The sequence below is a fragment of the Bradyrhizobium sp. ERR14 genome, assembly GCF_014198235.1.
In the GTDB taxonomy this organism is placed as follows: Bacteria; Pseudomonadota; Alphaproteobacteria; order Rhizobiales; family Xanthobacteraceae; genus Bradyrhizobium.
In genome coordinates, this window is the sequence record NZ_JACIHD010000005.1 from 225965 (window position 1) to 281683 (window position 55719).

The following is a 55719-nucleotide window of genomic DNA, read 5'->3' on the forward strand; positions in this document are numbered from 1 at the left end:
TGTCGATGCTTATTCCCTGGCGCCGGTCACTCTAGCCTCGTCGCGGCATCGCGCGCGTCCGCCGAACGGAGGACGCTTGGCCGCGCCGGCTGAGGTATGCGAGCATCTCACATACCCGTCCCCTCAACGTCCCCCGGGGTGATGTCCCCCTTCACCCCGACACCTCTCCCCGCATTCCCATCGGTCCCGACATATTGTGGACGAGGAGCGGGGAGAGGATTTCTTCCTCTTCATCAAACGGAGACGACCAAATGAAACATGTCGGAAATTGCTTCTGTGGCGCGGTCACGATCGAGGTCACGGGCGCACCGGAGGCGATGGGCTATTGCCATTGCCGCTCCTGCCGCTCCTGGTCGGGCGGTCCGGTCAACGCCTTCAGCCTGTGGAAGCCCGAGGCCGTGCGCGTCACCGAAGGCGCCCAGAATGTCGAGACGTTTGCCAAGACGCCGCTCAGCCAGCGCCAATATTGCAAGAAGTGCGGCGGCCATCTCATGACCAATCATCCGCCGCTCGGACTGGTCGACGTCTTCACCGCAACCATCCCGACGCTCGCCTTCGCGCCCGGCGTTCACGTCAACTATGCCGAGACCGTGCTGCCGATGCGCGACGGCCTGCCCAAGCTGAAGGATTTTCCGGCCGAGTTCGGCGGCAGCGGCGAGATGATGCAGGAGTAGCGGCGCCGGGTGTTGAGAGGGCGGCAGCACGCCGCTCCTCTCTTCTTCGCGAGAGCGTTGGCAGATCAGCCGCCGCGCGATTCGACGACCTTGCGGCAGCTGTCCGAGAGTTTCGACTTGTTCTCGCGCAGGCAGGCATTCATCTGAGGGGGCTTGCCGATATGCTCAGCGCAGAATTTGCTGGCATCGCCACGGCAGGCCATTTGCTCCTGGACCGATGGACCGGATTGTGCAGCAGCGGGCACGGCGGAAGCGGCGAGCAGCAGCGCGGCAACAGCTGAAATCTTCATAAAGCACCTCTTTGGAATCGACGTTGGTCCCGACCGGGATCAATCGGGCCGGACCATCTCGCGAAGGCCGTGCACGGGTCCATGCCATGTTCATGGCGTCGGCCCGGTGTCCGGCCGCAGCAACCCCCATCTTCATGGCATGTATCCGCGCGCCGTCTTTTGTCATTCAGGCTGCACCTCGGCTGCGAAACCCGGTGATTGCATCGGGACGCCGAACGGGAAGCAGGAGAGCAAAGGATGTCGAAGAGAGCTGGAGCGCTGAGTGCGGGGCTGACGGTCATGGCGCTGGCGGGCGCGGCGATGGTGTCGCTGGGCACGAGCCCGGCACAGGCGGTGGTCTATTGCAAGACGGTCGGCGTGCCCAAGGGCTGCGTGGTGCGGCCGACGGCGGCGGTGGTGGTCGCGCCGGGAGCGCCGGTCGCAAGGGCCGCGGTCGCAACGCCCGGCGTCGGCGCGCCCGGGGTCGGCGTGCGCGCGGGAACGCCGATGAATCGCGGCGGCCCGGTCAATCGCGTCGGCGTGCGCTGATATTTCCATTCGATTGAATTGATTGCATCGCCTCGGGCCCAGGGCGCCCTGCGGACGAACCCCCGTCCTCCGCCGGCAAATCACCCGGCCCGTTCCCTCTCTCCGCGCGTCCCACACGTTCGGAGAGGGGGCTTTTCAGCCCGCAGCCGCGTCGCTGTCGGGAAAACGCTGCGGCAATTGCAGCCGCACCCGCGTGCCGGAAGCATCGGAACTCAGGTCTAGCACGGCGCCGCAGCGCGCGGCGCGGCTTCTCATGTTGCGCAAGCCGCGCGCGGTCTGGCCGGTGCGCCCGGCTTCGCCATTGCCGGCCAGTGCAAAGCCATGGCCGTCGTCGGTCACACTGATCAGGCCGTACGGCCCCTCGCTCGCATCGAGCGTCTCGATGGTGACCGCGATGCGGTGTGCCTGTGCGTGCTTGACCGCATTGGTCACGGCCTCGTCGAGGATGCGCACGATCTGGATGACGTGCCATGGCCTGAGTTCAGGGTGCAGCGGCAGGCCCTGCGGGGTCGCCACGCGCCAGTCGAGCGTAATGTCGTGCGGCCGCAATTGCGCGCTCGCGCGCTCGCGCCAGGAGCCGAGCGCGAGCATCAGGTCGCCGCCGATGTCGTCCATGGAATCGATGACGAGACGCAGATCCTTCAGCGCGGCACGGGCAGCGTCGGTGATGGTCGCGCCCTCATGGCCGCGCTCGGAGAGCGCGACGATGCTGACGAGCTGGCCGCCGAGGCCGTCGTGCAGGTCACGCATCAGCCGCGTGCGCTCATTGGCGAGCGCGGCGGCGCGCGCGCGCTCCTCTTCGCGGACGAAGCTCGCCTTCAGCCGCTCCTCGGCCTCGCGCACGCGCGTCACCAGCTGGCCGGCGAAGCTGTCGACCTGGTTCAAGGCGCGAGCGAAGCGCCAGGTCAACCCGGCCCCGATCGCGACCAGCATCGCCGAATAGGACAAGCGCGAGACGAAGATGCGTTCGTTGGCGACGATCTCGAACACCGTGAGCATGTCCTGGACCCAGCAGACCAGCACGATGGTGACGGCGCAGCCGATCGTGAAGCTTGCCGCGTCCTGCCGCCGGACGACCGCGGTCGCGGTCACGCAGGCCATCAGAAACAGGCAAATCCCGACGGTGGGGATGCCGAGCACCAGAAAGAGGATGCGCGGCAGCGGCGGGCCCCCGATCAGCCCGACCACGAACACGACGAGGCCCGGCACGAACAGCAGCATGCCGTAGCGCGGCCAGCGCCAGCCGAAGAACAGCACGCCGAACATGACGACCAACGCGCTCTCGATCGGCGCGGACGCCAGCAGCACCGCGGCAAGCCGCGACGTGGCGGCCGGAGGAACCGGCGGCGGTACGTACGCCTGCACCACGCCGAGCACCATCGCAGCCGCCAGCACGCCGTAGACCGGCTCGCGGCGCCGCATCAGCCACATGATCGCGAGGATGACGGCGAGGATCGACTGCCAGGCCGAAAACACCACGGGGAGGGTGACGAACAGCAGCGTGCGCGTCTCATAGGCTGGCCGCAAGGCGGCATCCGGCCCGACATAGACAGTGTCGAGAAAACCCTTCAACGGCCCCCACACGAACAGGCGCACCGTGATCTCGTTGGCGCCCTCGCGCAGCAGTGAGGCGGGTATCGCTGCGATCTGCGGCGTGTTGCGGTCGGGCCGGTTGGCATTGGCGTCGCGCCGGGAATCGAGCACGACGACGCCGTCGACGGCGACCTCCACCGCGTTGCTGAAGCGCGGCAGATAGACCGACCATCCCGATGCCGCTTCGCCGCGCCGGAACGTGAAGCTGCCGGTGTAGAGCGGTGGGTCGTCCAGGGAATAGCGCGACGCCGTGAAATGCGGGAGGTTCACGGGCAGCGTCGCGCCGTCCTGCCGCAGCGAAAACCCGTTCAGCGCAAAATCGTCGGGGTCGCTCGGCTGCAGCAGCCGCAGCCCGAGAATGGTGGCGATCACGATCAGGGCCTGCAGCAGCAGATAGGGCACGAGGCGCGAGGCGATCAGCCGGCGCCGCGGCCGCGTAGGCGCCTTCGTAGCTGCCTTGATAGATGCTTTGGCCGCGATCTCGCTCACAGCTTGATCAGGCCCTGCTGCACCGCCTCGAAGACCGCTTCGCTGCGCGTGTGCACCTCGAGCTTGCGATAGATGTTCTTGATATGGCCGGGCACGGTCTGCTTGGACAGGCCGAGATGGCTGGCGATCTCGGCATAGCTGAAGCCTTTTGCGATGCCCCAGAGAATGTCGATCTCGCGCGGTGTCAGCCTCGCCGTGTTGAGCGCCGGGCCGGGCGGCGGCTCCGCCGAATTTGGCGCGGCACCTTGGGTTCTGCGCACGATGAAGCGCGCGATGGAGGCCGAGATCGGCGAATGGCCGGCGACCAGATCGCGCACCGTGGTGGCGATGTCGGTGGGAAAGGCGTCCTTGAGCAGATAGCCGGTGGCTCCGACCGTGATCGCCGAGATCACGCTTTCCTCGTCCCCGAGGGCCGAGATCACCATGATCTCGGTGTCGGGGAAGCGCTGCCTCATCTCGCGGATCAGCTCGATGCCGTGGCCGTCGGGCAGGCGCAGATCGGTCAGCAGCACGCGGGGCGCGCCGCCGGCAAGCGCGGAACGGGCTTCGCCGAGCGTGCCGGCGCTGCGCACCTCGTAGCCGGCCTTGACCAGCGCATCCTGCAGCCGCCAGCAGGTCGGCGCGTCGTCCTCGACGAGGAGGATGGTGATGGCTTCACCCGTCTCGCCCTGTTCGGTCATGATCATGGTCCCGCGACCCGCGTGTCCCCCGCGGCGCAAGGGCAAGTTTAACCACCGGACGCAGGCAGCGACACCCATAATCATGGGGGCGGGAATGCCCCGTGTCCAAGTCGCGGCGCGGAGCGCTCCGAGGCGGGGGCCCGCTGGGTCTCAGTTGCTCGCCAGCGGTAATGACGGCTTGTCCGGCGGCATCGGTGGGGCCGGCAGGCGCTGGACCTTGATCTTCGCAGTGCCGCTATTGTTTCGGTAGAACAGATCGTGCGGTCCCTGGATCGCATCGAGCCAGGACGGGACCCACGACTCCGGAAGCAGCCGCGGGAATATCTGGACGGCGTCATTGACGTAGAAGAACAGCTCGCCGGACTCGGGCGCCACGAATTCGGCGACGACGCGGCCGGTCAACAGCTGCTTGGTCCAGACCTGGCCTGCCTCGGCGAGCGTGGCCGGCGGAATCGGTTCGAATTTGCCGAGTCCGTCGAGCCTGCCCTTGAATTCGGCCGTGTCGTCGAGCCGCACGGGGTACCTGTTGCGGCTCCTGCTGATGTCGTCCTCCGCGGGCAGGGTGGGCTTCATGCGGCGGGGAAATTCGTCGGCCGGCATCACATTGACTGCCTTGAGCGGCAGGTCGTTGATGCCTTTGCTGCCGACGCGCACCACGGGCTGGAACCAGTCCGCGGCGAACAGACGACGCTCCGGCAGCGCCACGTAGTGGTGCGGCTCGTAGGTCGCAAATCCGTTCACGCCGCTCATGATGGTACGGTCGAACCATGGCTCTTTGATCTCGAGAAAGACACGGTATTTGCGGCCCTTCTCGACGGCGAGCCCGCTCCACCAGCAAAAGTCCCTGATGTCGAACAACGCGCGCGCGTCGAGCGGCTCGTCCGTCACCGGCGCGCCGGTCTGGAACGCGGCAGAGCCCTTGGCCGCAGGCGGCGAGCAGACCGATCCGAAGGCGAGACGTGCGGTGAACAGGCTGCTCGACACGATTAGCGCGGCCGAGCCGAAGATCGCGATCAGGAAGACCGCAGGCACCAGTCCCCTGGTGATGACGTGCTGCGCCGGGCTGGCGTTCAGGCGCATCCAGTGTCCGAGCCGCATCAACGGCCCCGGCTTGTCGATGTGCTCCATGCTCGCCCTGCGGCGCGACGTGTTCCAGGCAAGACGTGCCCGCTCCTCGATGTCGTCACGCAACGTTCCGTTCTTGTGCCAGATCCACCAGGTGACGATCACCACGATCGAGGTCAGGAAGGGATAGTAGGTCGCGATGTTGAGCCAGGGGGCCGCATAGGACGGCAGCACGTCTCGCAGCAGATTGGTCAGCGGCGCCACCATCGCGCCCATCACCCAGTCGATATTGGTGATGAAAGACAGTGTGCCGGTGCCCTCCAGGGCGCGGTCTTCGGACCACTGCACCAGCGCGTGCGCGATCCACGGCCAGGCGGCGATCACGCCGGCCATGAACAAAAGCGAGAAATAGGCGACGCGCCGCCACCACACGGTGTCGCGCGTGAGGCTCGACATGGTGGCGTCGGGCGTGCTCATCGTGGTGAAGGCCCTGGCCTCCTCGGTACGACGCGGTCCCGTCGCCTTTTGCAGATAGGCGGCCTTCATGACCTCGCGCGCATGCTGCTCGTCGAGATTCTTGGTCTCTCCCTCAGAACGCAGCGGCAACCTCGTTCCGTCCGGCAGCAGCACCAGGCAGTTCGCCGGAAGCATGATAGGCGCGTAATCATCGCAGCCGAGCAGCATGCGCTCGATGACGGCGAAGTGCACGACCGGCAGCCCGCCATTCACGTCGCCGCCGAGGATCGGACGCGGCCCGTAGCGGTACAGCACCGCTGCGCCGCTGCGTGAATCATGCCGCGGCCCGAGCGCCGATTGATATTCCCTGAAATGCTCGATCTCGCCGTCCTGGAAGCGCAACCGGTCGCCGAGCTGCTCGACCATCCAGACTAGCGGCACGAAGGACAGCGTGGATTCAGGATAGCCGCCGCCGATATCGGAATGGACGCCCGTGAACCACACTTCCTTGACGATCTGCCCTTCCGCCAGATGGCTCTGGTCGATCCGCAGCGGATGGAAGGTGGTGCGTTCGTCGTCGAGCGCGAGCGCGTGACAGGCGTGCCTGACCTTGTGCGACAGCCGGTGATTGCGGAACGAGATCGGCCAGATCGCCCAGTCGATGGCGAGACGGAGCTCCTCGACCGGCACGCCGAAGGCCTCGACGGTGTCGAACAGGCCGAGGAATGCGATCTCGACCTCGCTGCGCCCGTTCATTTTGCTCCGCACCTCGGCATAGCTACGGTGCCCGCAAAGCCAGTGATAGACGAACAGCAGGAAGTCGCGGATCCAGCGCGTGACCCAGATCGTCGGCAAGCTCTTGGTCCAGGGCACGGTCTCGCGCCGATACTCGCGCCAGGCGGCTTTGACGTTGCGCCCCATCTCCGCGTGCGACACCGGCGTGTCGTCGATCTCCGCCGGCACCAGGCCCTGGCTCGCGATCAGCGCCGCCAGCGTGCGCGCGGTGAAGGCGCCGCGGCTGAAGCCGAAGATGTAGATCTCGTCGCCGGGTCGCCAATTCCAGCACAGGAAGCGATAGAGCTTGCGGACGTTGCCGGGGACGCCGATGCCGGTGGCGCCGTCGAGCGCGGCAAGCGGTGCCCAGCCGGCGGTGCCGACACCCTTGATGTAATGCGAGATCTGGTCCGGCTGGGTATGGTCCAAGGCCTCATACAGACGCCAGACGCTGGATTCCTGCTTGGTGAACGCATTGCCGGTGCCGTCGGCGAACAGCACCAGCTTGCGTCTTGGCAGGGCCGCGCCCGCGCCCCCGCCGGCATTCCCATCCCTGTCGCTGGGCGCGCGTTCCGGCCTCGGAGAATCGGCGTTCCCCCCGACATCATGATGCGTCATGGGCCCCTCCGGCAAATTCGACAAGGAAAGCGTCAGGCCAAACCGGGCATCATTTCCCGGAATCAATCAGTGGTTGAAATCTCTGACTCATGAAAATACAGGTGCATTCTGCGCACAGTCGCGTTCAGGTAGCAAGCGGGATCGTGCGGCGTCGCCGTGTCGGGTCGTCGCTGGCTGGCAGCGGCGATCCGGCAGGGCTGTTTCCAGCGGTCGTTGTCTCCGTGGCGACAGACTTGTGCTGGGATGGGCTGACGCCGTTACGAAAGATCCACCCGCGGCGGCGGATACCGGCGCGCCAGCATCGACAGCGACAGATCGCGCTCGTCCGCCGGCAGCTCCAGATAGGCCAGCACCAGCGGCCGCTTCCAGTCGCCGACGCCGAAATCCATCGCCATCCATTTCTGCGGCTCGGGGCCTTCGAGGCCCCGGACCCAGACGAAATAGCGGGGGAGGTCGTCGGCGTCCGTCCTGCGTGTCCTGGCCATCAAACTGTCCGCTGCATCACATCGGTTGCCACAGGATATAGGGATTGGCGCGGCGAAGTCGAAGGGCCTCAAGACGCGTAATCTCTCCTCCTCGTCATTGCGAGGAGCTCTTGCGACGAAGCAATCCAGACTGTTTCCGCTGATGCATTCCGGGATTGCTTCGCTGCGCTCGCAATGACGATGCGGATTCACATGGGAGAAACGAAGCTATTGAGCTGCAGGAGATGATTCTCGGCCGGAACAAGGTCTGTCTGGACACTCGCCGCTTGGTCATACAAGATTCTGGTTGACCGAAATTCGGAAATATCGTATGTGTCGCTCATCCCGGCCCAAGGATAAGGGGCGTTTCGCGATCGTCACGATGCGCGGGCCGGGTCGCGGTGGACGTGGAGTGCATCGGCGCGCCAGCAATCGCAGGGCGGGTTTGGCCTGTGAGCGGTTGAGCAGCGCGCACACGACCGGTGCGGTCCGCGTACGGCAAAAGCGTGTCGTCCTGACGCCCGGGGTCTGTGCGTCAAGCGGCCCGACCGGGCACGCGCGCCAGTCATCCGCAAGGCGACGGGGGCAATAGTGCATCGCTCCCCGGGGAGAGCGCGCCATAAGCCGTAAAACCATTGCGCAGGGAAAGGCCGGGATGTCCTGGGCTGCCCTGTATGCCGCTGTGCATTTGTCTTCGCAATTTGCGCGCAGCGGACCGCGGGTGCCAGCCGGCGCCCGGCCTTCCCTGCGCCCTTTCCAAGGAAGGGGCGTCAAGAGAAGCTCAAGACTCGGGCGTCATGCGTCGCGAGGCCGAAGAGGCGTGTCCTGTTACCTAGAAATTGAAGTGGGCACGCTGGTCCTGACGATCACCGCCACAACTCGCAGGTCGCCACGCGGTTGATGTCGGCGAGCCGGCGAGCGGCATTTCCGTGCAGATCGAGGCTTTCGACCAGCGTCAGCAGGCGCCGATAGGCGTCCTCGGCAATGTCGACCGGCAGCGGGGCCTCGTCAAAGGCCTCGACATAGCTGCCGACGACATCGCTGAGCAGGCGGCACAGGCCGCGCTGGGCGGGATCGTCCCGGCCGAGCGTCTCGAGCTTCTGCTGAAATGTCCGGAAGGTGCGCAGGCCGTGGTGCTGCTCTGAAAGCCACGCGTGCAGGTCGTTCATATGAGCTCCTTCGAGTTACGGAAGAAGCTACCGGTTTATACAGTGGAGATGAGGGGATGGCTAGGGAGGGGGGAGAGCGAGTGTGTTGAGCCAGTCCGCCTTCGCCAAGGCTTCGGCGCGACAGCCTTCGCCGCTTCGCATGGATATGGCTGCGCCCGGCTTGCCGAGCCGTAGCTGCGAAGCAGCGAAGGCTGGTGCCCCTGGCCGGAATCGAACCAGCACTCCTTGCGGAACTCGATTTTGAGTCGAGCGCGTCTACCAGTTCCGCCACAGGGGCCCTCGGTCGGCCCTTGCAGGGAGCGTCGCGAAGCCGGCGGACTATAGCCATGGACAAAGCGGGGTCAACCCGCGCCAAAGTGATGTCAGCCGTTCTCGACAGCCGCATGGAGCGGGTCTAGAGGCTTAGGAGCGACCTACCGGAAAGAGGCTGCCGTGACGACCCAGAGTGCCGCCATACCTGCGTTCAAGCCGGCTGCGAGCGGCGCTGCGCTGACGGCCTCGCTGCTCGTCACGCTGATTGCCGCGGCGACCATCGCGGGCGCCTGGTTCTTCCAGCTCGTGCTGGAGATCCTGCCCTGTCCGCTCTGCCTGGAGCAGCGCTACGCCTATTATCTCGCGATTCCGCTCGGTGCGCTCACGGCGCTGGCGGCGCGGAGCGGCGCGCCGCGGCCGCTGCTGCTGGCGGGGCTGGCGATCCTCGCGCTGGCAACGCTCGCCAATACCGGTCTCGGCACCTACCATTCCGGTGTCGAATGGGGTTTCTGGAAAGGGCCGACCGATTGCTCCGGTCCCGTCGTCAATCTCGGCAATGCCGGCGATCTGTTCTCAAAGCTCGACACCGTGAAGGTGGTGCGTTGCGACGAGGTGCAGTGGCGCTTCCTCGGCCTCTCGCTCGCCGGCTACAACGTGCTGATCTCGCTGCTCATGGCCGCGATTGCCGCGTGGGGATTTGCGAAGACGGCGAGAGGCTAGGTCAGCTGCCGTAGGGTGGGCAAAGGCGCGCCCTTCGCGCGCCGTGCCCACCATCTCGTAGTGATAAGGTCGAAAGAGAACGTGGGCACGGCGCTATGCGCCTTTGCTCGCCCTACGAGAGCGGAGTTCGCGAGGCGCACCGCGCGCCGTCAATCATCCACATCGTCCTGCGTGCGTCCGAACAGATGCACGATGCCCGGTGTTGCGATCGTCACGAACACGAAACGCGACAAATGGTGGGCCCCGACGAAGATCGGGTCGATGTGCAGCGTCAGCGCTAAGGCCAGCATGGCATCCATCGCGCCCGGTGCGAAGGCGACCACGGCGTCGGAGAATCTGACCTGAGTGGTCAGCGCCACGATGCCGACGAAGATGGCGGAGACGGCGATTGCGACCGTGAACGAGCCCAGCGCCGCGTTGAGGTGGCCGGCCAGTGTCTTGATCCGCATCCGCGCGAAACGGCTGCCGATCAGCGCGCCGATGCCGACCAGTGCCACGCCGCGCACCCAGTCCGGCAAGCCGCCCTCGACCCAGCCGGCGCCATGCAGCACGCTGGAGGCGATCATGGCGCCGAACATCCAGCTCGCCGGAAACCTGATCAGGCGCAGGACCAGCGCCATGGCCAGCGAGGCCGCGACCAGCTCGACGAGATCGAGCGGCGAAGCGATCGTCGTCGCCAGCGACGGCGCGGCCGAGGGGGCGACGCCTGCAAACGCGAGCACCATCGGCAGGGCCGCGGTGAGGATGATGACGCGCATGGTCTGCACCACCGCGATGCCCGGCAGGTCGGCGCCGCGCTCGACCGCCAGGATCGTGATCTGCGACAACGCGCCGGGGCTGCCGGCCAGGAAGGCCGAGGTGCGGTCCCAGCCATGGATGCGCTGGAGGTAATAGCTCGAGCCGAAGGTCGAGCAGAAGGTCGCGAGAGCAAGCAGCCCGATGGTGAGGGGATATGCGCCGACCTGCTGAAGCAGATGGCGCGAGACCACCGAGCCCAGCGAAATGCCGAGCAGCACCAGCACGGTCTGGGTCAGGAGCGGCGGCAGCGCGAGCTGGCGCCCGGCGATCGCGGCGATCCCGACCGCGATCATCGAGCCGGAGATCAGCCCGCCGGGAAGGCCGGCGAGGAGAAACACAAGGCCGCCGGCGGTGCCGATGACGAGCGTCTCCGCCGTGCTCAAGATCTTGGCACGGCTCGGCCATTCAAACGACAGGGAGGCGGCGATTTGCTTCACGCCACCTTATCGCAAATCAGCGAGAGGCGCACAATTGCAGGCTCGTCATGCCGCAATGCGCGCGCCTCTCGCGAGAAGCTCGCCGAAGATCGTGTCGGAGGCTACTTCTTGTCCGCAGCCGGCGCGGCGGTGCCCGCCTTGGCGGTCTTGATGCATTCGGAGCGGAATTTCTTGCGCTCCTTGCCGTGCAGGCCCTTGGCGTCGGCCTGCTTGGAGCATTCGAGCGACTCCGCCGAGCGCTCCTTCGGGGCTTTCTTGTCGGCCGTGGCGGCAGGTTCGGTCTTGGCAGTCGGCGCGGCGGTCTGCGCGAAGGCAGTGCCGCCGGCGAGCAGGGAGGCGAGGGCGACGGCGGCGAGGCGAGAGGCGAGGGTCATGGTGTTGCACTCATCTTGCGAGAATTGCGAAGGGCTGCGAACGTCGGCTCGCATTGCTGAACGCGACATGAATAATCTGAACGGCGCCGTTACTATATTTTGGCGGCCGGGAGCCATCGCTTCCTTGTCGCAAATGGCCGGCACGCTAGGATAGCAATTCTTGTTTCACTTCCCCTCGGGGGAAGACCAAGGAGGAGACCTAAGGATGACCATTCAATCAAAAATGCTGTGCGCGATTGCGTTGTCGGGATTTGCTGCGCTCTCGGTATCGGCGCCGGCGCAGGCGCTGACGTCGCAGGAGTGCAGCGCCAAATACCAGGCGGCCAAGAAGGACGGCTCGCTCGGCACCATGAAGTGGAATGACTTCCGCAAGGCCCAGTGCGGTGCGGATGCAACGCCGGCCGCCGCCGCGCCGGCTGCTCCTGCACCGACCGCGGCTGCGCCCGCCGAGCCGAAGCAGGCCAAGAAGGAGGCGGCCCCCGCCGCCGCGCCGACCCTGCCGGCGGGACCTGCGATCTATCCGAACGCGATCGATCCGAAATATGCCAAGGAGACCCCGGGCAAGGGGCGCCTGCACACCTGCGTCGACCAGTACAACGCCAACAAGACCACCAACGGCAACGGCGGCATGAAGTGGATCCAGAAGGGCGGCGGCTACTACAGCGAATGCAACAAGAAGCTGAAGGGCGCTGCCTGAGCTTCGAATCGATACGAAGGCCGGAGCACCGCTCCGGCCTTTTCACTTGATTTTGAGTTGGAGCATTATCTTTCGGAAAACCGCTGCACACTTTGCGCTCACGCGGCCCTTCGGGTCCGGATCATGCTCTAGGCGAGCAGCTTCTCGGCCGATTTCGCCACCAGTTGCGATCGCTTGCGCGGGCCGCGCTCGACGAACAACAGGCTCTGGCCGAAGATGAAGCAGTAGAACAGGAAGGCCTGCGCCTCGGCCTCCTCGGGTGCAAGCCCGGTCGCGCGATAGAGCTCGGCCACGTGCTTGAGCCGCGCTGCGTCCACGCTCGCCACGGCGGCCGCGGCGCGCTCGTCGGAGCGGGCCCATTGCCGGATCGCGAGCTCGATCGCCATGGCTTCCGGATTGAGCCGCTCGGAGTAGAGCTGGATCACCGCCTTCAGCCGTTCGCGGGGCTGTTGGCCATCGAGGCGCGTCTGCTGCGCGATCGACGCGGCCCGGCCCTCGCGCCAGCGCTGCAGCATGGCGTCGAGCAGCGCGGCGCGGTCGGCGAAGCGGCGGTAGAAGCCGCCCTTGGTGACGCCGAGATTCTTGGCAAGCACCTCGACCCTGACACCCTCGACCCCCGAGCGGGCGAGCTCGGCAAACCCCGCCTCGACCCAGACATCGCCCTTGCCGTCGCTCATGAATGAAGCCTCTCGAACTCTTGATACGGTGCCGTATTGCTAACGCGTCTCGTGGCTGATACGCTACCGTATCAATCAATAAACAACGAGGGCGGAAAATGGCGATGGAGCAGGAGGCGACCTATCGCGGCACGGTCTATCCGTGGCAATGCGACCATGTCGGCCACATGAACATCATGTGGTATGTCGGCAAATTCGACGAAGCCAACTGGAATCTATTCGCCCGCCTCGGCCTCACGCCGAGCTATTTGCGCTCCTCCGGCCGCGGCATGGCCGCCGTGCAGCAGAACATCGCCTACAGGCGCGAGCTGCTCGCCGGCGACATCGTCGAGATCCGTAGCCATCTGCTCGAGGTGCGTGACAAGTCGATCCGCTTCCGGCACGACATGACGAATGCCGAGACCGGCGAGATCGCGGCGATTTGCGAGATCACCGGCGTGCACATGGATCGGAGCCAGCGCAAATCGGCGCCGTTCACGGATGCCGTCCGCGAGATCGCTCTTCGGCATCTCGCCGAGCCGGCCGAGGCCTGAGCCATGGCTGCGTTCGAGCCGAAGAACCCGGGCTATCGCGCGGCTGCGATCGCCATGTTCGACGGCCAGCCGGCGACGCACACGCTCGGCATCGTGATCGTCCGCCTTGCACCGGGCGAGGCCGAGCTGGCGATGCTGCATTCCGCGGCCTTCACTCAGCAGAACGGGTTTGTCCATGCCGGCATCATCACCGCCGGGCTGGACAACGCCTGCGGCGTTGCCGCCTTCACCCTGATGCCGCGCGAGGCTGATATCCTTACCGTCGAGTTCAAGACCACGCTGCTGGCTCCGGCTAAAGGCGAGCGCTTCGTCTTCAAGGCCGAGGTCGTCAAGCCCGGCCGCACGCTGACGTTCTGCGAGGCCAGGGCGTTTGCCGAGCACGAGGGCAAGACCACGCTGATCGCAACGATGACCGGCACGTTGATGGCGATGCTGCCGCGCATTGCAGCGCCGCCCGCGGCGAGTGCGTCCGGCGCATAGCCTGGCGGTCACGCTGCTGGTGCGATGACATCGCCGTCGCGACACTCTATCTATATGACGAGTAACAATTCCCGGTCCCGACCGTATTCAGGGAAATGGGACCGAAACGGGACGAGATATGGCTGGATTTGGGACTAAGGGCCTTGCGCCGACGCGGCGCGCGGCGTTGACGTTGATCGGGGCGGGCGCCCTCGCACTGACGGGCGCCTCGGCGCGCGCGGCGACCGACGACAACGAGGTGCTGACCGAAGCCAAGGTGCTGCGCGATCCCGACACGCCCGTCGCCGGCAATCCCAACGGTAACGTCACCATCGTCGAATGGTCCGACTACAATTGCCCCTATTGCCGCAAGCTCGAGCCCGAGCTGCGCCAGGTCGTCCAGGACGACGGCAAGGTGCGGCTGGTGATGAAGGATTGGCCGATCCTCGGGCCGGTCTCCGTCACCGCGGCGCGGACCGCTCTTGCGGCAAAATTTCAGGACAAATACCATCAGGCCCATGATGCCTTGATGGGCGTCAGCTCGCGCCTGACCGAGCCGCGCATCAACGAGCTGCTTGCCGCCGCTGGCCTCGACATGGATCGCCTGAAGCGCGATCTCGCCGGCCATGGCAGCGATATCGACGCCCTGCTCAAGCGCAACAACGAGCAGGCCGAAGCCTTCGGTTTCAGCGGCACCCCGTCTTTCATCGTCGGCAAGTACCGCGTCCCCGGCGTGCTCAGCATGACCGAGTTCGAGCAGGTCATCGCCGATGCGCGCAAGGCCAAGATGAACTGAGGCGCATCGGTCGGTAGCCAACGCAAAGGCGCCGCCGCGGAGCTCGCGACGGCGCCTCGTTCATGATGGGCGTTGTTACTTCGACGAGATCCGGACCCAGTCCTTGTGCGCGCGGTCGCGCAGCGCATCCCAATCCGCCTTCGCGACATCCCAGTTCACGATGGTGCGATTGGTGGTCGCGACCTCGCCATTGGCGACGGACGAGGTCTGCATGGAGTCATAGACATACACGCCGCCGGCAAGCAGCAGCGCGCCAAGGATCATTCCGAAAAAAGTCTGCATTTGCGAACCTCCGGTGGGCCAGCAATAACGTCGGCCCGGAGCGATGGTTCCGCGGCAGTGCGGCGCGGATAAGGACGGGTTGTTCACCTCGCGTTCAGCCACTGCACCAGCTCCGCGTTGATCTCGCGCGGATAGGTGTGGCTGAGGTCGTCGATCTCGCGATAGGTGACATCAGCGCCGGCCGCTGCGAGCGCGGCCTGGGTCTGGCGCGCGGTCTGCACCGGAAACATCCAGTCGAGCTTGCCGTGGGTGATGAAGATGGGCAGCCCCTGCAGGCGCGCGGCGTCGGCCATCTCCGCCATCAGCGGATGGAAGGTTGCCGAGACCGGCGCCAGATGGGTGAAAGGCGAGGCGCCGTCGAGGCCGCTGACGTAACTGAAGGTGCCGCCGTCGCTCATGCCGGTCAGCAGCATGCGCGAGGCGTCAATGCTCCAGCGGCTGCGCACGGTTTCGAGGATACGCATGAGGTTAGGCGTATCGGCATCATCGCCCATCAGCGCCCAGGTCGGACCGGTCGCGGTTGGCGCCACCAGAATCGTGCCAAGGCTGCGGGCGTCGCGCAACCAGCTCCACAGGAAACCGCGTCCGTTGCCGCTGCCGCCATGCAGCGCCATCACCAGCGGCATGGCGCGCTCGGGCGTATAGTCCTCGGGCACATAGACCGAGAAGCCGCCGCGGCTGCCGGGTTCGTTGTGATCGTGGAAGATGCCGGTATTTTCGCTCGCGCCGACGTCGAGCCGCGACAACAGATCCGCATTTTCGCGATTGGCGGTGTTGAGGAAGAAGCTGCTTACGGGAGGAAATTGCATCGCCAGGGGATAAAGCGCCTCCTGCGCGCGCGGCACGTGGCGCAGCGCGCGGAAGACAGCGACGAGATCGCCATTGCCGCGCTCGACCTCGCGGATCCCGGCAAAGGCGGCGAGCGTCTCGCCGCAGGCGCGATCGAACCGCTCGCGGAGGCCCGCGAACTGCTCCGGCCACTCTCCAATAGCCGCGTGTGCCGTTTGCAGCGCCTCATCCGGTGCGCCGATCGCGTTCATCACGGTAGCGAACGCCGGCGGATGCAGATGGCGTTGGAAGAAGCCGAGCGCTTCCAGCGCATTGAGCAGCGGCGGCAGCACGGCCACGATGTCGTCGATCACGGCCTCGCTCATCGCGGCTTCCTTCAGCGTGGGATCAATGCAGCTTCGGTGCCTTCAAGAGCTTGAAGCGATCGGTGGAGGTCACCGTGACGTCGAAGGTGACGCCTTGGTGGTACACGGTCAGCGGCACGTCGACGCCGGCGGTGCCGAGCGCCCACATCTTCTTGTAGAAGGCGGTCTGGCTCGTGACCTTGTCCCCGTTCACGGCGAGGATGATGTCGTCGGTCTTGAGCTCGGCGCGCGCGGCAGGGCCGTTGGGGGAGATCCCGATTACGACCAAGCGGTTGTCGATCTCGGTCGAGTAGAGCCCGAGCCAGGGGCGCGCCGGCTTGTTGACGCGACCGAACTTGCGCAGATCGTCCAGGATCGGCTTCAAGAGGTCGATCGGCACGACCATGTTGACATGCTCGGCCTTGCCGTCGCGCTCGCGCTCCAGCTGAAGCGAGCCGATGCCGATCAGCTCGCCGCGCTCGTTGAGCAGCGCCGTGCCGCCCCAGTTCGGATGCGCGGGATAGGTGAAGACGGCTTCGTCCAGCAGATATTCCCAATAGCCGGCGAACTCCTGCTTGGCCACGATCTGGCTGGCGACCGAGCGCGTGCGGCCGCCGGCGCCGCCGACCACGACGCGGTCGCCGATCCCGGCTTCCGCCGAACTGCCGAGCGGCAACGGTTCGACGTCGAGCTCACCGAGGGCTTGCACCAGGCCGAAGCCGGTTTCGGAATCGAAACCGAGCGCATGGCCTTCGACCACCCGCCCATCGCCGAGGTGCAGCCACACCGATTCCGCCTCGGTGATGAGATAGCCGATGGTGAGCACCAGTCCGTGATCGATCACGACGCCGTTGCCGGCGCGTTCGGTGCCCAGCGTCTCGGCGCTGAAGGCGTCCGGCGGGACGATGGCGTGCAGGCCAACGACGGATGCGAGCGCGCGGTCGAGATCGAAACCGTAGTCGCCCGCACGCGGCTGATTGGCCGGCGGCACTCTCCATTCGGTCAAAGCGGGCATGGAGTTCTCCTGGTCTTTCCTTGGCGCTTTGACATACCTCTCGCGCACGAGAAGCGCCGCGCTAAATCAAAGACAATCTATGCCGCAAACGCCCCTCTTTAAAGACCGCCATGCCTGGGTCGGTCGGGAAATGCAGAAATTCTGGACCGATCGTGCCTTGTGGGTCCCGGTGTCCGCGCGAAAAGACGTTGTCGACCCAGAGTGGCAAGCGTATCGTTCGCGGTCTGTGGAACAAGCCATGAGCGATGACAAGAATTTCGATCGGCTAACTTTGGAAAATGCACTGGCCGAGCTGGGCCGCAGGGCCTTCGCTGCAGGCCGCACCGTCGAAATCGTCGTCTACGGCGGATCGGCCCTCCTGCTGACCTTGAATCGGCAGATCAACACCGGTGACGTCGATGCGGTGTTTGAAGGAAACAAGGATTTCATCAAGCGGCTTGCGGCCGAGATGGCGGAGGAGTTCGGCTGGGACGAAAACTGGTTGAACGACGGTGTGAAGGGGTGGTTGAGCAAGAGAGACGCGGATCCTGACGTAAAGGCTCTATTCAAGACCTACCCCACCGAGGATCAGCCGGGCCTCCGCGTCTATACCGCCAGACCGGAATACTTGTTTGCCATGAAGTGCCGGGCGATGCGTGTCGGCGGTGTCGAAACGAATTCGGACATTGACGACATCAAGCTCCTCGCCCGCGCGATAGGCATCAAGAACAGCCAGGATGCACTCACGTTGGTCGAAAAATTCTATCCGCAGAATGCGCTTCAACCCAAGACCCGATTGGGTCTCGAGGAGATTTTCTCAAATCTCGAGACTGGGCCCGAAGATGACCACACGCCTCCGTCGAGCCAACCATGAGCCTGTTCGGCAAGAAGCCCGCAACGCTGGGTGACGTCGTTCGCCGCGTACAAGCTGGCGAGCAGAAGTTCGACCCGTCGCTCCGCGAATTTCTCGATTGGTTCTACATGAACCCGAACGCACGCCAGCAGGCCATCGAAGAACGACCCGCTTCCATCGACGCTGTGCACGACGCCTATACGGCGGCCGTGGCAGAGCACCTTGCGCGCGTTTACGGATTACAAATACCGGAATGGACCGAGGTTCACGGTAATGGGCTTCGCGAGCCCTTCTTCGCAGGCGGTCTACAATCTCTGAAGGGGGTGCTGGTTGCCGAGAGTCCGACGGCCTTCCGGCGACGCCTCCTGTTCGTAAGCAAAGACGCGCTCTCGAGGCCGAGAATGTAGCGCCGTAGGGGCGGTCGCCTTGGGCCGCGCTGTGAGACCCTGTCGGGCCGCATGGCTGGTGTCCCTGCCGCTGCTAGGCGGCCCCTCCCTAAGCTGCTAACCATTGCCGCTTCGTTTGACCAAGGGATCACGGACCGAAGCAATGGACAACCGCAGCGACATCTGGCGTGGCGTCGACACGATCAAGGGGCGTTTCATCGACCTCAGCGACAAGGTCTGGGGCATGCCCGAGGTGTGCTACACCGAGGCGCGGTCCGCCGCCGAGCATCTCGCCGAGCTGCGTCATCAGGGTTTCCGCATCACCGAGAACGTCGCCGGCATTCCGACGGCGGTGATGGGCGAGTGGGGCGAGGGCGGTCCGGTCATCGCATTCATGGGCGAATATGACGCCCTTCCCGGTCTCAGCCAGGAAGCGGGTGTCGCCGAGCATCGTCCGATCGAAGCCGGTGGGCACGGCCATGGCTGTGGTCACAATCTACTGGGTTCCGCCGCGCTGCTCGCCGCGACCGCGGTGAAGGACTGGCTTGCCGAAAACAAGGTGCCTGGTCGCGTGCGCTATTATGGCTGCCCCGCTGAAGAAGGCGGCGCAGCAAAGGCGTTCATGGTGCGATCCGGCGCGTTCGAGGACGCCGACATCGCCATCACCTGGCATCCGCACAGCTTCTGGGAGGTCGCGGTGACGCCGTCGCTCGCCAACACGCGCGCGGATTTCATCTTCACCGGTCGCACCTCGCATGCCGCGGCCTCGCCGCATCTCGGCCGCTCCGCGCTCGATGCGGTGGAGTTGATGAATGTCGGCGTGAACTACATGCGCGAGCACATGCCGAGCGATGCGCGGGTGCATTACGCGCTGCTCGACACCGGCGGCATTGCGCCGAACGTGGTGCAGGCCCATGCGCGGGTGCGCTATTCGATCCGCGCCCGTGACCTTCCCGGCATGAACGAGCTGGTCGGACGTGTGAGCAAGATCGCCGAGGGCGCGGCGCTGATGACCGAGACCAAGGTCGAGATGAAGATCATCTCCGCGGTCTCCAACATCCTGCCGAACACGCCGCTGGAGCAGGCGCTGCACCGGGTCATGGAAGAGCTCGGACCGCCGCATTTCGACGATGCCGACAAGGGCTTTGCCAGCCAGATCCGCGCGACCTTGAGCGACAAGGATATCGCGTCGGTCTATTACGCGATCGGCATGGAGCAGACCGATCGGCCGCTGGCCGACTTCCTGGTGCCGCTCGATGCCAAGCGCAACCCGCTGGTCGGCTCGACCGACGTCGGCGACGTCAGCTGGGTGGTGCCGACCGTGCAGGTTCACGCCCCCACGGTTGCAATCGGCACGCCGTTCCACACCTGGCAGGTGGTGGCGCAGGGCAAGAGCCCGCATGCCCACAAGGCCATGGTGCAGGCCGCCAAGGCGATGGCCGGTCTCGGCATCAAGGCGCTGACAGATCCGGAACTGATCAAGGCGGCCAAGGCCGACTTGAAGAAGCGAACGGCCAAGACGCCGTATGTCTGTCCGCTGCCGGATCACGTCGAGCCGCCGCTCGACATGTCCGTCGCGTAGAATTTCGCCTCCACACTTCGTCTGATCCTGCGAACAAATTTTCCGCAGTGCAGCGTGCAATCCAGCATGTTTTGATGCTGGATTGCCGAACGGATGGGCTGCAGAACACAGTTTTGCCCAACAGACAGCCAGAAGACCGTTTGCATACACACGGTCCCAGTTGACGCGCCCCCCATTCGGTGTGCCATCTACTGCCAGCTAATTGGGCGGCCGCCTCTGACGGCCGTCTTCATCACGATGGGAACCAGACGGGGGACAACCATGCTGGATAAAGAACTGCGTTCGATGATCGGCCAGGTGAAGGACGGACGGATGGATCGCCGCGCCTTCATCACGCGCATGGCCGCGGTCGGTCTCACTGCCCCGCTGGCCAACCAGATCCTCGCGCTCGGCGGCGTCGCCATGGCCGAGGGCGCCTCGACCTACAAGCCGACCAAGCGTGGCGGCGGTGGTGCGCTGAAGCTGCTGTGGTGGCAGGGCCCGACCTTGCTCAATCCGCATTTCGCCACCGGCACCAAGGACCAGGACGGTGCGCGCTTGTTCTACGAGCCGCTGGCCTGTTGGGATCCCGACGGCAACATGAAGCTGGTTCTCGCCGCCGAAATTCCCTCGATCCAGAACGGCGGCCTGGCCGCCGACGGCAAGTCGGTGACCTGGAAGCTCAAGCCCGGCGTTAAATGGCATGACGGCGCGCCGTTCACGGCCGACGACGTCGTGTTCAACTGGGAATACGCCAAGGATCCCGCGACCTCCGCGCTGACGATCGCGACGCTCCGCGACATCACGGTGGAGAAAGTGGATGACCTCACGGTCCGCATCCTCTTCAACAAGCCGACGCCGTTCTGGGCCGACGCCTTCGTCGGGGCGCCCAACACCATTATCCCGAAACATCTGTTCAAGGACTATATGGGGTCCAAATCGCGGGAGGCGCCGACCAACCTCTCGCCGGTCGGTACCGGCCCCTACAAGTTCGTCGAGTTCAAGCCGGGCGACCTCGTCCGCGGCGTGCTCAACCCCGATTATCACATGCCGAACCGCCCCTATTTCGACTCGGTCGAGATGAAGGGCGGCGGCGACGCCGTCTCGGCCGCGCGCGCGGTGATCCAGACCGGCGAATACGATTTCGGCTGGAACATCCAGGTCGAGGACGACGTGCTGTTGCGCCTGGAGAAGGGCGGCAAGGGCAAGACCGTCTATGCGGTCGGTGGCGACACCGAGTTCATCGCGCTGAACTTCACCGATCCCAACACCGAGGTCGATGGCGAACGCTCCTCGATCAAGACCAAGCACCCGCTGTTCTCGGATCCGGCGGTGCGCAAGGCGCTCTCGCTGCTGATCGATCGCGAGTCGGTCAAGAAGGCGATCTATGGTCGCGCCGGCCGCACCACGGCCAACTTCCTCAACGGTCCCGAAAAATTCGTCTCCAAGAACACCTCGTGGGAGTTCAGCATCGAGAAGGCCTCGAAGATCCTCGACGAGGCCGGCTGGAAGCCTGGCGCCGACGGTATCCGCGAGAAGGACGGCAAGAAGCTGAAGCTGCTCTACCAGACCTCGATCAACGGTCCGCGCCAGAAGACCCAGGCAATCGTCAAGCAGGCCTGCCAGAAGGCGGGCATCGACGTCGAGCTGAAGTCGGTCGTCGCCTCCGTGTTCTTCTCGTCCGACGTCGGCAATCCCGATACCTATTCCAAGTTCTACGCCGACATGGAGATGTTCCAGATCCCGCTGAGCCAGCCCGATCCGTCGCAGCACATGCGTCGCTACCTCTCGACCCTCGTCGCCACCAAGGAGAACAAGTGGCAGGGCACCAACTTCCCGCGCTGGGTCAACAAGGAGTACGACGCAACCATCCAGGCTGCGGACGGCGAGATGGATCCGGTCAAGCGCGCTGCGCTCTACATCAAGGCCAACGACCTGATGTACCAGGACACCGTGTTCATCCCGGTGCAGCATCGCCTCAAGGTCGAGGCAGCGGCCAACAATCTGCGCCCGGTCGTGTCCGGCTGGGCCAACGAAACCGACAATCTGTTCGACTGGTACCGCGAGGAATGATCCCCCAACTCTAGACGGGGCCTTACCTCATGAGCCAATACGTCCTGCGTCGCCTGATGATCGCGATTCCGAGCCTGCTCGGAATCTCGGTCGTGCTGTTCGTCGTGCTCGCGCTCGCGCCCGGCGATCCTTTCTCCGAGCTGGCGACCAACCCGAACGTGCCGCCCGAGGTACAGGCGGCGCTCCGGGCCAAGTTCGGTCTCGACGATCCGATCCACCTTCGTTACCTGCACTGGCTCAACGCCATGCTGCACGGCGACTGGGGCTTCTCCTTCGTCAGCCGGATGAACGTCGACACGCTCATCCTGCAGCGCCTGCCGGCCACGCTCTACGTGATCGGCTCGGCGCAGATCCTGGCGCTGCTGATCGCGATTCCGGTCGGCGTCTATGCCGCCACCAAGCCCTATTCGCTGTTCGACCAGATCGCCAACACGCTCGCCTTCGTCGGCTTCTCGCTGCCGACCTTCTTCACCGGCATCCTGTTCATCCTGATCTTCTCGGTCACGCTGGACTGGCTGCCGTTCGTCTACACCACCGACATCAAGGGCACCGGCATCCACTGGGTGCTGGAGATGATCCGTCAGGCGATCATGCCGGTGGCGGTGCTCGGCCTGTTCCAGGCGGCGTCGATGACGCGTTTCGTGCGCTCGGCGATGCTGGACGTGATCCGGCTCGACTATGTCACCACCGCCCGTGCCAAGGGGCTCGGGCAGGCCAAGGTCATCGTCAAGCATGTCATGCGCAACGCCATGATTCCGGTCGTGACGTTGATCGCGCTGCAGATGCCCGCGGTGTTCGGCGGCGCCATCGTCACCGAGCAGATCTTCCGCATTCCCGGCATCGGCTCGCTGCTGATCTCCTCGATCCTTTCCAACGACACGCCGGTGGTGATGGCCGTCACCTTCGTCTTCGCGTGTCTGGTCGTGCTGTTCAATCTCATCGCGGACGTGCTTTATGGCTGGCTTGACCCTCGCATCTCCCTCCGCTGAGCGGCGCGTCTACTCGCCCTGGCGCGAGACGTGGCGGCGCTACAGCCGCCACAAGCTTGCCGTGGTCAGCGCGTTCCTGCTGCTCGTTCTGATCCTGGCAGTGGTGCTCGGCCCCTTCATCTGGCGGGTCAAGATCGACGACATCGACATCGTCGCAGGCATGCAGGGGCCTTCGCCGGCGCATCCCTTCGGCACCGACGATCTCGGGCAGGACATCCTCGCCCGCATGATCTATGGCGGGCGCATCTCGCTCGCGGTCGGCCTCGCCGCGATGCTGGTCTCGGTCTTCGTCGGTGTGTTGATCGGCGCGCTCGCCGGCATGTCGCGCGGTGCGCTCGGCCACGGGTTGATGTGGCTGACCGACCTCTTCCTGTCGCTGCCGCAATTGCCGCTGCTGCTGCTGCTGATCTATCTGTTCCGCGACGGTCTGAAGGCCGCGTTCGGTCCGGAGGGCGGCATCTTCATCCTGATCGTGCTCGTGATCGGCGGCCTGCGCTGGATGCCGGTGGCGCGGCTCGTGCGCGCCCAGTTCCTGTCGATCCGCGAGAAGGAATTCGTCGAGGCCGCGCGGGCGCTCGGGGCGAGCCCGGTGCGGCAGGTGGTGCGTCACATCCTGCCCAATGCGCTCGGTCCGGTGATCATCGCCGGCACCATCGACGTCGCCGCCGCGATCATCGCGGAATCGACGCTGTCCTTCCTCGGCCTCGGCTTCCCGCCCGACACGCCGACCTGGGGCCGGCTGCTGTATGATGCCAAGGACTTTCTCGACATCGGCCCGCACTGGGCGCTGTTCCCGGGCGGCGCGATCTTCATCGCGGTGGTCGCCATCAACTTCATCGGCGACGGCCTGCGTGACGCGCTCGATGCGCGACGGGTGATCTGATGGCGCCGCTGCTCGAGATCAAGGGACTGAAGACCCACTTCTCCACGGACGACGGCATCCTCCAGGCCGTCGACGGCGTCGACATCTCCATCAACCGGGGCGAGACGCTCTGCGTGGTCGGCGAATCCGGCTGCGGCAAGACCGTCACCGCGATGTCGATCCTGAAGCTGATCGCGATGCCGCCGGGCCGCATCGCGGCGGGTCAGATCATCTTCGAGGGGCGCGATCTCGTGCCGCTGACCAGCAACGAGCTCGACGAGATCAGGGCCAAGGAGATCGGCTTCATCTTCCAGGAGCCGATGACCTCGCTCAACCCGGTGCTCACCGTCGGCGAGCAGATCGCCGAAAGCCTGCGCCGCCACGAGGCCGTGACCAGGAAGCAGGCGCTCGATCGCACCATCGAGATGCTGAAGCTGGTGCAGATCCCCAACGCCGAGGGCCGGGTGCACAACTACCCGCACCAGTTCTCCGGCGGCATGCGCCAGCGCGTGATGATCGCGATGGCGCTCGCCTGCAAGCCGAAGCTGATCATCGCCGACGAGCCCACTACTGCGCTCGACGTGACCATCCAGGCCCAGATCCTGGACCTGCTCCAGGACATGAAGGAGCGCTTCGGCATGGCGGTGATGCTGATCACCCATGCCATGGGCGTCGTCGCCGAAACCGCGCAGCGCGTCGTCGTGATGTATGCCGGCAAGGTGATCGAGGAAGCGCTCGTCGATGATCTGTTCGGCCATCCCGGCCATCCCTATACGCAAGGGCTGATCCGCTCGATCCCGCGCATCGACCTCGACAGCGAGCACAAGACGCGGCTCGAGGCGATCGGCGGCTCGGTGCCGATCCTGATCAATCCGCCGGTCGGCTGCCGCTTTGCGCCGCGCTGCAAGTTCGCCATGAACGTCTGCACCGAGAAGGAGCCGCTGCTGCGCGAGATCGCACCCGGCCATCGCATGGCCTGTCATCTCGGCGATACAAATCTGGGAGGCGCGGCATGAGCGAACCCTTGCTGCAAGTCTCCAACCTGAAGAAGCATTTCCCCGTGCTCGGCGGCCTGCTGTCGCGCCAGGTCGGGACCGTCTATGCGGTCGACGGCGTGTCGTTCTCGGTCAATCGCGGCGAGACGCTCGGTCTCGTCGGCGAATCCGGTTGCGGCAAGTCGACCACGGGACGCTGCGTGCTGCGCCTGATCGAGCCGACCGACGGCGAGGTCACATTCGACGGCCAGGACGTGCGCAGCCTTGGCGGCAACGATCTGCGCGCGATGCGGCGCAACATGCAGCTGGTGTTCCAGGATCCGTTCGCCTCGCTCAATCCGCGCATGACGGTCGGCGCGATCCTCGGCGAGGCCTTCACCATCCATAACCTTGCGACCTCCGCCAAGGAGCGCGAGGAGCGCGTCGCGGGCCTGCTGGTCAAGGTCGGGCTCAAGGCCGAGCACATGCGGCGCTATCCGCACGAATTCTCCGGCGGCCAGCGCCAGCGCATCGTGATCGCGCGCGCGCTCGCGGTCGAGCCGAAGCTGATCGTCTGCGACGAGCCGGTCTCGGCGCTCGACGTGTCGATCCAGGCCCAGGTCATCAATCTGCTGGAAGACCTCCAGGCCGAGTTGAACCTCACCTATCTCTTCGTCGCGCACGACCTCTCGGTGGTCGAGCACATCTCCGACCGCGTCGCGGTGATGTATCTCGGCCGGATCGTCGAGCTGGCGAAAGCAAGCGATCTCTACCGCAACCCGCAGCATCCCTACACCAGGGCGTTGCTGTCGGCGGTGCCGGTGCCCGATCCAAAGCTCAAGCGCGAGCGCATCCGCCTCAAGGGCGACGTGCCGAGCCCGATGAAGCCGCCGTCGGGCTGTCACTTCCACACCCGCTGCCCGATCGCCCAGCCGCGCTGCGCGGAAAGCGCGCCCGTGCTGAAGGAAGGGGCGGGCGGGCATTTCGTGGCGTGTCATCTGGCGTAGTGCGATGAACACGTAGGGTGGGCAAAGCGAAGCGTGCCCACGATTCTGAAGACGTGGGCACGGCGCTGTCGCGCCTTTGCCCACCCTACGCACATTCATCCGAGAAGCAGGCCGTGCTCCGACAAAGCCTGCCTGAATGTATCCACGGACGTGTGCTGATGCGCGAACAGGCCCGCCTCTCGCGCGCCGGCGACGTTGGCTGCGAGATCGTCGACGAACAGGACGGTCTGCGGCCTCACCCCGAGCTCCGCGAGGCAGAGGCGATAGCAGTGCGGGTCCGGCTTCGCCGTCTTGAGCTGGGCCGAGGTGTAGATCCGGGCGCCGAACAGCGGGCGCAATTCCGGCAGCAGCTTGTCGATGTGGTCGGCAACCAGCGTGGTATTGTTGGTCAGGACGGCGATATCGACGGTGTTTCGCAGGCTGCCGGCAACGTCCAGCATCGCGCGATCGGCCTGCATCGAACGACGCCGGGCTTCCACCCACTCATCGAGCGAGAGGGGATAGCCGATGCGTTCGCCGAAACCTCGCAGATAGTCGGCGGCCTCGAGTGCGCCGGAGTCGCCGAGCAGCTCGAATCCGCTGTCCCAGATCGCGTTGTGGACGGCTTCGCTGCTGGTCCCCGCGAGCTCTGCCAGATAGGCGACGCGCGTCGCCCTGTCGTAGTCGCAGAGGACATTGTCCATGTCGAAGAGGACGAGCTTGATGGCATCAGTCACGGCGACGCTCGCGCATTGGCCGAACATCCGGCCCTAGCGTGAGTCATATCCCGCCGGAACGCGGGCGACAAATCAGGTGCTGGCTAGGGCTGCGATGCGCGCCGCCGCGCCAGTTGATGCAGCACCGTGTCGACGGCCGGCACCGCTCCGGTCTCGCGCAGCCACGTGTCGGCCAATTCCCTCAATTCGCCCGGCGTCAGGCCGAACTTGCGACGGAACGCGCGGATGAAGGTGGAATCGCTGCTGAAGCGCATGTCGACGGCGAGCTCGATCAGACGGCCGTCCTGCGCGGATGGCGATATCAAGCGCCGAAACGCGAGATTGAGCCGTTGCTCCCGCACATAATGCGCAAGCCCGCCCTCGGCCTCGAACAGCCGGTAGAGGGTCGCGCGCGAGATCTGGAAGTGGCGGCAGAGCTCTTCGCTGGTGAGCGCATCGGTTTCGAGATTGTTCGCGATGCGGCGCTTGATCATCGTGAGGTAGAGGTGCCGCTCGGCGCGCTCGAGGCCCGCGACGATCTCGGCCGTCCCGCCGGCGGCGGCCGCCACGAGATCGGCGATCGCCTCGACCGTGGCTTCGGCATGGCCGGTCGCGGTGTCCGTCCCGGGCTCGGACGGCAGGGCAAGCGCGGCATAGTGGCTGGCGAGCAGGCGTGCATGAGGGTGATCCGACGGCAGCAGGGTTGCCGTCGCCGCGTCCGGATGGGCGAGCCGAGGCGCCAAAATCGCGCGTTGCAGCACGATCGACATCAGATGGGTGCGGCTGCCAGCGGCGCGCAGCGCGGTCCGGTTTGGCTGCGCCATGTCGATCAGAACGATGTCGCCGGGCCGCAGCGCGACCTCGCGCCGGCCCGAGCTGAACTGCATCTCGCCCTCGACGCAGAGGGTGATCTGAAAATGATCCATGACGCCGCGGGCGACGTGCGCGGGCGTGCGGTCATAGTCCTGGTCGGTGGCACGCGTGTCGATCAGCAGGGCGTTGCGGGTCATCCTCGTCACCGTAGTGACATGGAAGTCGTCCTCCGCGGTGCGCGGAATGACCTCACAAATGTCGACCGTCATGGCCCGCAACTGCGCGAGCGCCTCCGGACCGCGCCCGGGAATGTCCGCCGCCGTGCTTCCGTTCAACGCAGTCCCGTCCACATCCCCTCGCGATGCGGAAGACCGCATGCAACTGATTTCTCGAGATCGGCGGCAAGCCAATGTCGGGTCTGGATGTAGCCATTCGGAAATCGGTGCGCAAGCGAGGTCGAGATAGATTGTGCGATTGTGTATTTGCAACCACCGGGAGATTTGCTTGGATTTTGTCGCGCTGAGACGCTGGGCACATCATCCGGTCTGCCGTCCTGTTAGAGATTCTCCCGTCTCTGGAATGCGAGCGCGCCATGCGGGGCTGCGCCGTCGGAATGGGGTTGTCGCGTGGGGTCAATGGGAATTGAGGGCGCTGGGCGTCGGCAACGACGTCCGCGCGGCTGCCGTCGTCGCCGGACAGTGCGAGCTTGCGGGATGTTCGTCATCCTGGTCCTGCCGTATCTCGGCTCGACCACCGCCAGCCGGGCGCAGATCGACAATTACGGCATCTGGACCGGACTCAACAGCACGCCGGGGCAGGTGATCGAATTCAGCACGCTGAGCAACGCTCCGATCGGGTCCCCGATCGGAACGAGCATATATCCTCACAGCGCGGTGCTTTCGGCCGATGGCCGCTTCGCCTATGTCGTTGCCATGTCCGGCGCGGTGGAGGTCATCGACGTCGTCGGCCGGACGGTCGTCGCGACTATACCCGTCCCCGGATCGTCGGCAGGATTGGCGCTCAGCCCGGACGGCGCGAGCCTCTACGTGACCTCCTCCTTTCACAATTCGGTCACGGTGATTTCGACCGCGACCAATCTCGCGGTCGGCTCATCCATCGCGGTGGGAGTAACCCCTTACGGCGTCGTCGTTTCGCCGGACGGGACCCGGGTGTACGTCGCCAACCAGGGCTCCTCAAACATTTCAATCATCGACGCCGCGTCGAAAACCGTCATCGGCACGGTCGCGGCGGGAAGCTCCCCTTCCGGCATCACGATGTCTCCGGACGGAAGCCGCATCTACGTGGCCAATCAAGGTGGTGGCGTCACGGTGATCGATGCGGCGGCGCAATCGGTGGTTACGACGGTTCCGGTGTCCGGAGCCCCCCTGAGTGTCGCGGCCAGCCCGGATGGATCGCGGATCTATGTGACGACGCAGTCCAACCAGGTCGTGGTGATCAATGCCCTGACGAACACCATCACGGCAAGCGTGACCCTGCCCGGCGGCCTGTCCGGCAACAGCATCGGAGTGACCGTGACGCCCGACGGCAGCCGGGCTTACATCACGTCTCCCCTCGGGTTTTTCGTGATGGATACGGCCACCAACACGCTCCTGCCCTTCGTCACCGTGCCGATCGTGGACAACGGCAATGCCGGGACCGCCTTCATCGGGCCGAACGTCATCGTTGCGGCGGGAGGGGCGGTCTCAGCGGGCAGCGATGCCGCGCTCACGGCACTGGCCTTCGGGCAATACGTCAATTTCAACGGCGGTGCGCTGCGTTTCACGAGTGCTTTCAACACCGCACGGACGATCTCGCTGCTGGCCGGCGGCGGCACGATCGACACCAACGGCTTCAATGCGACGTTGTCAGGACAGATCATCAACACGGGAGCCCTGACCAAGACGGGTTTGGGCACGCTGACGCTGACCGGCGTCAACAGCTACAGCGGAGGCACCTTCGTCAATGGTGGCACGCTGGCCCTGAGCGGCGCCGGCACGCTGGGCGACGCCGGCGGGACGACCACGGTCAACAGCGGTGCCACGCTCGATCTGGGCGGCACGACGCAGACCCAGGGCGCGGTCGGACTCAACGGCGGCACGATTCGCAACGGCAATCTGAATGCGCCCATTATATCCGCCGGCGGCGTCCTCAATGGCGTCAGTGGGACCGCGAGCCTGACGACCACGGCCGGCTTCACCATGCTGCTCGGCAACAACGGCTACACCGGAGCCACGGCCGTGAATGGCGGTGTGCTCGACGTCGAAGGAACGATCACCGGCACCTCTTCAGTCACCGTGAATGCCGGTGGCGTGCTGATGGGATCGGGCACGATCAATCCGCTGTTGGTGGCGATCGCCGGCGGCGGCACGTTCGCGCCCGGCAACGGCACGCCCGGCAGCGTCACGAGCATCGTCGGCGATCTCGCCCTGCAATCGGGCGCGATCTATCAGGTCCAGGTCAATCCGTCGACGGCGTCCCATGCGAACGTCACGGGCAGTGCGACGCTGAGCGGGGCTACCGTGAGCGCGGTGTTTGCAGCCGGCAGCTATATCGAGAAGAAATACACCATCCTCAGCGCGGGCGGCGGCCTCTCCGGCAGCTTTGCCTCGGCCGTTGCCAGCAGCAATCTCCCGGCGAACTTCAAGACCGATCTCAGCTACGACGCAAACAATGCCTATCTCAACCTGTCGCTCGCCTTCGTCCCGCCGCCGAATTCCGGCCTGAACGGCAATCAGCAGGCGGTGGCGAATGCACTGGTCCATTCCTTCGACGTCAATGGTGGCATTCCGCTGGTCTACGGTCGCATGACAGTGGCCGGGTTGACCCAAGCCTCGGGCGAACAGGGCACGGCCGCGCAGCAGACGACGATCAGCGCAATGAGCCAGTTCATGGGCCTGCTCACGGGTCCCTTCGCGCAACGGGAAGGAGGCTCGAGCCCGGCAAATGGTACGGCCGGATTTGTCGACGACGTTCAAGCGAGCGCCTATGCCGCACGCCGGCCCACCGACGCGTTCGCCATGTTGGCCAAGACGCCGGCGCAGGGATCTGCACAGCGATGGAGCGTGTGGGCTGCCGGCTTCGGTGGATCGCAATCGACCGACGGCCGTACGACGGATGGTTCGAACGACATGACGAGCCGCATCGCCGGCACGGCGGTCGGCGCGGACTATTGGCTCGCGCCGAACACGAAGCTCGGCTTCGCGCTTGCCGGCGGTGGCACCAGCTTCGGCGTGAACGGTCTCGGCTCCGGTCGCTCCGACCTGTTCCAGGCCGGCGCCTATCTTTACCACGCCAACGGCGCGGCCTACCTCTCCGCCGCGCTGGCCTATGGCTGGCAGAACATCACCACCGATCGCACCGTGACGGTCGCCGGCACAGACCGCCTGCGCGCCGCATTCGACGCCAATGCGTATTCCGGTCGTCTCGAAGGCGGCTACCGCCTGGTCGGGACATGGATCGGCGGGATCGGCCTCACGCCTTATGGGGCGATGCAGTTCACGACGCTCGACCGGCCAGCCTATGCCGAACACGTCGTCTCCGGTTCATCGGCATTCGCCTTGAACTACGCCGCGAAGAGCGTGACCGACAGCCGCAGCGAGCTCGGCCTGCGTACCGACAAGTCGTTCGCCACGCTGGCCGGCGTGTTGGCACTGCGCGGCCGTGTCGCCTGGGCGCATGATTTCAATCCCGATCGTGCGGCCGCCGCAACCTTTCAGGCTTTGCCGGTCGCAAGCTTCGTCGTCAACGGCGCAGCGCAGGCCCGCGACGCCGCGCTCACGACGGCATCGGTCGAGATGAAATGGCTGAACGGCTGGTCGGCGGCGGCCACGTTCGAAGGCGAGTTCTCCAGCGTCACCCGCAGCTACGCCGGCAAGGGCAGCGTTCGCTACAATTGGTGAGCGGTGGGTCCCGTCACGCGGTCTTCGCGGGCCAGGGCACGACCTGTCCGGACATCACCAGCCGATCGCGGCCGCTGTCCTTCGCGGCATAGAGCGCACGATCAGCCGCGGCGACCAGCGTGCTGAAGTCCGTGGAGGTCAGGGACGGAACCCCGGTTGCGGCGCCGACGCTTACCGTGACCAGCCGGGAGGGCGGATTTTGCGCATGCAGCATGGCAAGATCGTGCAGCGCCTGGCGGACCGCTTCTGCGACCTCCACGCAGCCATCCGGGCCGGTGTTCGGCAACAACACGGCGAATTCCTCGCCGCCGTAGCGCGCCGCGAGGTCGGCGGGGCGCCTGGCCTGGCCGGACAGGATCCGGCCCAGCGCGCGCAGACACCCGTCGCCCGCCAGATGCCCGTAATGGTCGTTGAATTTCTTGAAATGATCGACGTCGATCAGCAGGAGCGAAAGCTGCGTGCCGTCGCGCCGGGCGCGCGCCCATTCCTCAGTGAGGCGTTCGTCGAATGCGCGCCGGTTGGCAAGGCCGGTGAGGCCGTCGGTCCTCGCAAGCGAAGCGAGCTTGTCCTGAAGATCCTTCTGCTCGGTTATGTCGCGCACGACCGCGACGACGCCGTCGATCGCGCCACTGTCCGATGCCACCGTCACGTGCAGCGCCGCCTCCGCCCAGATCTCCCCTTTTTCGCGATGACGCTGGCGATAGACGAACCGCGCTTCCTCGGCCTCGCCGTTCTTCAGTGCCGTGATGGCCTGCTCGACCCGTTCCATGTCGTCGGCGTGAATGCCGGCCAGGGCCGACGAGTTCAGCAGTTCCTCGGCGGTCCAGCCGGTGATGCGCACGCATGACGGAGAGACGTAGAGCAGCCGGTTATCCAGCCCGATCCGGGTCACCATGTCGCTGGATTGCTCGGCCAGCAGGCGGAAATTGGCCTCCTTGGCGACCAGGGCCTGCGCCATGCGCTGCCGCTGCCAAAGCTGACGGACCAGGTAGGAGCCGATCACCGCGATCAGCAGGACGAGGCCGACGACGAAGGTGATGCGCGTGGCGGCGGCGCGTCGCCAGGGAGCCAGCACGTCGTCCCGGGACTTGCTCGCCAGCACCATCAGGGGATAGCGGCTGCTGCGCTGGTAGTAGCTCAGGCGCTGCACGCCATCGAGCGGCGACTTGAAATAATAGACCGCTTCGGCGGGGCGGCTTTGCCAGCTTTTGAACAAGGGCGCATTGGACAGGTCGCGTCCAACGAAGGCGCCGCTCTCGTCTCGGCTGCGTGCCAGCATGATGCCGCCATTGTTGAGCAGCGATACCGAGCCGTTCGGCCCGATGTCGAACCGCTCGTAGAATTTGACGAAATAGCTGACGTCGATCGTGAGCAGGGCAACGCCGGCGAAGCCGCCGTCGTGATCGTTGATCCGACGGGACGCCGTGATGATCCACTGGCCCCCGGAGCGGCTCTTGACGGGCGGTCCGATCAGCGTGCCCGTTGCCGGGGAGTCGCGATGGCGCTGGAAATATTCCCGGTCGCTGTTGTTGAGCTTGGAGAAGTCGAGGCGCTCTGTCGTGGCAAGCCACCGGCCTGTCGCGTCATAGACGAAGATGCCGCGAATGCGATCCGATGATTTGCGTGTCGGCAGATAGGCCTGGAGCTTTGTGATGGTGTCGGGGCCGGTTCCGTCGAGTTCGAGCCGGTGGACCAGCCCGACCAGGAGCGTATCGGCAAGCTCGAACGTATCGTCCGCGTGCTGGATCAGAGAATGTGCGAGGTTGGCGACGTCGATCTCGGCGTTCCTGAGGTCGACATTGCGAGCCTCCCATTCGCGCCAGGCGCTCAAGCCGAGGATCGTCACGCAAATCAGCGCAACGAAGCCCGCCGCCCAGAGCGGAAGACGCGCCTTGCCGAGTTCGCGGCTGGTGACCATCGGGCTTGCTCCAAATTGGGGCAAACCTCTCACTTTCGCCTTAACGGCCTATTGCAAAATCCGCGATGATTGTGCGGGGTCCGTAATCAACCGGAAGGATTGCCGATGTCGTCAGGGCGCGTCGGCGGAGCCACGCTGCCGCAGTACGACAGTTCCGTCCGCTGCCCGCCGCGTCATCCCTCCAGCGTGAAGCCGACGCGCAGCGTCACCTGATAATGGCGCACGGCGCCGTTCTCGATGTGGCCGCGCGTCTGCACCACCTCGAACCATTTCATTTCGCGGATGGTCTTGGACGCGCGGCTGATCGCGTTCTTGATCGCGTCCTCGATCGAGGTTTCGGACGATCCGACGAGGTCCAGGATCTTGTAGACATGATCACTCTCGGTTGCGGCCATGGGTCTTCCCTTGTCTCATCTTGCAGCGGACAAACGCGCTCGATGGAACGTGCATGCGAGCGCATGGCGTTGACTCTGAACGGGCGTGGACGCTTCCGGTTCCCAGCGCCCGATGGCCCCGGAGCGGAGGCGAGAAATGGTTTTCAAATCGCCCGCCGGCGCTGGATGCCGCGGTTGCCCGCGCGAAGACGGATGAGCTAACCTCTGCGCATGTCGTGGCAGCTTCGAGTGCGGTGATGATCGACCGTTGGACGAGGGGCACCCTGGTTGCGATCGGCCTCGGCGTGCTGCCCGCGCCTTGTATGGCGCAGGATGAGCTCGATGGCGCGCCGGCGAGCATGTCGCTGCAGGTCACGACCGATCCTTCCACCATCGCGTGTCGCCGGCTCGATACGGTCAATCCGGCTTCGCTGGTGTTCCTGCCGCTGCGCCGGACTTTCAGCGAGGATTTCGACGAGCATCCGCTGTCGACGGGACGTTGGGTCCCGCATTATGCCGGCGGCGCGGCGTGGCCGGAGGCGCGATATTGGGGTGGCGACGGCTCCGACTTCAAGCGCAAGACCAGCGCCAATGGCGAGCAGCAGATCTACGTCGACCCGCGCTATGCGGGCCGCGCGGCCGCGCCGCTCGGGCTCGATCCGTTCAGGGTGAAGGACGGCGTGCTATCGATCATCGCCAGCCGCACCCCGCCGGAATTGAAGCCGGTGCTGTTCAACAACGAGTACATCTCGGGCATCCTGACGACCCAGGGCACATTCGCCCAGAAGCACGGCTATTTCGAAATTCGCGCCAAGGTGCCGGTCGGCCACGCAGTGTGGCCGGCGTTCTGGATGCTGGCGGACGACGGCGGCTGGCCGCCGGAGGTCGACGTGCTGGAAGGCCGCGGCGAACGGCCGGGAGATCTGGTGATGACGACGCATTGGCGGATCCCCTCGACCCAGAAGATCCAGTCCTGCGGCTTCGATTTCGCGGTCGGCGACGCCTCGAGCGTATTCCACAATTACGGTGTGCTGTGGCAGGAGGATCGGCTGGTCTATTTCATCGACCGCAGGCCGGTCTCCGACATCAAGGTGCCGATCGGCTTCGATGATCCCATGTACATGATCGTCAATCTGGCGATCGGGTCGAAGTTTTTTCCGGGTGTCAGTCAGGTCGATGCGGAATCGCCAGCGAGTGTCGCGTTCGAGATCGACCGGATTTCCGTCTATCAGATCGATCTGGAGCTGGCACGGAGATAGCGATGCCAGCCGATGTCTCGCGGCGCCGTTTTGCCAAGCTCACGGGCCTCGCGGCGCTGGGCGTAGCCGCAGGTGTCCGGGCCGCGGAGAATGAAAAGTCCGCATCGACCGACCGCCACCTGCCGGCGCCGTTCCCGAAGGATTTTTTGTGGGGCACGGCGACCTCGTCCTACCAGATCGAAGGCGCGGTCGATGAGGACGGTCGCGGAAAGTCGATCTGGGACATCTTCAGCCACATCCCCGGCAACATCGAGGACGGCTCGACCGGCGACCGCGCCAACGAGCACTATCACCGCTACAAGGAGGACGTCGCGCTGATCAAGGCGCTCGGCGTCAAGACCTACCGTTTCTCGATCGCGTGGCCGCGCGTGTTTCCGGAAGGTTTTGGCCAGCCCAACCCCAAGGGGCTCGATTTCTACGACCGTCTCGTCGACGAACTGCTCGCGAACGGCATCGAGCCTTACGCGACGCTCTATCATTGGGACCTGCCGCAGGCGCTCCAGGACCGCGTCGGCGGCTGGTCGTCGAGCGACACCTCGAAGGCTTTTGCCGATTACGCTGCGCATGTCGCCGCGCGTCTGACCGATCGGGTGAAGAATATCTTCACCGTGAACGAGGTCGGGCGTTTCGTGAATTTCGGCTATGGCTGGGGCATCGATGCGCCCGGTCTCAAGCTGCCGACCGCGCAGCTCAATCAGGCGCGCCATCACGTCGCCTTGGCGCACGGGCTTGCCGTGCAGGCGATCCGCGCCTCCGGCCGCGCCGGCACCCGCGTCGGCCCGGCCGAGAACATCGCCGCCTGCGTACCGGCGATCGCGACGCCGGAAAACATCCACGCCGCCGAGATCGCGACGCGCGAGCTCAACGCCGGCTTCCTCGGCGTGGTGCTGGAGGGCAAATACACCGAGGGCTTTTTGGCCTATGCCGGCGCGGATGCACCGAAATTCACCGCCGAGCAACTGAAGATCATCGGCGCGCCGAACGATTTCGTCGGCCTCAACATTTACGCGCCGCAATATTACGTCACGGCTTCCGATCGCGCGCCCGGCTTCCACGTGCTGCCATTCCCCACCTCGTTCCCGCACATGAATTCGGAATGGCTGCGGATCGGCCCCGAAGTGATCTACTGGGCGCCGCGCCTTGCGGCAAAGATCTGGAACATCGAGAATATCTATATCAGCGAGAACGGCACCTCGTCCGAGGACAAGATCGCTGCCGACGGCCAGGTCTACGACCTCGACCGCATCATGTTCCTGCGCAACTATCTGTCCCAGATGCAGCGCGCGACCGCCGAGCGCGTGCCGATCCGCGGCTACTTCCTCTGGAGCCTGATGGACAATTTCGAGTGGATCTTCGGCTACGGCAAGCGCTTCGGCCTCTACCGGGTCGATTTCGAGACCCAGGCAAGGCTGCCGAAGCTGAGCGCAGCGTTCTATCGCGACGTGGTGGCACGGAATGCGATCGGGGCGTGAGACCACACCCTACGGATCCAGCTCCGTATCCCAGTACAGATAGTCGAGCCAACTATCGTGCAGATAGTTCGGCGGGAACAGGCGGCCGTTGCGGTGAAGCTGGTGCACGGTCGGGGCGAAGGCGTGCTGGCGCGGAAACATTTTTGCCTGCACCGGCGTGAGATTACCCTTGCGCAGGTTACACGGCGAGCATGCCGCGACCACGTTCTCCCAGGTGGTCTGGCCGCCTTTGCTGCGCGGGATGATGTGATCGAAGGTCAAGTCTTCGGGCGAGCCGCAATACTGGCAGGCGAAACGGTCGCGCAGGAAGACGTTGAACCGGGTGAAGGCCGGATGGGTGGTCGGCTTGACGAAGGATTTGAGCGAGACGACGCTCGGCAGCTGCATTTGCAGCGTAGGGCTATGAACCGCCTGATCGTAATGTGCGACGATGTTGACGCGATCGAGGAACACCGCCTTGATCGCGTCCTGCCACGACCAAAGAGACAGCGGGTAGTAACTCAGCGGCCGGAAGTCCGCATTCAGCACCAACACCGGCCAACTGCCTTGCGAGACATGTGCGTTCAAGTAACGCTCCCGGCCTCCAATATACGCTGCGAAGCAGCATGTACTGACATACTACATGCAGCGTGACGGGATTGTGAAGCCCGTTGAGCGACTTATTCAGGTGCAAGCAATGCGGCGCCGGGGTGGCGAGAGCGCTCAAAAAGCCGCGTTTTGGGCAGGTAAGCGGCTGGCTAGGAACCGCCGTGACCAGCGGCTCGTGGAAGCTACTCCCGTACCCGCTCCAGCTTCTGCAAGCACCGCATCGCGCGCACCGCCGCCGGCATCTCCTCGTCGGGAAAGCTGGTGTCCCAGTTGGTCACGCCGACCTCGCCGACATAGATGTCGCCCCTGGAATCCAGCGCGATGCCGTGGGGCGCCAGGAACTTTCCGCTCGCAACACCCGGCCCTTCCTCACCGCCGAGGCGCGCGATGCGCGTGCCCTTGGCGTCCACGATCGACAGCCGCGGGCCGAGATTGGGCACATTGCGGTTGATGGCGAGGCCCGGGCCGAGCTCGCCGATCACGAAGGTCGGGCTTTTGCCCCCACCGCAGCAGCACAGCGCGCAGGGGCGGTGAAGGTTGTTCCACTGCGTCTCGTATTTGCCCTCGCCATCGAACACCTGCACCCGGTGGTTCTCGCGGTCGGCCACATAGACCCAGCCGTCGGCATCGGTGGCAATATTGTGCACGATGTTGAACTGGCCGGGATCCGTGCCCGGCTCGCCCCAGCTCTTGAGCAGCTTGCCGTCCGGCGTGAACTTGTGCACGCGCGCATTGCCATAGCCGTCGGAGACGTAGATCTCGCCCTTCGGCGACAGCGCGGTGTGGGTGCAGCGACGGAAGGGCTCGCCGCTCATGAACGGCGTCGGCTTCTCGGGGATGCCGATCGTCAGCAGCACCTTGCCATCCGTGGTGCATTTGCGCACGGTGTGGTCGCCGTCATCGGTGCAGTAGAGATTGTCGTCGGCGTCGATATGCAGCCCGTGTGCGCGCGAGAACAGCCCTTCGCCCCAACTGCGCAGGAAATTGCCCTCGCGGTCGAGCACCACCATCGGGTGGGCGCCGCGGTTGAAGACGTAGACACGATCCTTGCTGTCGACCGCGACGGAGGCGACGTCGGTGAGCTGCCAGCCGTCGGGCAGTTTCGCGAAATTGTCGACGATGCGGTAGCGGTGCTCGCCGCTGCCGAGGATGGCTGGCATTGATCTCTCCTCTTGTCATTCCGGGCTCGCGCTACGCGCGCCCCGGAATGACGGCTATATTCGCCCCAAGATCCCTTCCTCGATCGCCTTGATCTGCAGCGCGAGATATTTCGAGTTGATCCGGCATTGGGCGAGGCTGCCGGCGATGAACCAGAGCCCGGGCTGCCTGGTGCGCGCGTACATGTTGCGCAGCTCAAGACCATCGCCAAAGCCCCAGATCGGCCCGACGCGGTCGGCGATGGCCTCGCCGAACAGTTTTCGCACCAGATATTCCTGCGGCTTGTAGCCGGTCGAGAGCACGATGAGATCGGCGGGAAGGAGCGTGCCGTCCTTCATCCGTGCGCCCTCCTCGACGAAGCCCTCGATGTCGGCAAACTGCCTGAGCTTGATCGCGCCCTCGACGACCAGGTTGGAGCAGCCGACGTTGAAATAATACCCGCCGCCGCGGGTGAGGTATTTGAACTGCCAACCGGTGCCGGCCTCGCCGAAGTCGAGCTTGAAGCCGACGTGGGAGAGGCCGTCCAGCAGCTCCTTGTCGAGCTGCTTCGACTGCTCGGTCAGCATCATGTGCGTCTTCTTCGCGAGCGGCGTCGGCATCGAGGCCGCGATCAAATCATTGTCCTCGAGCGTGCCTTCGTTGTAAGTCGCATAAGCGAGCTGTGCTGAGGGTTCGATATTGGTGACCAGCGTCGGCGAACGCTGCACCAGCGTCACCTCGGCGCCGCTGGAATGAAGGTCCTGCGCGATGTCGTGGCCGCTGTTGCCGGTGCCGATGACGATCGCGCGCTTGCCGGTCCAGCTCTCGCCATCCTCGTAGCGGCTGGAATGCAGCAGCGTTCCCTTGAAATTGTCGAGCGTCGGAATGGCAGGAATATTGGGGATGCCGCTGACGCCGGTCGCCATGATTACATGACGCGGATGCATGGTCCGCTTGCTGCCGTCGGTGCGGCGCAGTGTGACCGTCCAGCGTCCCTTCGCCTCGTCATAGGCGCCGCCTGCGAATTCGGTGCCGGTCCAGAAGTTCAGCTCCATGGCATCGACGTAGGCCTCGAACCAGTTGGCGAGCTTGTCCTTGGGGATATAGACCGGCCAGTTCGGCGGGAACGGCATGTAGGGCAGGTGATTGACCTGCACCTGGTTGTGCAGGGTGAGCGCATGATAACGCTTGCGCCAATTGTCGCCGATCCTCATCTCGCGATCGACGATCAGCGCGTCGACCTTGAGCTGCTTCAGCCGTGCTGCGATCGCGAGCCCGGCCTGGCCGCCGCCGACCACCAGCACGGCCGGATCGCGATCGGCGTAGTCGCGCGAGGCGTTGCGCAAATCGAGCCAGTTCGGCCCGCGGAAATCGCGGGAATAAGCCTGGCCGCGCGGTCGCGATGTGCCGAGCCGCTCCTCGAATCCTTTGAGCTCGTCAAGGGCGGTGAGCAGCGTCCACGCCTTCAGGCGGTCGCCGTCAGCGCTGTCGGGAATGAGCCGCAGGATACCGCTGCCACGCCCGGTCGCGGTTTCGAAATCGAAGATCGCTTCGATGTTATTGGTACCGGCGCGTGTCACCCAGCGCGGCGGCGCGCGGTTCGGCGCGATCTTGAAGTTGGTCGGTGCCGCCTTGGGCGCGAGCGCGGTCAGCGCTTGCGCAATCGTCTCGTGGCCGGCGATCGTTTGCAGGTTCCAGCTCAGCGCCAGCACGTCGCGCCAGAAGCTGTCGGCGAGGAAGAGGCGGTCCAGCGTGGCGGGATCGGGCCTGCCCAGCGCGCGCTCGAATTCATCGAGCCAGGCCTGGGCGCAGGCGGATAGATCCTTGATCTTGTCGAGCATGCGCGACCTCTTGGCCGTCTTTCGCGGCGTTTCCTCTGAGATCGAACGCTATACGGTTTCCTCGCCCGCCAAAAGCTGCCGACCCGAGCGAGGCAGGCATGCAGCCCTGCTCGGGCGGAATATGGCCTGGCCTTCCACTCGCGCGCGGGACGCCGGCCGGTGAAGGTTTAAGCGCCGCCCGGACCGCGGCCGGTCCAATAGGGATCGCGCAGCTTGCGTTTGAAGATCTTTCCGGTCGCCTCCCGGGGCAGCGCATCCAGGAACCGGATCTCCTTCGGCACCTTGAAGTTCGCCAGCCGCTCGCGCAGAAAAGCCTGCACTGCGGCGGCCGAGAGCTGCTCGCCGGTGTCGGGCTCGATGCAGGCACAGAGCCGCTCGCCATATTCCGGGTCGGGAATGCCGAACACGGCGCAATCGCGCACGCCGGGCATGCCGATCAGCACGTTCTCGATCTCGGCGGGATAGATGTTGACGCCGCCCGATATCACCATGTCGCGCTTGCGGTCGCACAGGAACAGATAGCCGTCCTCGTCGAGATAGCCGACGTCGCCGACGCTGACGAGGCCGTCGCGCCCCGCCTCGGCGCGCGCCTGCGCCTTGCCGTGATAATCGAAATCGGGCACCGCCGTCTGACGCATGTAGATTTCGCCGACCTCGTCGGCGTTGCACGGGCTGCCGTCGTCGCGGAAGATCCTGACGATGCCGCCTTCGATGGCGCGGCCGACGGTGCCGGGCTTCTTCAGCGCCTCCTCGGCAGAGTGCCACACCGGGATCCCGGTCTCGGTCGAGCCGAAATACTCGTTGATGACCGGCCCCCACCAATCGATCATCGCCTTCTTCACCTCGGGCGGGCAGGGCGCAGCGCCGTGCACGACGAAGCGCAGCGACGACAGGTCGTAGCGCCGCCTGACGGTCTCGGGCAGCCGCAGCAGCCGCACGAACATGGTGGGGACCATGTGGATGTGCGTCACGCGGTGACACTCGATCAGCGCCAGCAGCTCCTCCGCATCGAACCGCGGCTGGAGGATGATGGTACAGCCATTGCGGAATGCCATCATGCCGTAGGAATGCGGCGCCGAGTGATACATCGGCCCGTTGATCAGCACGATTTGGTTGTCCCGCGGCTTGATGCCATAGGCGATGGCGCCGACGCGTTCGGAGGCGGCCGCCTGCTCGGGCTGCATCGGCATGCGCCGCACGCCCTTAGGCATGCCCGTGGTTCCCGACGTGTAGATCATTGCCGCGGCCCGGCGCGGCGGTTCCTGAGCTTCCACTTGGCCGTCGCGCCAGCGGTCCCAATCGGTCAGTCCGGCGGGGATTTGCGTCAGCGCGGCGGGCACGGCGAACGTTGTCGCCAGTTCGGGCGGCGTCTGGACCACAAGAAGACGGACGTCCTCCGGCACGCCGTCACGAATCTGCGGCAGCAGGTCGGCGTGGCAGACCAGGATCTTCGCGCCGCTGTCGGTCAGGATGTAGCGGACCTCCTCGGCCTTGAGATGCCAGTTGATCGGCACCACCGGGCTGCCGAGGGCGGCAGAGGCAGCAACCACCTCGAACAGGGCGAAGTCGTTGCGCAGCATCATCGCAACCGGCGCGGCCTCGGCAAGGCCCAGGGCGCGGAATCCGCTTGCCGCCCGCCTGATGCGTGACTGGATCTCGTCATAGCTGATCCGGCGCTCGTCGCTGATGATCATGGCGTGTCCTTCCCGCGCGAGCCTAACGATCGTCCAGCACGTCGCCGAAGCCGACCCAGCTCTTGCCGTTGAAGCGGCGGAGCTGAAGCTGCTGGAACGGCAGATAATCGTCGGGACCGGTCGTAACCGATATTCCTGGTAGCAGCAGCGGCAGGTTCACCTCCTTCAGCGAGGCCGCCTGGCGCATGATGTTGTCGCGGCTGACATCATCCTTGCACGCCTTCAGCACCGTCATCAGCAGCGTCGCATAATGATAGCCGGCCGCGTAGTTGGAGTTGGAAAGGTCGGCGTTCGGCATGTATTGCTTCATGAAGGCAAAGTACTCCTTCACGCCGGGATCGTTGGCCCATTGCGGGTCCATCGTGTCCTTCTGGTTGCTCGACGAGATCAGGCCGACCGCGTTGTCGAGCCCGGCGGGCTCCAGGAACGAAATCGACGAAGCCGAGGTCGGCACGAAGAACAGCTCGGGCTTCCAGCCGATCTCGGCCACGCCCTTGACCATCTGCGAGGTGAACTTTCCGAGCACGACGCCGAACAGCACGTTGGCGCCCGAGGCCTTCAGGGTCGAGAGCTGCGAGCTGATCGTCGGCGCGCTGGTCTCGTAGGTCTGCTCGGCGATGATCATGCCGGCCGCCTTGGCTCCGAGCGCGCGCTTGAAGCCTGCGACATAGTCGCGACCGAAATCGTCGTTCTGCGCCAGGATCGCGATCCTGGCGTCGGGCTTGGTCTGCAGAATGTATTTGGCATAGACCACGCCCTCGGATTCGTAGGCCGCCATCCCCGGCATCGTCCATGGATTCTTCTGCGGCTCGGCCCATTTTGTGGCGCCCGAGAGTACGAACAGCTGCGGCACCTTCTTGGCGTTGAGATAGCGCTGCACGGCGCTGTTGGTGGCGGTGCCGAGCGAGCCGAACATCATCAGCACCTCGTCCTGCTCGACCAGCTTGCGGGTCTGCTCGACCGTCTTCGGCGGCGAATAGGCGTCGTCCAGCGTGATGAACTTGACCTTGCGGCCGCTGATGCCGCCTTCGGCATTGATCTTCTCGAAGAACGCTTCCTGTGTCCGCCCGATCGCGCCGAAGCCGGAGGCCGGGCCGCTATAGGGCAAGGTCTGCCCGATGCGGATCTCGGCGCTGCCCTCGGCGTGGGCGCTGGCGGCGCCGAGCGTCAGCAACGACATGCCGATCAATGCGGCTGCGAGCTTCATGGTGTCCTCCCGTTTTTTCTTGTCAGTCCGAGACGTCAGGCGCTGGCGCGGAGCAGGAAATCCTGGCGGGCCTGATCGAACTCCGCCTTCATCCGGTCGACCAGGTCGGCCACGGGCGGCGCGTCGGTGATCTGGCCGATGCCCTGGCCCGAACCCCAGATGTCGCGCCAGGCCTTTGATTTCGTGTTGCCGCCGGAGCCGAAATTCATCTTCGTCTTGTCGGCCACCGGCAGATTGTCCGGATCGAGTCCCGCGGCGGCGATGGAGGGGCCGAGATAGTTGCCGTGCACGCCGGTGAACAGGTTGGTGTAGACGATGTCGTGCGCGGCATGCTGCGTCAGCGCGGCCTTGTAGGCTTCGTCGGCGTTGGCTTCCCTGGTCGCGATGAAGCGCGTGCCGATATAGGCGAGGTCGGCGCCCAGCGTCAGCGCGGAGGCGATGCCGAAGCCGTCGCTGATCGCGCCTGACAGCAGGATCGTGCCCTTGAACCATTGCTTGACCTCGCGCACCAGCGCGAAGGGCGACAGCGTTCCGGCATGCCCGCCGGCGCCCGCGCAGACCAGGATCAGGCCGTCGACGCCGTGCTCAGCCGCTTTCCGCGCATGCTTGACGTTGATGACGTCGTGGAACACCAGCCCGCCGTAGGAATGCGCGGCCTCGACGATCTCCGCCGGCGGCCGCAGCGAGGTGATGATGATGGGGACGCGATGTTTCACGCAGGTCTCCATGTCCTTCATCAGGCGGTCGTTGGAGGCGTGGCAAATCTGGTTGACCGCGTAGGGCGCGACCTTCCTGCCCGGATTGAGCGATTTGTATTGGCCGAGCTCGTCCTCGATGCGGCTCAGCCATTCGTCGAGCTTCTCGACCGGACGGGCATTGAGCGCCGGAAACGAGCCGACGACGCCCGCCTTGCACTGGGCGATCACCAGCTCTGGTCCGGAGACGATGAAGAGCGGCGAGCCCACCACGGGCAGCGCGAGCGAATCCTTCAAGAGAGCGGGCAGCGCCATCATGTCCTCCCCGAAAACGCGGCTCCGCCGGCGGGCGGATGACGAGGCGTTTCCCTGTTGATTGTCGCGCGGGCGATTGCCGCCCGTGTTGCGGGTTTGAACCCACTATAAGGTTGGACGGCGCGCTCCGATCGTTCAATAATGAACGGACAGTCATTCAGATATGAACGGAGGCCGATTGGACTGGGATCTCTGCAAGACCTTCGTCGCGGTCGCCGATACCGGAAGCTTCACCGCCGCCGCCCGCCGGCTCCGCACCAGCCATCCCACCGTCAGCCGCGAGATCGCGGCGCTGGAAGCTCAGCTCGGCACCAGACTGGTGGCGCGCGCCGCCGACGGCCTGGCGCTGACCGCGGACGGACGGACATTGCGCGAGCACGCCGAGGCCATGGCGGCGGCGGCGTTGCGGGCCGAGACCGCGGTTGCGGCCGGAGGACACAAGGCACGCGGCATCGTCAAGCTTTCGATCGGCGCGACGCTGGCCTCGCATTGGCTGATGCCGCGCCTGCCTGCCTTCCTGCGTGCGCATGACCATGTCCAGCTCGAGATCATCACCCACCCGTTTCCGGCGAGTGTGCGACGGCGTGAGGCGGACGTGGTGCTGCGGCCTTTCGACAGCGGCGAGGAAAACCTGGTCGGCCGCAAGATCGGCCGCCTTGGCACCGGATTCTATGCCTCGCGCGATTATGCCGCGGGGCGCTCCTTGCCCGAACGGCGCGGCGAGTGGAAGGAGCATAGCGTCGTCGGCTTCGCCGACCAGGCGTCCAACGCGCAGCTTGCGCGCTGGAGCGACGTCGTCACCCGGCAGGCCAGGGTGGTGATGCGCTGCTCTTCCCAGGGCGACATGCTGGCAGCGGTCCGCGCCGGGATTGGGATCTCGGCGCTCTCCTGCTTCGTCGCGGAAAGCTATCCCGACCTCGTGCGCGTCGCCCCGCAAAAGCTCGCCAGCGTGGCGGACCTGTGGCTGCTTGCCCATCCCGACCTCGTCGAGCTTCCGGCGGTGCGCGCCGTCGTGGATTTCGTCGCCGAATGCGCCCGGGCCGACCGCGCGAGGCTGCGGGGCTAGGCATGATCCGGAAAAGTGCGCAGCGGTTTCTTTAGCCCGAGCCGGCGAGCACGCCCTCGCGCTTCTTCACCGCGCGATAATAGCTCCACCACAAATGCGCCGCCGCGCCGCGCAGGGGACGCCAGGGCTCGGCGAGCGGCGCCATCTGCTTTTCCGTCGGCCTTGCCTGAAGGCCGAGCCCGACGCGGATAGCCTCCTGCACGGCGAGGTCGCCGGCGGGCCAGGCATCGCCATGGCCGAGGCAGAACAACAAATAGACGTCCGCGGTCCAGGGGCCGATGCCGGGCAGCGCGATCAGCGTGTGATGCGCGGCGTCGGCGTCTTCCTCGGCGAGCACGTCGAGGTTCAGCCGCTGCGCGCCGATCTCGCGTGCAAGATGCTTCAGCGTCTTGATCTTGGCGGCCGACAGGCCGAGCCGCCCGAGCCGGTCAGTGCGGGCGCGGCGCACCGCGTCATGGTCGAACGGATCGAAGGCCGCCGACAACCGTCCCCAGATCGCCGCGGCGCTCGCGGTCGAGAGCTGCTGGCCGCAGACGATGTGGGCAAGGCCCGCAAAACCCGGCTCGCGCCGCCGCAACGCCGGCATGCCCGCGATCTCGAATACGGGTTTCAGGCGGGGATCGCGCCTGATCAGCGCTTGGACGGCCTCTTCGAGATCGGATTGGGTTTCGAGATGGATGGTCATGCGATTGGCAAGCTTTCTTCGACGTCATGCGCGGGCTTGACCCGCGCATCCATCTCCTATCGTAACAGAGTCCTTGGAAGATGGATGGCCGGGCTGAGCCCGGCCATGACGAGTTTGATATGATGGCACCACCCGTTTTCCGATTCGCCCCGAGCCCGAACGGCCACCTCCATCTCGGCCACGCCTATTCCGCACTGCTGAATTTCGACCGCGCGCGCGAGACCGGCGGCCGCTTGTTGCTGCGGATCGAGGACATCGATGCAACGCGCTGCCGGCCGGAATTCGAGGCGGCGATCTATGAGGATCTGGCCTGGCTCGGAATTAATTGGGAGACGCCGGTGCGGCGGCAGTCGGAGCATCTCGCTGATTATCGCGCGGCGCTGGACAAGCTGTCGGCGCTTGGGCTCATCTATCCCGCCTTCGAAAGCCGCGCCGAGATCGCAAAGCTCGTCTCCGCGCGCGAGGCTGACGGGCCGTGGCCCCGCGATCCCGATGGCGCGCCGCTCTATCCCGGCGATGCGAAATCGCTCTCAGCTTCCGAGCGCGACCGGCTCATGGCTTCGGGCGTGCCCTACGCGCTGCGGCTCGACATGGCGGCCGCCTGTCGGCGCGTCGCCGGCCTGACCTGGAATGAGCTGGGCGAGGGGCCTGATGGCGAGCGCGGCACGGTCCCGGCGCGGCCCGAGGCCTGGGGTGACGTCATCCTGGCGCGCAAGGAGACGCCGACCAGCTACCACCTGTCCGTCGTCGTCGATGACGCGCTCCAGGGCGTCAGCGAGATCGTGCGTGGCCAGGACCTGTTTCACGCCACCGCCGTCCACCGCCTGCTCCAGGTCCTGCTCGGCCTGCCCGAACCCGCCTACCGCCATCACCGGCTGATTTGCGACAGCGACGGGCGGAAGCTGTCGAAATCGAGCCGCTCGACCGGTCTGCGCGCCTTGCGCGCGGCCGGCATCACGCCTGCCGGCATCCGTCAGCTGGTGGGATTAGATTAAGTTTCTCTGGGGGTTAGCCAAACGCCGCCGTGACTCCGGGGGTTCCGCCGTGCCATGCTTGGCCGACAGCCCGGGGTTCGAAGGGGATACTTCGAAGGGGATTTATGGCGGCGAAAACGCGCCCAGCGCGCACCACGCGGACGTCCAGGCGACCGCCTCGGAAGCGGTCCGGGACGGCCGGCGGGTTGCGCAAGCGCAGCACCAAGGCGGTCGCCCCGGACGTGGTCCAGGCGGCGCTCGCCGCCTTTGCCCATGAGGTCCGCACCCCCCTGACCGGCATTCTGGCGATCAGCGACCTGCTTGCGACCTCCGATCTCGGCGAGCGGGAACGGCGCTGGGCCGACACCATCAAGGCCGGCGCCGAGCATCTGGCGAGCCTTGCCACGCTGTTCGTGGATGCCGCCCGAACCGGCAAGGGGGCCGGAAAGGGCGGAGGGACGCTGCGGCAGGACCTGTTCGATCTGCGCACGCTCGCCCGCAGCGCCGGGGATTCGCTGGCCGGCCGCGCCGCCGCCAAGGGTCTCCTGGCCCAGGTCGAGATCTCCGACAAGCTCCCCGGCCTCGTGGTCGGCGATCCCGTCCGCCTGCGCGCCGCGCTCGAGAACCTGATCGACAATGCCGTGAAGTTCACCGACCAGGGCGGCGTGGCACTCGAGGTCGCGCCCTGGCGTCCAGCCAAAGGCAAAGCGAAGGGCAAGCCAAAAGAGAAGGGCAGGGTCGGCGTCGCCTTCGCGGTGTCCGACAGCGGCATCGGTCTGACCATGGCCGAGATCAAGCGGCTGTTCCGCCCGTTCACCCAGGCCAATGTCACCATCGCCTCGCGCTTCGGCGGCGCTGGCTTGGGCCTGTCCTCGGTCAAGCAATTGGCGCGCGCGATGGGGGGCGACATCACCGTCGCCCCACGCCGGGGCGGTGGTGCTACCTTCACGCTGACGGTGTCGCTCGATGCGGCCGGACCGCGCAAATCCCGCAAGGCGAAGGGCGAAACCGAGGCGGATGTGGCCGCGGCGCTGCGCGTCCTCAGCGTCGAGGACAATCCGTTCGGCCGCGTCGTGCTCAACACGATTCTGACCGAGCTCGGCCATCATGCCGAGTTCATCGGGCGCGGCGAGGACGCCGTCGGCCGGCTGGCGCAAGGCGCGTTCGATGCGGTGCTGATGGATATGGTGCTGCCGGGCATCGACGGCGTCGAGGCCATCAGGCGGATCCGCACCATGGAGGCCCCGCTGGCTCAGATCCCGATCATCGGGGTGTCCGGCCGCGGCGAGGACGAGGCGGCCTCGCGCGAGGCCGGTGCCGACGCCTTCCTGGTCAAGCCTGTGTCTCCGCGGGCGCTAGCGACTGCGCTGCTTGAAGCGACACGCCGTGAGGAAGCCGCGACTTGATGATCGCGGCGTTGAGCTCGCCGCCGTAAACGAAGATCGCGGCGATGAAGTACAGGAACACCAGCGCGATGATGACCGAGGCGAGCCCCGCATACATGGTCACGTAATTGTTGGCGAAGCGCGCCAGATATTGCCCGAACACGATGCCTGATATCAGCGACGCCACGATGGTGAAGACGATGCCGGGAAGGATCTGGAAGAAGCCCCGCCGTCCAGCCGGCAGCCAGGCATGCAGGATGATCAGCGCCACCACCAGCGCACCGATGGTGATGCCGTAGCGCAGCCAGGTCAGGATGCTCTCGTTGGATTCGACGAACAGCGGGATGTGGCGCCGCGCCGCCTCGATCAAGAGCGGACCGAGCACGATCAGGAACGCCATGGCGAGCGCGGTGAAGGCAGCAATCAGCGTGTAGACAATCGATTCCAGCCGCAGCCAGTACCAGCGCCGCATCTCCACCACCGCATAGGCGCGGTTGAGTGCGACCCGGAGGGCCTCGACGCCGTTGGAGGCGAAATAGACCGACAGCGCCGCGCCGATGGTCAGAATGCCGGTGCGGGTCGTGGTCAGCACGTCATGCACCTCGCCCGAGATCGAATCGGCGACCTGCTTGGGCCAGATCTGCAGCATCAGGCTGGCGGCCTGGTCGGCGAGTTCCTTGGAGCCGAAGAAGCCCGCGAGCGAGGTCAGCACGATCAGGAACGGGAACAGCGCCATCAACGTCGACAGCGCGATATGGCTCGCGATCGCCCAGCCGTCGTCGGCCAGGAACGTGTAGAACGCATCCTCCAAGACGCAGTAAATGTAGCGGATGGCTTTCAAATGGCACCTACACCGCTGCCCGCTCTGCCCGCACGTAGGGAGAGGTCAGGAGAATAGGCAATGGGCGCAAATCGGAAATCATCGCAATACCATCTGATATTCTTGCCCCAAAAGCCAGTTCGCGAAGCGTCTCGCTGTCATTCCGGGCTCGACGCTTCGCATCGCCCCGGAATGACGCCGGAGGCTGCCGCGGCACCATGGCGGACCGGCGCGCACGGTGTTATCACCCCCCAATGGCATCTCTCCTGACGACTTTCATCCTGCCGGCGGCAGCCGGCGCCGTGGCGTTGGTGCTGCTGCTCGGGCTCATCAACATGATGCGCGGCGGCTCGCCCAACATTTCGCAGAAGCTGATGCGCTGGCGCGTGCTGCTGCAATTCGTGGCGATCATCATCGCGATGCTCGCGGTCTGGGCGATGGGGCGTTAGGGCATGATCCGGAAAAGTGTGAAGCGGTTTTCCGACAGGATCATGCCCCAAAATTAAGAGTCTCCTATGGTCGTACTGAATCGCATCTACACCAAGACCGGTGACGACGGCACGACAGCGCTCGGAACCGGCGAGCGGCGTCCGAAATACGATCTGCGCATCGAGGCCTATGGCACCGTCGACGAGACCAACGCCGCGATCGGCGTGGTCAGGCTCCACACCGCGGACATGCCCGAGCTCGACGTGATGCTCGGCCGCATCCAGAACGACCTGTTCGATCTCGGCGCCGACCTTGCGGTGCCCGAGCGTGAGGGCAAGGCGGAGCGGCTGCGGGTGGTGGCGAGCCAGGTCGAGCGGCTCGAGCGCGACATCGACGCGCTCAACGACAAGCTCGCGCCGCTGACCTCCTTCGTGCTTCCCGGCGGCACGCCGACTGCGGCCTATCTCCACGTGGCGCGCACGATATGCCGCAGGGCGGAACGGGTGATCGTGGAACTGGCGGCGCAACCCGGGGAGCAGGTCAGCGCGGCTGGCATCCAATATATGAATCGCCTGTCGGACTTCCTGTTCGTGGCCAGCCGGGCCGCCAACGGGAACGGCGCCGGCGACGTGCTTTGGGTTCCGGGCCAGAACCGCTGACCTACCGTGCCCTCTGCATTTCAGAAGGCCGAAATTAGACTCGTTCGCGCGTTGACCGGGGCAGATCGGGCCTTTAGGTTCCGCGCCAGTTGATAACCCCCCTCCCAAATTGAGTGAAAGAGGATCGATGAAGGTCTTAGTGCCGGTAAAGCGGGTGGTCGATTACAACGTCAAGGTCCGCGTCAAGGGCGATGGATCGGGCGTTGAACTCGCCAACGTCAAGATGTCGATGAACCCGTTCGACGAAATCGCGGTTGAGGAAGCACTGCGCCTGAAGGAAGCCGGCAAGGCGACCGAAGTCGTGGTGGTTTCCATTGGACCTGCGCAGGCGTCGGAGACGATCCGCACGGGTCTTGCCATGGGCGCCGATCGCGGCATCCTGGTGAAGGCCGAGGGCACGGTCGAACCGCTCGCGGTCGCCAAGATCCTGAAGAAGGTTGCGGAAGAAGAGCAGCCCGGCCTGATCATTCTCGGCAAGCAGGCGATCGACGACGACAGCAACCAGACCGGCCAGATGCTGGCTGCGTTGCTCGGCTGGTCGCAGGCGACGTTCGCTTCGAAGCTCGAGGTCGAAGGTTCTGACTTCAAGGTCACCCGCGAAGTCGATGGCGGTCTCCAGACCGTGAAGCTGAAGGGACCGACGATCGTCACCACCGATCTGCGTCTCAACGAGCCGCGCTATGCCTCGCTGCCGAACATCATGAAGGCCAAGAAGAAGCCGATCGCGGACAAGACCGTCGCCGATTACGGCGTCGACGTCGCTCCGCGTCTCGAGGTCGTCAAGACGACGGAGCCGGCCGGCCGCAAGGCGGGCGTCAAGGTCAAGGACGTCGCCGAGCTGGTGTCGAAACTCAAGAACGAAGCCGGGGTGCTCTGATGACGACGCTGCTGATTGCCGAACACGACAATGCGTCGCTCAAGGATGCGACCAACAAGGCCCTGACCGCGGCCGCCGCGCTCGGCGCGGACGTCGAAGTCCTCGTTGCCGGCCAGAACGCCAAGGCCGCGGCGGATGCCGCTGCCAAGCTTGCCGGCGTCAAGAAGGTGCTGCTCGCCGATGGCGAGCTCTACGCGCACGATCTCGCCGAGCCGCTGGCCGCGCTGATCGTCTCGCTGGCCTCCGGCTACGATGCGATCGTCGCGCCCGCGACCTCGCGCTTCAAGAACGTGATGCCGCGCGTCGCCGCCCTGCTCGACGTCATGCAGGTCTCGGAGATCATCAAGGTGGTCGCCCCCGACACCTATGAGCGTCCGATCTATGCCGGTAACGCCATCCAGACGGTGAAGTCCAAGGACGCCAAGAAGGTCATCACGGTGCGGACCTCGACCTTCGCCGCAGCCGGCGAGGGCGGCAGCGCGGCGGTCGAGACCGTCGCGGCGGCGGCCGATCCGGCCCTGTCGTCCTTCATCGGCGAGGAGGTCGCCAAGAGCGACCGTCCCGAGCTGACCTCGGCCAAGATCATCGTCTCCGGTGGCCGCGCCATGCAGAGCCGCGAGAATTTTGCCAAGTACATCGAGCCGCTCGCTGACAAGCTTGGGGCCGGTGTCGGTGCCTCGCGCGCGGCGGTGGACGCCGGCTACGCCCCGAACGACTGGCAGGTCGGCCAGACCGGCAAGGTGGTGGCGCCCGAGCTCTATGTCGCCGTCGGCATTTCCGGCGCCATCCAGCATCTGGCCGGCATGAAGGACTCCAAGGTGATCGTCGCGATCAACAAGGACGAGGACGCGCCGATCTTCCAGGTTGCCGATTACGGCCTGGTCGCCGATCTCTACCAGGCGGTTCCGGAGCTGACGGCCGAACTCGGCAAGCTCGGCAAGTAAAAGACGCCAAAAACACCGGCCGGAGGCATAAACTCCGGCCGGTGTTTCATTTCTGAAGCGTTTTCTTTGGCGTGGGGCACGCCTTCGAAGCGATCCAATCTAGGTTTCGAGCCCGGGTTCTGATTAAATCAAGCTTCTGATCAAATCAGACCTCCCGGCTCGGGGGATAGGCAGGCGCGCTCGTCGCGCGCCGTTCCGGTGGATGACAAGATGGCGGCAGTGATCAAGAAGGTCGGCGTGATCGGCGCGGGTCAGATGGGCAATGGCATCGCGCATGTTGCGGCGCTGGCCGGTTTCGACGTGGTGCTCAACGACGTTTCGGTTGATCGCCTCAAGTCGGGCATGGCCACCATCAACGGTAATCTGGCGCGCCAGGTCTCCAAGAAGGCCGTCTCCGAGGACGACAAGGCCAAGGCGATGGCGCGCATCACGTCCGCCGAGAAGCTGGACGACCTCGCCGATTGCGACCTCGTGATAGAGACCGCGGTCGAGAAGGAAGAGGTCAAGCGCAAGATCTTCCACGAGCTCTGCGCCGTGTTGAAGCCCGAGGCGATCGTCGCCTCCGATACGTCCTCGATCTCGATCACCCGGCTTGCCGCCGCCACCGACCGGCCCGAGCGCTTCATCGGCATTCACTTCATGAATCCGGTGCCGCTGATGGAGCTGGTGGAGCTGATCCGCGGCATCGCCACCGACGACCAGACCTTCGAGGCGTCCAAGGAATTCGTCGCCAAGCTCGGCAAGCAGGTCGCGGTGTCCGAGGATTTCCCGGCCTTCATCGTCAACCGCATCCTGCTGCCGATGATCAACGAGGCGATCTACACGCTGTATGAAGGCGTCGGCAATGTCGAGGCGATCGACGCGGCCATGAAGCTTGGCGCCCACCATCCGATGGGCCCGCTGGAGCTCGCCGATTTCATCGGCCTCGATACCTGCCTCTCGATCATGCAGGTGCTGCATGAGGGGCTGGCCGATTCCAAGTACCGCCCGTGCCCGCTGCTGGTGAAATACGTCGAGGCCGGCTGGCTCGGGCGCAAGACCCAGCGCGGCTTCTACGACTACCGCGGCGCCAAGCCGGTTCCGACGCGCTAAGGCGGCGGTGCCGTAGGGTGGGCAAAGCGAAGCGTGCCCACGCATTTTTCGCGACCATGGTGAGGTGGTGGGCACGGCGCAAGTGCGCCTTTGCCCACCCTACGGCACCTATCCTGTGTCGATTCATGTCGCGTTAACCCCTCGCGCCTAGGCTGCAGCCGGTAAGAGGGTTCGCGTAATGGACATGATGGCAATGGTCAGCACCATGCTGGCCGCTCAGCAAGGCGCGCTGCAGTCGAATATTGCGGCGACGCTGACCAAGCAGAACGCGGATATGGAGAAATCCACCGTCCTGACGCTGCTTGGTGCGGGTCAGCCCTCGCTGGCCAATGTCGGTGCCGGCGTCGGCGGCAACCTCAACATCACCGCCTGAAAATCCTAGAGCGCTGCGGCGGCCTTGCCCGTCGCCGCCCGGATCAACTTGAGCGCGTCCTCGCTCGCCCATTCCGCCGGCCCCGCGATCGTCGCAATCTCGCAGCCTTGCGGATCGACCAGCACCGAGGTGGGCATGCCGAGCGCCCGGCCTATGGCCTTAAGATCCTGAAAAACCTTGGCTTTCTGATCGCTGAAATAGCTGAGCCGGGCCAGATTGGCCTCTTTCAGGAAGGTCTTCGGCTTCTCGGGGTCGCGAGTGTCGATATTGATCGCCACCACCTCGAAATTCGGGCCCGACAGCTTGCCCTGGAGCTCGTCCAGCGCCGGCATTTCCTTCCGGCATGGCACGCACCAGGTGGCCCAGAGGTTCACCAGCAGCGTCTTGCCGCGGAAATCGGACAGCTTTTTCGGCTTGCCGTCGGCATCCTCGAAGGCGAGGTCGGGCAGCTTCAGCGGCGCGCTCGCCATGGTCAGCGCCGCCACCTCGCCATGGGCCAGCGGGGCGATCTTTTGCGCCGTAGCCACTGCCGCCCGGCAGGCCGGATCGCCTGATGGGGCCCGGCTCAGGCCCAGTCCGTACAGCGCAGCGAAGCCGGCCAGCCCTACGACCGCCACGGTGGCGATGACGAGGGGGACCCGGCGCGTGGCGGAGGGCGTCTTGTCGAGCATATCGTTTGTCATCCGGTCGCAGATATGGCTATCAGGGGCCTCTTAATACGGCTGGCGGCGGCCAGCAAACGTGCGGCAAATCAAGGCGTGAGCAGGGGATCATGAGCAACAAGATGTGGGGCGGCCGGTTCTCGGAACGTCCCGACGAGATCATGGAAGAGATCAACGTCTCCATCGACGTCGATCGTCACCTCTTCGCCCAGGACATTGCCGCGTCCAAGGCCCACGCTGCGATGCTTGCCGCGAAGGGCATCATCACGGGTTCTGATGCGAAAAATATCGGCAAGGGTCTAGACACGATTTTGTCAGAGATCGGCAAGGGCGGCTTCGAGTTCAAGCGCGCGCTCGAGGACATCCATATGAATGTCGAGAGCCGCTTGACCGAGCTGATCGGTCCCGCCGCCGGCCGCCTGCACACCGCGCGCTCGCGCAACGACCAGGTCGCGACCGATTTCCGTCTCTACGTCCGTGACATCATCGACGAGACCGACGCGGCGCTCGCCGCGTTCCAGGCCGCGCTGGTCAATCGCGCGCTGGAGCATGCCGCCACCGTGATGCCCGGCTTTACCCATCTGCAGACCGCGCAGCCCGTGACCTTCGGCCATCATCTGCTCGCCTATGTCGAGATGGCCGCGCGCGATCGCGGCCGCTTCCAGGATGCGCGCAAGCGGCTGAATGAATCCCCGCTCGGCGCCGCCGCGCTGGCCGGCACCTCGTTCCCGATCGACCGTCACGCCACCGCGAAGGCGCTTCTCTTCGACCGTCCGATGGCGAACTCGCTCGATGCCGTCTCCGACCGCGACTTCGTGCTGGAGGCATTGTCGGCGGCCTCGATCTGCGCCGTGCACATGTCGCGCTTTGCCGAGGAGATCGTGATCTGGACCTCGCCGCTGGTCGGCATGATCCGGCTCAGCGACAAGTTCACGACCGGCTCCTCGATCATGCCGCAGAAGCGCAATCCGGATGCCGCCGAACTGGTGCGCGCCAAGACCGGCCGCGTCATCGGCGCGCTCAACGGCTTGTTGATCGTGATGAAGGGCCTGCCGCTCGCCTATCAAAAGGACATGCAGGAGGACAAGCAGGGCGCCATGGAGGGCTTTGCCGCGCTGTCGCTGGCGATCCGCGCCATGACCGGCATGGTTCGCGATCTCGTGCCTGACGAAGCCAAGATGAAGCTTGCTGCAGGCGAGGGCTATTCCACCGCGACCGATCTCGCCGACTGGCTGGTGCGGACGCTGAAAATGCCGTTCCGCGACGCCCATCACGTCACCGGCCGTATCGTCGCCAAGGCCGCCGAGGGTGGCGTCGCCCTGCACGAGCTGCCGCTCAAGGAGATGCAGGCGATCGAGCCCAAGATCACCAAGGACGTGCTCGGCGTGCTCTCGGTCGAATCGTCGGTGAAGAGCCGCACCAGCTTCGGCGGCACCGCGCCGAAGAACGTGGCGTCGCAGGCCAAGGCCTGGGCGAAGCGGCTGGAAAAAGAGCGAAAATTGGGCTGAGGGGCAAAATTTCGCTTATGTTTCATGGTCATCCGGCTCTCGCCAGAGCGCGCCAATCTCTGTATGGTGCGCCCCGCGTAGTGGGGAATTTCGTCGTGACGTCAAAGTTTCGCCCGGCCGGCTCGGGGTGGGCCATCATTGTCTTGAGCCTGACGGCGCTCGCGCTTGCCGGCTGCGGCCGCAAGGGTCCGCTGGATTTGCCGCCGACCGCCTCCAACGCGCCAACGGGCAACGTCGCAGCTCCGACCGACACCGAGACCGCAGCCCAGAAGACGCCGAGCCTTTTCGACCCAACCTCCGGTGCGGATGCCGCACCCGCGGCGGCCAAGGGTAGGAAGAAACCGTTTATTCTCGACCCGCTGTTGGACGAACCTCCCGGCAAGAAATAAGCCGGGACAACCGAGCCTGCGTCATGAACCATTTCGACTATCGCAACGGCGTGCTGCACGCCGAGGCGGTGAACCTGTCCGAGCTGGCCGCAACAGTCGGCACGCCGTTCTATTGCTATTCGACCGCGACGCTGGAGCGGCACTATCGCGTCTTCACCGAGGCCTTCGCCGGCGAGAAGGTGCTGGTCTGCTACGCCATGAAGGCGAACTCGAACCAGTCGGTGCTGCGGACGCTCGCCAAGCTCGGCGCCGGCGCGGACGTGGTCTCCGGTGGTGAATTGAAGCGCGCGCT

The 55719-nt window shown here is 65.3% G+C and carries 56 protein-coding genes and 1 tRNA gene (2 of these 57 only partly in view); 31 read left to right on the plus strand and 26 right to left on the minus strand.

The genetic code is table 11. The features are described from left to right. Positions 1–35, plus strand: partial view of a methanethiol S-methyltransferase gene (gene mddA, locus GGD62_RS17095; RefSeq protein WP_183709118.1) — the final stretch only. 754 nt of this gene lie to the left of the window's left edge; 35 of the gene's 789 nt are visible here — the last part of the coding sequence; its start codon lies beyond the left edge, outside the window; it ends in the stop codon at positions 33–35. A gap of 216 nt (positions 36–251) precedes the next feature. Continuing rightward, positions 252–674, plus strand: a complete 423-nt coding sequence (locus GGD62_RS17100; protein WP_018316309.1) for a GFA family protein — start codon at positions 252–254, stop codon at positions 672–674. 65 nt (positions 675–739) lie between these two features. On the opposite strand, the gene GGD62_RS17105 is transcribed toward GGD62_RS17100, so the two are convergent. After that, positions 740–964, minus strand: coding sequence for a hypothetical protein (locus GGD62_RS17105; protein WP_026201645.1), 225 nt, complete (start codon positions 962–964; stop codon positions 740–742). A gap of 237 nt (positions 965–1201) precedes the next feature. Here GGD62_RS17105 and GGD62_RS17110 point away from each other — a divergent pair, with 237 nt between their 5' ends. Next, positions 1202–1492, plus strand: a complete 291-nt coding sequence (locus GGD62_RS17110; RefSeq protein ID WP_018316308.1) for a hypothetical protein — start codon at positions 1202–1204, stop codon at positions 1490–1492. A gap of 135 nt (positions 1493–1627) precedes the next feature. Here GGD62_RS17110 and GGD62_RS17115 read toward each other — a convergent pair whose 3' ends face one another. From GGD62_RS17115 to GGD62_RS17140, 6 genes are all read right to left on the minus strand, one after another. Continuing rightward, complete coding sequence (locus GGD62_RS17115) at positions 1628–3574, minus strand: ATP-binding protein (RefSeq protein ID WP_183709119.1); 1947 nt, start codon at positions 3572–3574, stop codon at positions 1628–1630. Next, on the minus strand, positions 3571–4254 hold the full coding sequence (locus tag GGD62_RS17120; RefSeq protein WP_026201644.1) for a response regulator transcription factor: 684 nt from the start codon (positions 4252–4254) through the stop codon (positions 3571–3573). The genes GGD62_RS17115 and GGD62_RS17120 overlap by 4 nt, the downstream gene beginning before the upstream one ends. A 150-nt stretch (positions 4255–4404) precedes the next feature. Further along, positions 4405–7167 (minus strand): DUF2235 domain-containing protein, encoded by a 2763-nt coding sequence (locus tag GGD62_RS17125; RefSeq protein ID WP_183709120.1) that lies wholly within the window; start codon positions 7165–7167, stop codon positions 4405–4407. A 257-nt stretch (positions 7168–7424) separates the two neighbouring features. After that, on the minus strand, positions 7425–7652 hold the full coding sequence (locus GGD62_RS17130) for a hypothetical protein (protein WP_018316304.1): 228 nt from the start codon (positions 7650–7652) through the stop codon (positions 7425–7427). A gap of 845 nt (positions 7653–8497) precedes the next feature. Then, positions 8498–8800 carry a hypothetical protein gene (locus tag GGD62_RS17135; protein WP_183709121.1) on the minus strand — a complete coding sequence of 101 codons (303 nt, stop codon included), beginning with the start codon at positions 8798–8800 and terminating at the stop codon, positions 8498–8500. A gap of 192 nt (positions 8801–8992) precedes the next feature. Next, positions 8993–9077, minus strand: a tRNA-Leu gene (locus tag GGD62_RS17140). A gap of 155 nt (positions 9078–9232) precedes the next feature. Here GGD62_RS17140 and GGD62_RS17145 point away from each other — a divergent pair. Beyond that, positions 9233–9772 carry a disulfide bond formation protein B gene (locus GGD62_RS17145; RefSeq protein ID WP_183709122.1) on the plus strand — a complete coding sequence of 180 codons (540 nt, stop codon included), beginning with the start codon at positions 9233–9235 and terminating at the stop codon, positions 9770–9772. A gap of 149 nt (positions 9773–9921) precedes the next feature. Here the strand turns inward: GGD62_RS17145 and GGD62_RS17150 are convergent, their stop codons facing one another. Beyond that, entirely contained in the window at positions 9922–11007 is a 1086-nt protein-coding gene (locus GGD62_RS17150) for an AbrB family transcriptional regulator (RefSeq protein ID WP_018316301.1), read from the minus strand. Positions 11008–11108: 101 nt separating this feature from the next. Continuing rightward, positions 11109–11381 carry a PsiF family protein gene (locus GGD62_RS17155; protein WP_183709123.1) on the minus strand — a complete coding sequence of 91 codons (273 nt, stop codon included), beginning with the start codon at positions 11379–11381 and terminating at the stop codon, positions 11109–11111. Between the two features lie 205 nt (positions 11382–11586). Between GGD62_RS17155 and GGD62_RS17160 the strand changes: the two genes are divergently transcribed. Beyond that, positions 11587–12078, plus strand: coding sequence for a hypothetical protein (locus tag GGD62_RS17160; protein ID WP_179731924.1), 492 nt, complete (start codon positions 11587–11589; stop codon positions 12076–12078). Between the two features lie 128 nt (positions 12079–12206). Here GGD62_RS17160 and GGD62_RS17165 read toward each other — a convergent pair whose 3' ends face one another. Beyond that, positions 12207–12755, minus strand: coding sequence for a TetR/AcrR family transcriptional regulator (locus GGD62_RS17165; protein WP_183709124.1), 549 nt, complete (start codon positions 12753–12755; stop codon positions 12207–12209). Positions 12756–12859: 104 nt separating this feature from the next. Between GGD62_RS17165 and GGD62_RS17170 the strand changes: the two genes are divergently transcribed. The 3 genes from GGD62_RS17170 (at position 12860) to GGD62_RS17180 (ending at position 14543) form a co-directional block, all read left to right on the plus strand. Further along, the gene (locus GGD62_RS17170) at positions 12860–13288 is read left to right on the plus strand and encodes a thioesterase family protein (protein WP_183709345.1); all 429 of its coding nucleotides are present in this window, start codon (positions 12860–12862) and stop codon (positions 13286–13288) included. Between the two features lie 3 nt (positions 13289–13291). Beyond that, positions 13292–13768, plus strand: coding sequence for a PaaI family thioesterase (locus GGD62_RS17175; protein ID WP_183709125.1), 477 nt, complete (start codon positions 13292–13294; stop codon positions 13766–13768). A gap of 118 nt (positions 13769–13886) precedes the next feature. After that, positions 13887–14543 carry a DsbA family protein gene (locus GGD62_RS17180; RefSeq protein ID WP_018316295.1) on the plus strand — a complete coding sequence of 219 codons (657 nt, stop codon included), beginning with the start codon at positions 13887–13889 and terminating at the stop codon, positions 14541–14543. A gap of 75 nt (positions 14544–14618) precedes the next feature. On the opposite strand, the gene GGD62_RS17185 is transcribed toward GGD62_RS17180, so the two are convergent. From GGD62_RS17185 to GGD62_RS17195, 3 genes are all read right to left on the minus strand, one after another. Beyond that, complete coding sequence (locus tag GGD62_RS17185; RefSeq protein ID WP_018316294.1) at positions 14619–14825, minus strand: hypothetical protein; 207 nt, start codon at positions 14823–14825, stop codon at positions 14619–14621. Positions 14826–14908: 83 nt separating this feature from the next. Further along, positions 14909–15979 (minus strand): phospholipase, encoded by a 1071-nt coding sequence (locus GGD62_RS17190; protein ID WP_183709126.1) that lies wholly within the window; start codon positions 15977–15979, stop codon positions 14909–14911. A gap of 22 nt (positions 15980–16001) precedes the next feature. Then, positions 16002–16973: a S1C family serine protease gene (locus tag GGD62_RS17195; RefSeq protein ID WP_179731917.1), complete on the minus strand. Its 972-nt coding sequence runs from the start codon at positions 16971–16973 to the stop codon at positions 16002–16004. A gap of 238 nt (positions 16974–17211) precedes the next feature. Between GGD62_RS17195 and GGD62_RS17200 the strand changes: the two genes are divergently transcribed. The 8 genes from GGD62_RS17200 (at position 17212) to GGD62_RS17235 (ending at position 25657) form a co-directional block, all read left to right on the plus strand. Next, positions 17212–17826 carry a hypothetical protein gene (locus GGD62_RS17200; RefSeq protein ID WP_183236695.1) on the plus strand — a complete coding sequence of 205 codons (615 nt, stop codon included), beginning with the start codon at positions 17212–17214 and terminating at the stop codon, positions 17824–17826. After that, entirely contained in the window at positions 17823–18212 is a 390-nt protein-coding gene (locus GGD62_RS17205; protein ID WP_179731913.1) for a hypothetical protein, read from the plus strand. The genes GGD62_RS17200 and GGD62_RS17205 overlap by 4 nt, the downstream gene beginning before the upstream one ends. A gap of 142 nt (positions 18213–18354) precedes the next feature. After that, positions 18355–19773 carry a M20 family metallopeptidase gene (locus GGD62_RS17210; protein WP_183236694.1) on the plus strand — a complete coding sequence of 473 codons (1419 nt, stop codon included), beginning with the start codon at positions 18355–18357 and terminating at the stop codon, positions 19771–19773. A gap of 261 nt (positions 19774–20034) precedes the next feature. Beyond that, positions 20035–21825 carry a peptide ABC transporter substrate-binding protein gene (locus GGD62_RS17215; protein WP_018316291.1) on the plus strand — a complete coding sequence of 597 codons (1791 nt, stop codon included), beginning with the start codon at positions 20035–20037 and terminating at the stop codon, positions 21823–21825. A 29-nt stretch (positions 21826–21854) separates the two neighbouring features. Beyond that, positions 21855–22814, plus strand: a complete 960-nt coding sequence (locus GGD62_RS17220) for an ABC transporter permease (RefSeq protein ID WP_018316290.1) — start codon at positions 21855–21857, stop codon at positions 22812–22814. Continuing rightward, a complete protein-coding gene (locus tag GGD62_RS17225; protein ID WP_018316289.1) occupies positions 22780–23697 on the plus strand; it encodes an ABC transporter permease in 918 nt (305 codons plus the stop codon). The genes GGD62_RS17220 and GGD62_RS17225 overlap by 35 nt, the downstream gene beginning before the upstream one ends. Then, positions 23697–24692 carry an ABC transporter ATP-binding protein gene (locus tag GGD62_RS17230; RefSeq protein WP_183709128.1) on the plus strand — a complete coding sequence of 332 codons (996 nt, stop codon included), beginning with the start codon at positions 23697–23699 and terminating at the stop codon, positions 24690–24692. The genes GGD62_RS17225 and GGD62_RS17230 overlap by 1 nt, the downstream gene beginning before the upstream one ends. Beyond that, the gene (locus GGD62_RS17235; RefSeq protein ID WP_018316287.1) at positions 24689–25657 is read left to right on the plus strand and encodes an ABC transporter ATP-binding protein; all 969 of its coding nucleotides are present in this window, start codon (positions 24689–24691) and stop codon (positions 25655–25657) included. The genes GGD62_RS17230 and GGD62_RS17235 overlap by 4 nt, the downstream gene beginning before the upstream one ends. 95 nt (positions 25658–25752) lie before the next feature. Here the strand turns inward: GGD62_RS17235 and GGD62_RS17240 are convergent, their stop codons facing one another. After that, positions 25753–26400 carry an HAD family phosphatase gene (locus GGD62_RS17240; protein WP_183709130.1) on the minus strand — a complete coding sequence of 216 codons (648 nt, stop codon included), beginning with the start codon at positions 26398–26400 and terminating at the stop codon, positions 25753–25755. A 56-nt stretch (positions 26401–26456) separates the two neighbouring features. Next, positions 26457–27500, minus strand: coding sequence for a helix-turn-helix domain-containing protein (locus tag GGD62_RS17245; protein WP_183236690.1), 1044 nt, complete (start codon positions 27498–27500; stop codon positions 26457–26459). Positions 27501–27878: 378 nt separating this feature from the next. Here GGD62_RS17245 and GGD62_RS17250 point away from each other — a divergent pair, with 378 nt between their 5' ends. Further along, positions 27879–31064, plus strand: coding sequence for an autotransporter domain-containing protein (locus tag GGD62_RS17250; RefSeq protein ID WP_183709132.1), 3186 nt, complete (start codon positions 27879–27881; stop codon positions 31062–31064). Between the two features lie 13 nt (positions 31065–31077). Here GGD62_RS17250 and GGD62_RS17255 read toward each other — a convergent pair whose 3' ends face one another. Both GGD62_RS17255 and GGD62_RS17260 read right to left on the minus strand, forming a co-directional pair. Further along, the gene (locus GGD62_RS17255) at positions 31078–32982 is read right to left on the minus strand and encodes a sensor domain-containing diguanylate cyclase (protein ID WP_183709134.1); all 1905 of its coding nucleotides are present in this window, start codon (positions 32980–32982) and stop codon (positions 31078–31080) included. 173 nt (positions 32983–33155) lie between these two features. Continuing rightward, entirely contained in the window at positions 33156–33377 is a 222-nt protein-coding gene (locus GGD62_RS17260) for a dodecin (protein ID WP_018316283.1), read from the minus strand. A gap of 236 nt (positions 33378–33613) precedes the next feature. Between GGD62_RS17260 and GGD62_RS17265 the strand changes: the two genes are divergently transcribed. Beyond that, entirely contained in the window at positions 33614–34615 is a 1002-nt protein-coding gene (locus GGD62_RS17265; RefSeq protein WP_183709137.1) for a family 16 glycosylhydrolase, read from the plus strand. Between the two features lie 2 nt (positions 34616–34617). Next, complete coding sequence (locus tag GGD62_RS17270; RefSeq protein WP_183709139.1) at positions 34618–36087, plus strand: GH1 family beta-glucosidase; 1470 nt, start codon at positions 34618–34620, stop codon at positions 36085–36087. A 9-nt stretch (positions 36088–36096) separates the two neighbouring features. Here GGD62_RS17270 and GGD62_RS17275 read toward each other — a convergent pair whose 3' ends face one another. From GGD62_RS17275 to GGD62_RS17300, 6 genes are all read right to left on the minus strand, one after another. After that, the gene (locus GGD62_RS17275; protein WP_018316280.1) at positions 36097–36654 is read right to left on the minus strand and encodes an HNH endonuclease; all 558 of its coding nucleotides are present in this window, start codon (positions 36652–36654) and stop codon (positions 36097–36099) included. Between the two features lie 203 nt (positions 36655–36857). After that, positions 36858–37835: a peptidyl-alpha-hydroxyglycine alpha-amidating lyase family protein gene (locus GGD62_RS17280; protein ID WP_183709141.1), complete on the minus strand. Its 978-nt coding sequence runs from the start codon at positions 37833–37835 to the stop codon at positions 36858–36860. A 54-nt stretch (positions 37836–37889) separates the two neighbouring features. Continuing rightward, positions 37890–39653: an NAD(P)/FAD-dependent oxidoreductase gene (locus GGD62_RS17285; protein WP_183709143.1), complete on the minus strand. Its 1764-nt coding sequence runs from the start codon at positions 39651–39653 to the stop codon at positions 37890–37892. A gap of 167 nt (positions 39654–39820) precedes the next feature. Beyond that, complete coding sequence (locus GGD62_RS17290) at positions 39821–41347, minus strand: acyl-CoA synthetase (RefSeq protein WP_183709145.1); 1527 nt, start codon at positions 41345–41347, stop codon at positions 39821–39823. A gap of 22 nt (positions 41348–41369) precedes the next feature. After that, positions 41370–42554, minus strand: coding sequence for an ABC transporter substrate-binding protein (locus GGD62_RS17295; RefSeq protein WP_183709147.1), 1185 nt, complete (start codon positions 42552–42554; stop codon positions 41370–41372). A 35-nt stretch (positions 42555–42589) separates the two neighbouring features. Then, a complete protein-coding gene (locus GGD62_RS17300; protein WP_026201640.1) occupies positions 42590–43564 on the minus strand; it encodes a nitronate monooxygenase family protein in 975 nt (324 codons plus the stop codon). A gap of 178 nt (positions 43565–43742) precedes the next feature. Between GGD62_RS17300 and GGD62_RS17305 the strand changes: the two genes are divergently transcribed. Then, entirely contained in the window at positions 43743–44630 is an 888-nt protein-coding gene (locus GGD62_RS17305) for a LysR family transcriptional regulator (protein ID WP_183236682.1), read from the plus strand. A 31-nt stretch (positions 44631–44661) separates the two neighbouring features. Here the strand turns inward: GGD62_RS17305 and GGD62_RS17310 are convergent, their stop codons facing one another. Next, complete coding sequence (locus GGD62_RS17310; RefSeq protein ID WP_183709149.1) at positions 44662–45315, minus strand: DNA-3-methyladenine glycosylase; 654 nt, start codon at positions 45313–45315, stop codon at positions 44662–44664. 122 nt (positions 45316–45437) lie between these two features. Between GGD62_RS17310 and gluQRS the strand changes: the two genes are divergently transcribed. Further along, positions 45438–46310, plus strand: coding sequence for a tRNA glutamyl-Q(34) synthetase GluQRS (gluQRS, locus tag GGD62_RS17315; protein WP_183709347.1), 873 nt, complete (start codon positions 45438–45440; stop codon positions 46308–46310). A gap of 104 nt (positions 46311–46414) precedes the next feature. Then, on the plus strand, positions 46415–47695 hold the full coding sequence (locus GGD62_RS17320) for an ATP-binding protein (protein WP_183236679.1): 1281 nt from the start codon (positions 46415–46417) through the stop codon (positions 47693–47695). On the opposite strand, the gene GGD62_RS17325 is transcribed toward GGD62_RS17320, so the two are convergent. Then, positions 47622–48515, minus strand: coding sequence for a YihY/virulence factor BrkB family protein (locus GGD62_RS17325; protein ID WP_026201638.1), 894 nt, complete (start codon positions 48513–48515; stop codon positions 47622–47624). The two genes, GGD62_RS17320 and GGD62_RS17325, sit on opposite strands and share 74 nt — an antisense overlap. A gap of 233 nt (positions 48516–48748) precedes the next feature. Between GGD62_RS17325 and GGD62_RS17330 the strand changes: the two genes are divergently transcribed. The 6 genes from GGD62_RS17330 to GGD62_RS17355 all read left to right on the plus strand — a co-directional run bounded on the left by GGD62_RS17330 (position 48749) and on the right by GGD62_RS17355 (position 52868). Next, positions 48749–48943, plus strand: coding sequence for a twin transmembrane helix small protein (locus GGD62_RS17330; RefSeq protein WP_018316269.1), 195 nt, complete (start codon positions 48749–48751; stop codon positions 48941–48943). A gap of 66 nt (positions 48944–49009) precedes the next feature. Further along, on the plus strand, positions 49010–49582 hold the full coding sequence (locus GGD62_RS17335) for a cob(I)yrinic acid a,c-diamide adenosyltransferase (RefSeq protein ID WP_018316268.1): 573 nt from the start codon (positions 49010–49012) through the stop codon (positions 49580–49582). Positions 49583–49709: 127 nt separating this feature from the next. Beyond that, entirely contained in the window at positions 49710–50459 is a 750-nt protein-coding gene (locus GGD62_RS17340) for an electron transfer flavoprotein subunit beta/FixA family protein (protein WP_018316267.1), read from the plus strand. After that, the gene (locus GGD62_RS17345) at positions 50459–51403 is read left to right on the plus strand and encodes an electron transfer flavoprotein subunit alpha/FixB family protein (RefSeq protein WP_018316266.1); all 945 of its coding nucleotides are present in this window, start codon (positions 50459–50461) and stop codon (positions 51401–51403) included. Before GGD62_RS17340 ends, GGD62_RS17345 begins: the two co-directional genes overlap by 1 nt. Positions 51404–51613: 210 nt before the next feature. Beyond that, positions 51614–52495, plus strand: coding sequence for a 3-hydroxybutyryl-CoA dehydrogenase (locus tag GGD62_RS17350; protein WP_026201637.1), 882 nt, complete (start codon positions 51614–51616; stop codon positions 52493–52495). 178 nt (positions 52496–52673) lie between these two features. Then, complete coding sequence (locus tag GGD62_RS17355) at positions 52674–52868, plus strand: hypothetical protein (protein WP_018316264.1); 195 nt, start codon at positions 52674–52676, stop codon at positions 52866–52868. Between the two features lie 5 nt (positions 52869–52873). Here GGD62_RS17355 and tlpA read toward each other — a convergent pair whose 3' ends face one another. Further along, positions 52874–53539 (minus strand): thiol:disulfide interchange protein TlpA, encoded by a 666-nt coding sequence (tlpA, locus tag GGD62_RS17360; RefSeq protein ID WP_018316263.1) that lies wholly within the window; start codon positions 53537–53539, stop codon positions 52874–52876. A 101-nt stretch (positions 53540–53640) separates the two neighbouring features. Here tlpA and argH point away from each other — a divergent pair, with 101 nt between their 5' ends. The 3 genes from argH to lysA all read left to right on the plus strand — a co-directional run. Then, the gene (argH, locus tag GGD62_RS17365; protein WP_183709151.1) at positions 53641–55038 is read left to right on the plus strand and encodes an argininosuccinate lyase; all 1398 of its coding nucleotides are present in this window, start codon (positions 53641–53643) and stop codon (positions 55036–55038) included. A gap of 95 nt (positions 55039–55133) precedes the next feature. Beyond that, positions 55134–55427 carry an LPS translocon maturation chaperone LptM gene (gene lptM / locus GGD62_RS17370; RefSeq protein WP_026201636.1) on the plus strand — a complete coding sequence of 98 codons (294 nt, stop codon included), beginning with the start codon at positions 55134–55136 and terminating at the stop codon, positions 55425–55427. A gap of 23 nt (positions 55428–55450) precedes the next feature. Next, positions 55451–55719, plus strand: the beginning of a protein-coding gene (gene lysA / locus GGD62_RS17375; protein WP_183258295.1) for a diaminopimelate decarboxylase. Its footprint extends 997 nt past the window's final position; 269 of the gene's 1266 nt are visible here — the first part of the coding sequence; its start codon is at positions 55451–55453; the stop codon falls past the right edge of the window.

Excerpts from the sequence above, each read along its gene's own strand:
- GGD62_RS17240 (WP_183709130.1), bottom strand. The coding sequence starts at position 26,400 with ATGTTCGGCCAATGCGCGAGCGTCGCCGTGACTGATGCCATCAAGCTC.
- GGD62_RS17190 (WP_183709126.1), bottom strand. The coding sequence starts at position 15,979 with ATGAGCGAGGCCGTGATCGACGACATCGTGGCCGTGCTGCCGCCGCTG.
- GGD62_RS17330 (WP_018316269.1), top strand. The coding sequence starts at position 48,749 with ATGGCATCTCTCCTGACGACTTTCATCCTGCCGGCGGCAGCCGGCGCC.
- GGD62_RS17120 (WP_026201644.1), bottom strand. The coding sequence starts at position 4,254 with ATGACCGAACAGGGCGAGACGGGTGAAGCCATCACCATCCTCCTCGTC.
- GGD62_RS17125 (WP_183709120.1), bottom strand. The coding sequence starts at position 7,167 with ATGACGCATCATGATGTCGGGGGGAACGCCGATTCTCCGAGGCCGGAA.
- GGD62_RS17295 (WP_183709147.1), bottom strand. The coding sequence starts at position 42,554 with ATGAAGCTCGCAGCCGCATTGATCGGCATGTCGTTGCTGACGCTCGGC.
- GGD62_RS17170 (WP_183709345.1), top strand. The coding sequence starts at position 12,860 with ATGGAGCAGGAGGCGACCTATCGCGGCACGGTCTATCCGTGGCAATGC.
- GGD62_RS17130 (WP_018316304.1), bottom strand. The coding sequence starts at position 7,652 with ATGGCCAGGACACGCAGGACGGACGCCGACGACCTCCCCCGCTATTTC.
- GGD62_RS17205 (WP_179731913.1), top strand. The coding sequence starts at position 17,823 with ATGAGCCTGTTCGGCAAGAAGCCCGCAACGCTGGGTGACGTCGTTCGC.
- GGD62_RS17340 (WP_018316267.1), top strand. The coding sequence starts at position 49,710 with ATGAAGGTCTTAGTGCCGGTAAAGCGGGTGGTCGATTACAACGTCAAG.
- GGD62_RS17290 (WP_183709145.1), bottom strand. The coding sequence starts at position 41,347 with ATGATCATCAGCGACGAGCGCCGGATCAGCTATGACGAGATCCAGTCA.
- GGD62_RS17215 (WP_018316291.1), top strand. The coding sequence starts at position 20,035 with ATGCTGGATAAAGAACTGCGTTCGATGATCGGCCAGGTGAAGGACGGA.
- GGD62_RS17250 (WP_183709132.1), top strand. The coding sequence starts at position 27,879 with ATGTTCGTCATCCTGGTCCTGCCGTATCTCGGCTCGACCACCGCCAGC.
- tlpA (WP_018316263.1), bottom strand. The coding sequence starts at position 53,539 with ATGCTCGACAAGACGCCCTCCGCCACGCGCCGGGTCCCCCTCGTCATC.
- GGD62_RS17180 (WP_018316295.1), top strand. The coding sequence starts at position 13,887 with ATGGCTGGATTTGGGACTAAGGGCCTTGCGCCGACGCGGCGCGCGGCG.
- GGD62_RS17300 (WP_026201640.1), bottom strand. The coding sequence starts at position 43,564 with ATGGCGCTGCCCGCTCTCTTGAAGGATTCGCTCGCGCTGCCCGTGGTG.
- GGD62_RS17310 (WP_183709149.1), bottom strand. The coding sequence starts at position 45,315 with ATGACCATCCATCTCGAAACCCAATCCGATCTCGAAGAGGCCGTCCAA.
- GGD62_RS17220 (WP_018316290.1), top strand. The coding sequence starts at position 21,855 with ATGAGCCAATACGTCCTGCGTCGCCTGATGATCGCGATTCCGAGCCTG.
- argH (WP_183709151.1), top strand. The coding sequence starts at position 53,641 with ATGAGCAACAAGATGTGGGGCGGCCGGTTCTCGGAACGTCCCGACGAG.
- GGD62_RS17335 (WP_018316268.1), top strand. The coding sequence starts at position 49,010 with ATGGTCGTACTGAATCGCATCTACACCAAGACCGGTGACGACGGCACG.
- GGD62_RS17350 (WP_026201637.1), top strand. The coding sequence starts at position 51,614 with ATGGCGGCAGTGATCAAGAAGGTCGGCGTGATCGGCGCGGGTCAGATG.
- GGD62_RS17285 (WP_183709143.1), bottom strand. The coding sequence starts at position 39,653 with ATGCTCGACAAGATCAAGGATCTATCCGCCTGCGCCCAGGCCTGGCTC.
- GGD62_RS17105 (WP_026201645.1), bottom strand. The coding sequence starts at position 964 with ATGAAGATTTCAGCTGTTGCCGCGCTGCTGCTCGCCGCTTCCGCCGTG.
- GGD62_RS17280 (WP_183709141.1), bottom strand. The coding sequence starts at position 37,835 with ATGCCAGCCATCCTCGGCAGCGGCGAGCACCGCTACCGCATCGTCGAC.
- GGD62_RS17200 (WP_183236695.1), top strand. The coding sequence starts at position 17,212 with ATGAGCGATGACAAGAATTTCGATCGGCTAACTTTGGAAAATGCACTG.
- gluQRS (WP_183709347.1), top strand. The coding sequence starts at position 45,438 with ATGGCACCACCCGTTTTCCGATTCGCCCCGAGCCCGAACGGCCACCTC.
- GGD62_RS17225 (WP_018316289.1), top strand. The coding sequence starts at position 22,780 with ATGGCTGGCTTGACCCTCGCATCTCCCTCCGCTGAGCGGCGCGTCTAC.
- GGD62_RS17355 (WP_018316264.1), top strand. The coding sequence starts at position 52,674 with ATGGACATGATGGCAATGGTCAGCACCATGCTGGCCGCTCAGCAAGGC.
- GGD62_RS17255 (WP_183709134.1), bottom strand. The coding sequence starts at position 32,982 with ATGGTCACCAGCCGCGAACTCGGCAAGGCGCGTCTTCCGCTCTGGGCG.
- GGD62_RS17235 (WP_018316287.1), top strand. The coding sequence starts at position 24,689 with ATGAGCGAACCCTTGCTGCAAGTCTCCAACCTGAAGAAGCATTTCCCC.
- GGD62_RS17155 (WP_183709123.1), bottom strand. The coding sequence starts at position 11,381 with ATGACCCTCGCCTCTCGCCTCGCCGCCGTCGCCCTCGCCTCCCTGCTC.
- GGD62_RS17260 (WP_018316283.1), bottom strand. The coding sequence starts at position 33,377 with ATGGCCGCAACCGAGAGTGATCATGTCTACAAGATCCTGGACCTCGTC.
- GGD62_RS17135 (WP_183709121.1), bottom strand. The coding sequence starts at position 8,800 with ATGAACGACCTGCACGCGTGGCTTTCAGAGCAGCACCACGGCCTGCGC.
- GGD62_RS17165 (WP_183709124.1), bottom strand. The coding sequence starts at position 12,755 with ATGAGCGACGGCAAGGGCGATGTCTGGGTCGAGGCGGGGTTTGCCGAG.
- GGD62_RS17345 (WP_018316266.1), top strand. The coding sequence starts at position 50,459 with ATGACGACGCTGCTGATTGCCGAACACGACAATGCGTCGCTCAAGGAT.
- GGD62_RS17265 (WP_183709137.1), top strand. The coding sequence starts at position 33,614 with ATGATCGACCGTTGGACGAGGGGCACCCTGGTTGCGATCGGCCTCGGC.
- GGD62_RS17230 (WP_183709128.1), top strand. The coding sequence starts at position 23,697 with ATGGCGCCGCTGCTCGAGATCAAGGGACTGAAGACCCACTTCTCCACG.
- GGD62_RS17195 (WP_179731917.1), bottom strand. The coding sequence starts at position 16,973 with ATGCCCGCTTTGACCGAATGGAGAGTGCCGCCGGCCAATCAGCCGCGT.
- GGD62_RS17320 (WP_183236679.1), top strand. The coding sequence starts at position 46,415 with ATGGCGGCGAAAACGCGCCCAGCGCGCACCACGCGGACGTCCAGGCGA.
- GGD62_RS17100 (WP_018316309.1), top strand. The coding sequence starts at position 252 with ATGAAACATGTCGGAAATTGCTTCTGTGGCGCGGTCACGATCGAGGTC.
- GGD62_RS17160 (WP_179731924.1), top strand. The coding sequence starts at position 11,587 with ATGACCATTCAATCAAAAATGCTGTGCGCGATTGCGTTGTCGGGATTT.
- GGD62_RS17185 (WP_018316294.1), bottom strand. The coding sequence starts at position 14,825 with ATGCAGACTTTTTTCGGAATGATCCTTGGCGCGCTGCTGCTTGCCGGC.
- GGD62_RS17110 (WP_018316308.1), top strand. The coding sequence starts at position 1,202 with ATGTCGAAGAGAGCTGGAGCGCTGAGTGCGGGGCTGACGGTCATGGCG.
- GGD62_RS17270 (WP_183709139.1), top strand. The coding sequence starts at position 34,618 with ATGCCAGCCGATGTCTCGCGGCGCCGTTTTGCCAAGCTCACGGGCCTC.
- GGD62_RS17210 (WP_183236694.1), top strand. The coding sequence starts at position 18,355 with ATGGACAACCGCAGCGACATCTGGCGTGGCGTCGACACGATCAAGGGG.
- GGD62_RS17175 (WP_183709125.1), top strand. The coding sequence starts at position 13,292 with ATGGCTGCGTTCGAGCCGAAGAACCCGGGCTATCGCGCGGCTGCGATC.